This is a genomic window from Novosphingobium album (ex Liu et al. 2023) (genome assembly GCF_029076845.1).
Lineage (GTDB): Bacteria > Pseudomonadota > Alphaproteobacteria > Sphingomonadales > Sphingomonadaceae > Novosphingobium.
The window spans coordinates 1-55025 of sequence record NZ_JARESE010000085.1 but is presented as its reverse complement, the minus strand read 5'-3'; the positions used below and the strand labels follow the sequence as shown (position 1 = coordinate 55025).

The window sequence follows — 55025 nt, the reverse complement described above, 5'->3', positions numbered from 1 at the left end:
CTGGTGATGGAGCTTTCGCGCAACACCTATTTCAACGGACAGTGCATCCGTCTCGACGGCGCGATCCGTATGCCGCCCAAGTAAGCCGGGGCGGAATATCCGATCGCGATGGGGCCGCGCCGCAAGGCACGGCCCCCTTTTTTTGGCGATTGGGGAGAATGCTGGCGGGAAGTAAGGCGTGGCGGACCGCGATCCTCCCCTTTTGAGAGGAGGTGGCAGCGCGCAACGGTGGCCCCCCTCCCCCTCCCGGGGGAGGATTTGCCAGCCCGCATGGTCGGGTGGGCGAGCGATATGATCGGCTCTTTTCCCTGACCGGCCGGGGCCTGCGAAGGCGCTTGCGCGGGTTCAGTAGCCCATCAGGCTGAGCACTTCCTTGCGGCTGCGGTCATCTTCCAGGAAGGTGCCCATCATCCGGCTGGTGATCATGCCCACGCCCGGCGTGCGCACGCCACGCGCGGTCATGCAGGCGTGGCTCGCCTCGATCACCACGGCGACACCGTGGGGGTTGAGGTTGTCCCAGATGCATTGCGCCACTTCGGCGGTCAGGCGTTCCTGGATCTGCAGCCGGCGGGCGAAGCCATGCAGCACGCGCGCCAGCTTGGAAATGCCCACGACATGGTTGCGCGGCAGATAGGCGATCGCCGCCTTGCCGATGATCGGCGCCATGTGGTGCTCGCAGTGCGACTGGAAGGGGATGTCCTTGAGCAGCACGACCTCGTCGTACCCGCCCACTTCCTCGAAGATGCGCGAAAGGTGGATCGCGGGATCCTCGGTATAGCCGACGCAATATTCCTTCCACGCGCGCGCCACGCGCTTGGGCGTGTCGAGCAGTCCCTCGCGCTCCGGGTTGTCGCCCGCCCAGCGGATCAACGTGCGGATCGCGTCCTGCACGTCTTCGGGCACGGGGGGCTTGCCCAGGGGATTGTCTTCGTCCGGCCCGTCCAGGCTGCTCATTCCGTCCATCTCCTCAATCGCGATTTGTTGTTCTGCCAGATGCGACGTAGGTGCCCCGGACGCCGGAACAACCCGCGCTTGTTGATCGGTTCGAACATTTCCTCCGGTCGCTCGGGATCGAGCACTTCGCCATTGGCAAGCGCTCTTTCAGCATCGGACAGCACTTGCAAGCGCAAGGGCTCAAGATGCTTGCCGGTTTTGGGCAATGCATCAATCATCGCCGCCATGGTGCCGTGCCGCTCCAGCCCGGCCGCCACGTCCTCGATCGGGATGCCGCAATGCTCGGCCAGCAGCGAATGGCGCATCCGGGTGATGGTGGGGCCGACGGCGGCATTGGCCGGGCGGGCGGTGTCGATGAACACGTCGCATTCGCTGTCCAGCCCCATCGACCGGTTGTTCATGTTGGCCGAGCCGACGCGCACGATCTCGTCATCGAAGATCGTGATCTTGGCATGGACATAAATCGGCGTTCCCCCGCTGGTGTACGGCACATAGATGCGCAAACGCCCGGCGTGATCGACTTGCCGCACGGCGTTGACCAGTTGCACCCGCGCCGAATCCATCGCCACCTGGCTCAGCCAGCCATCGGCGGTGAAGGCGTTGATCAGCAGGAACTCGGGCGGGTCGGGCTCGACCAGCCGTTCACAGATCGCCTCGGCGATCCGGCGCGAGGCGAAATACTGCGTCTCGGCATAGACGAACTTGCGCGCGCGGGCGATCTGTTCGACGAACAGCGCCTCCACTTCGCAGATCTGGTCATAGTCGCCGTATTTCGCCCGGGTGCGGGCAATGCCGATCTCGACATTGTGGAATTCGGCCTCGAGCCGCGCGGGCCAGGGGCTTTCCGCCTGCGGCCGGCACGGCGGAACATCGCGCCCGCCCGCCGCTTGCCAGCGCTCGCGCCCCAGTTCGGCCAGCGCCTGCGCCACATCGCCTTCCATCAGCATCGTCGCGTCATGCCACGGGTCATAGCGCGATCCCGTCGGCCGCTTGCGGCGGGGGTCGTGGTGGATGTGCTCGCGCGTGTCCCAGCGGTCGGACGTCATGTCGATGCCGCCGCAGGCCGCCAGCTTGTCGTCGATCACCACGATCTTCTGATGATGGCTGCAGCCCAGCGGATGGGCCGCGTCGAACTTGAAACGGATCGCCGGGTGGGCCAGCCAGCGCAGCAGATCGATGATCATCGTGCCCCGGAACAGCGACTTGAACAGCGAGAAGTTCCACTTGAGGATCAGGATCTCCAGCCCCGGCGTGTGCCGCGCCAGCCAGATCACGAACGAGCCCAGCCGCGCGGGAAACCGCCCCTTGCGCGGCAAGTGCCACCAGCGCCGCCCGGCCGAGAGCAGAATGCGCGTATCGAAATCCCAGCCGATCACGAAGATGCGCTGGCGCGCGCTGCACATCGCATCGCGGATCACGTCGAAGTAGTCAGCCGCGTCGATCACCAGATGCGCACGCGTGGCCATGGCATAGCGCCAGACCGAGGGCTGGGCCCCCGCATCGCTATCGGCTTCACCCGTCATCGTCCATCCCGCCGCCAAATCCTGTCCCGCGCACCAACAAGCGCCCAGCCATGCCGAAGTTCCATCGCCTGCACCAGTGCGCGCAGCCGCTTGCCCGTCGCTGATCCGGCCGGCGCCGACCATTGCCTTTGTCCGCCCCCGCGGCAATCCTGCCGGCAGACCACGGACAGGCAGGGGAATGCCGCGCATGACGACGCCGGTGAGCACAATCGTCCGGCAACTGGCCGATCGTGAGGCGATCCGCGAGTGCCTCTATCGCTATGCGCGCGGGGTGGACCGGCTCGATGCCGGGATGGTGCGCAGCGCCTATTGGCCCGATTGCGTGGACAACCACACCGGCTTTACCGGCAATGCCGAGGAATTCATCGCCTGGGCCTTCCCGATCATGGGCACGATGGACCAGACCATGCACCTGATCGCCAATGTGCTGATGACGATCCGGGGCGAGAGCGCCGATGTCGAATCCTATTTCTATGGCATCCACCGCATCACCCTGCCCGATGGCGGCAAGTCCGACGTGATCGGCGCGGGTCGCTATATCGACGGTTTCGAGAAGCGGGGCGAGGAATGGCGCATTGCCCGGCGCCATGTGATCACCGACTGGTTCCGGCAATATCCCGATTCGGCAGACTGGTCGCGCGGGATGCTGGGCATCATGATCGCGCCCGGCGGCCGCTTCCCCGATGACGAAAGCTATACCCGCGCGCGCATCGAATAGCCGGTCCGCCTGAAAAACCGCTCGCTTCACTGGCTATGCTGTTGCCAGCCTGCCGATAGCCTTCATAAAAACAGGCTGTCCGGCATGGTTTCGCGCCGCCGGGCACGCGCGGGCCAGGGCCCTGTCCGGCCCCCGTGCCGTCATCGCCGCCAGTGCTTCGCGCCTGGCATTCGCGACGATGGCGAATTCGCCCGCATGTTGCCGCGCCGGAACAGCCGGGGCGGTCCTGCGTTGGGAAGGAGAGGCTTTTCGTGGTTGTAAAGGAGTAAGCAATGAAGAAAACGCTCATCGCCGCCATATTGGCCGGGGCCAGCCTGTCGCCCGTGGCAGCCCTGGCGCAAGGCGCCCCCGCCGCGGCCGCGCCGACGCCCGCGGTCGGCGCCAAGGTGTTCGGACCCGATGGCGCGGAAGCCGGCACGATCGAGAAGATCGAGGGCGGCAATATCGTGGTCAACACCGGCACCCACCGCGCGACGCTGCCCGCCGCCGCTTTCGGCAATAACGAGACCGGCCTGCTCATCAGCATGACCAAGGCCCAGCTCGACGCGGCGGTTTCCGCCGCCGAGGCGCAGGCTTCGGCCAGCATGGATTCGGCGCTGGTCGCCGATGCGCCGATCAAGAGCAGCGACGGCGTGCTGGTCGGCTCGATCCAGAAGGTGGAGGGTGACAATGTCACGGTCAACCTGGCCGAAGGCAATGCCATCACGCTCAAGAAGGAATTCCTGATGGCCGATGCCAGCGGGCTGAAGCTGAAGATGAGTGATGCGGACTTCAAGTCGGCCGTGGCCGCCGCCACGGGCAGCGCCAGCGCGCAGGCCGATGCCAATGCCAAGGGCGGCAGCGGCGAGGAAGCCGCCGCGACCGAGCCGCCGGGCAACTGATCAACCGATAGCCGCGCATCGCGCGCAGGATCGGGGCCGGGGCGGATCGCCGCGCCGGCCCCTTTTCATGCGATGCGCGCCGCGCCCTTCGGAGCGCGAAGGGGCTCAATCGCCCCTGCGATGGCGGTGCAGCGAGGCGAGCACGACCGCGCGGTTCGAACGGTCCGCCTCGAACCGGGCCAGCGCCACGTCCCCGTCCAGAATGGCGCGGACGATGCGCTTGCGGCCCGCCAGCCACTGGCCGGGCGCGACCAGCCCCTTGCCCATCGCATCCGGCGCGCCGGATGCCGAAAAGTGCAGCGTCACCCGCGTCAGCAGCTCGAACAGCGGCCGGTTGACCATGGTGAAAAGCAGGTTCTGGAATTCCTCTTCGAGATCGAACACCTCGCGTTCGGGATCGCAGCCTTCCAGCCGCGCCGCGAAATCGCGCAGGCCCGATCGCGCCTCGGTGCTTTCCTCCTGCGCGGCGGCGGCGCAAAGCTCGTTGAACAGCAGCGAGGTGATATCCAGCGCTTCTTCCCATGAGGCCGGGCGCGCGCGCATATAGGCGGCGAGCGCGCGCTCCAGCGTCACCACGTCCGGCCGGCGTCCGTAATAGCCACCGCCCGGTCCGCGCCGCACTTCCAGCAGCCCTTCGTGCTCCAGGATGCGCGCGGCCTGCTGCACGGTGACGATGCCCACGCCCAGGTCGCGCGCCAGTTCCGACAGCGATCCGATCTGGCTGCCCGCCTCCTGCGCGAAGATCCGTTCCCGCAAGGCTTCGGCCGTGGCCTGCACAAGGTGCCGCCGGCCTGTCGCCGGGTATCCGATCGCTGCTGCGGCGCTGCTGTCCATGGCCAAACAATATGCCTAGTTTTGGCGAAATCCAAGAGCACGGCGATTCAATCACCGCTTGCAAGCCGATTAATAGGCACATTAAATAAGCACTGACGACTCGCCGGGCAGGCGGCCAGATGGCCCGCCTGCCCGTCGACGAAGAAAAACGGCAAGCAGAAAGCGGGATGATCCTCCCGCCTGAGGAGAGCGTGCGATGGCCTTCCGAAATCCGGCGGCGGATACCCTGCCGCGATATCCCCTGATCATCGGCGAAAGCCGCGCCGAAAAGGGCAGCGGCACCGTGATGCCGCATGTCTATCCGGGCACCGGCACGGTCACGCGCGAGATCGCGATGGCCAATGCCGACGATGTCGATCGCGCCGTCGCGGCGGCGCGCGCGGCCTTTCCCGCCTGGCGCGCCCTGCCCGGCGACAAGCGGCGCGACCTGTTCTTCCGTCTTGCCGCGCTGCTTGAGGCGAAGTCCGGCGAATTCGCGCCCAGCCTGATCGCGGAGAACGGCTCGATCGCGATGACCGCGTCCTACATGGGCTATGACGCGGCGCAGAAGTTCCGCTATTTCGGCGGCTGGGCCGACAAGATCCACGGCCGCACCGTGCCGATGTGGGGCGCCCCCGCGCACGACTATGTCTCTTACGAGCCTTATGGCGTGGTCGGCGTGATCGTGCCGTGGAACGGCCCGCTCTTCGCCGCGACCATGGTGATGGCGCCCGCGTTGGCGGCGGGGAACTGCGTGGTGCTCAAATCGCCCGATCTTGCCCCCTACAGCGCGATGAAGCTGGTCGAACTGATCCAGGAAGCGGGCTTTCCGGCCGGCGTGGTCAACCTCGTGACCGGCGCGGCGGACGTGGGCGAGGCCATGGTCGCGCACCCCGGCATCGACAAGATCGAGTTCATCGGCTCGGGCGCCACCGCGCGCAAGGTGCTGGCCAATGCGGCGCAATCGCTCAAGCCCGTGGGGCTGGAACTGGGCGGCAAGTCGGCCGTCATCGTGTTCGACGATGCCGATCTGCGCAACGCGGCCAGGCGCGGGTTGGCCGGCGCGGTCTCCGCCAATGGCCAGGGCTGCGTCAACGGCACGCGCCTGCTCGTCCAGCGCGGGGTGTACGAGCCTTACCTCCAGATGCTCACCGCCATGGCCAGCCATGTCGTGCCGGGCGATCCTTACGATCCGGCGACCACGCTGGGCCCGGTGATCTCGCAAGGCGCGCTCGATCGCATTCTCGGCATGGTGGGGCGCGGCGTGGCCGATGGCGGAAGGATCGTCGCGGGCGGGGAGCGGATGGGCGGCGATCATGCCGCCGGCTATTTCCTGCCGATCACGGTGCTGGCCGACGTGGCCAACGATTGCGAGATCGCGCAGAACGAAGTCTTCGGCCCGGTGCTGGTGGTCACGCCGTTCGAGACCGAGGAAGAGGCGATCGCGCTGGCCAATGGCACCGAATATGGCCTGGGCGCCTATGTCCACACCCAGAACCTGCGCCGCGCGCACCATGTCACCGCGCAGCTTCAGGCGGGCATGATCCACGTCAACGGATCGGGCGAGGCGATGCAGCCCAATTGCCCGTTCGGCGGCTTCAAGAAGAGCGGCCACGGCCGGCTTGGCGGCATGGAAGGCCTGCACGAGTTCCTCCAGCCCAAGAACATCTGGATGAGCCTTGCGGAATCGGAGGGTTGACGATGACCATGCTTGATCCCGGCGAACGCGCGGCGCGCGGCCTTGCCACCCAGGCCGAAGTCACCGGCCTGCCCGCCACCGCGCCAGCCACGCTGATCGAGGAATCCTGGCGCGACTTCATCTATGCCGAAGTCTGGACCCGGCCCGGCCTGCCGCGCCGCCCACGCTTCCTGGTCGCGATGGCGACGGCGGCGACGTGCGGGCTGGAAGAGGCCCGGCTCGATGGCTATGTGCGCGGCGCGCTGAAGGGCGGGCACCTGACGCTGGCCGAACTGCGCGAGGCGGCGCTGCACCTGGGCGTCTATTCGGGCTGGGGCAATGGCGGCAAGCTGGACCGCGCGGTGAGCCGCGTGGCCGAAGAGCTGGGCCTGCCGCCCGCCGAAGTCCCGCCGATCTGCCCTGAACCGTGGCATCCGCAAGCGCGCAACGATCGCGGCCATGCCGAATTCGACAAGGTCATGACCTTTCCGCCGGGCCCGCCGGCCACGCCGTTCCTGGAAGGGATCAACAACTTCGTCTTTGGCGAGATGTGGTGCCGCCGGGGGCTGGACGAACCCTCGCGCCGCTGGATCACGCTGGTCGGGGTGTGCGAATCCGGCGCCGAGATCCCGATCCGCAGCCACATCCACGCCGCCATGGCGAGCGGCAATTGCGCGGGCGGGGAAATGCTGGAGTTCGTCCTGCAATACGGCACCCATGCCGGCTGGCCCAAGGCATCGCGCATCCAGGCGGTGGTGCTGGAGATGATCGACAAGGTGGCCAAGGGCCTGCCCTGGCACGGATGAGCGAAAGGAAGCGGAAATGGCCATCATCACGGATATGACAGGCAAGGTCGCGCTGGTGACGGGGGCGGCCTCCGGGCTGGGCCGGGCGACCGCGCTCAAGCTGGCGCGGGCGGGCGCGGATGTGTGCCTGGTTGACGTCAATCGCGCCGGGCTGGAAGAGACCGAAGCGCTGATCGGGCGGGACGGGCCGCAAACCATGGTCCACACCGCCAATCTCGCCGACCCGGATGCCTGCACCGCCACGGTGGTGGACGCGGTCGCGCGCTTCGGCCGGCTCGATGCCTTGTGCAACATCGCCGGCGTGATCCGCATGGTGCACAGCCACACGATGACCCGCGCGGATTTCGAGATGACGATGGCGATCAATCTCGCCGCGCCCTGGCACCTTTCGCAAGCGGCGATCCCGCACTTGCTCGAAAGCGAAGGCGCGATCGTCAATTGCGCGTCCTCGGCGGCGTTCATCGGCGAGGCCTATGCGGCGGCCTATTGCGCCAGCAAGGCGGGCCTGGTGCAGATGACCAAGGCCATGGCGATGGAATACGTGCGCCGGCCGATCCGCATCAACGCGGTGGCGCCCGGCGGGATGCGGACCAATATCGGCCTGGGCATGACCATGCCCGAGGATGCCGAGATCGACCTGATCAAGCGCTATTCGGGCCTGCGCGGGCTGGTGGAAGTGGACGACGTGGCCGATCTGATCACGCTGCTCGCCTCGCCCGAGGGGCGCGGCTATCACGGCGCCTGCCTGTCGATCGACGCCGGCATCACGGCGGGGTGAGCGCGATGCAACGGATCGGCTTCATCGGCATCGGCAGCCAGGGCGGACCGATGGCCATGCGCATCGTCGATGCGGGAATGCCGCTGGTGGTCTGGGCGCGCCGGCCCGAAGCGCTCGAACCCTATCTCGCCAAAGGCGCCAGCGCCGCCGCGAGCGTGGCCGATCTCGGTGCGCGATGCGATCACGTGGGCGTCTGCGTGGTCGACGACGCGGGCGTCTTAGCGATCTGCGACGAGCTGATCCCGGCGATGCGGCCCGGCGCCTGCCTGGCCCTGCATTCGACCGTGCTGCCCGCGACCGTCGAGGAGCTGGAACGCCGCTGCACGGCGCGCGGCATCGCTTTCGTCGATGCCCCGGTCAGCGGCGGCGCGCCGGGGGCGGAGGCCGGCACGCTCACCGTGATGTGCGGCGGCACGCAAGCCGCGTTCGACAGTGCGCACGAGGTGTTCGAGACTTTCGGCAAGCTTATCGTCCTGCTCGGCCCGGCCGGGGCGGGGCAGCGCGCCAAGATCGTCAACAACGCCCTGCTCGCCGCCAACATGGGCCTCGCGCAAGCGGCGCTACAAGCGGGCGAGACGCTGGGCGTCGATCGCGCCGCGCTGGCCGCGCTGGTCAAGGAGAGCAGCGGCCGCAGCTTCGGCTTCGAGGTTTTCGCCCGCCTGCCCTCGCCCGCCGCCTTCGCCATCGGCGCGCCGCTGCTGGTCAAGGACGTGGGCCTGCTGGGCGCGATCCTGCCAGGCCATGACGGCGCCGACCTGCTGGCCCACGCGGCCCACCCTTTCCTCACCGCCGCGACCGGCGGCTGATCCTCACGGAGTACGCTTAATGGCCTTCACTCTCGACCAGTACCGCCTCGACGGCAAGGTCGCCATCGTCACCGGCGCGGGCGGACGCGGCAATTCGATCGGCCGCGCCTATGCGCTGGGCCTTGCCAACGCGGGTGCTGCGGTGGTCGTCGCCGATCTCAACGCGGATGGCGCCGGGGCCGTCGCCGAAGAGATCGTCGCGGCGGGCGGCAAGGCGGTTGGCGTGCAGGTCGACGTGGCCGACGAAGCCTCGACCCTCGCCATGGGCCAGGCCGCGATCGCGGCATTCGGCGGCGTGGACATCCTGGTCAACAACGCCGCGCTGATGGTCGATATCAGCTACGACAATTGGGAGACGATCAGCCTGGAAAACTGGAACAGGGCTTTCGCGGTCAATCTCAACGGCGCGCTGCTTTGCACCCGCGCGGTCGTCGGCTCGATGCGCGAGCGGGGCGGCGGGCGGATCGTCAACCAGACCAGCGGCGGCGCGTTCCCCGCGACCGGTCTTTACGGCATCAGCAAGCTGGCGCTGGTGGGCCTGACCACCACGCTGGCCAAGCAGTTCGGCAAGGACGCCATCACTTGCAACGCGATCGCGCCGGGCAATGTCAAATCGGACGCGGGCAAGCTGCTGGTGCCCGACGATTCCCCGTTCATCCAGTTCCTGCAAGCGACCTGCGCCACCCGCCCGCGCGGCGAGCCCGACGAACTGGTGGGCGCGCTGCTGCTGCTCTGCTCCGAGGCCGGCGCATGGATCACCGGGCAGACCATCCACATCGACGGCGGCTGGGTAATGCGCCCCTAGCTGGGACTGCGCAAAAACGCGGAAATGCGCTGCGGCGGGGCACCCGATCAGGCGGGTTGCCCGTGCGCCTCGATCAGCAGGGCGCGCAGTGCCTCGACGCATTTGCCCAGCCTCTCGCGCGGGCCCATGCCGGCCAGCCCTTCGCTGCGCAGCGGCACTTCCAGCGAGAAGACGCGATCGGCGGGCAGCGCCGCGAGCACCGCGGACAGGCCCAGTTCGCCTTCGCCGGGCACCATGCGTTCGAACATGCTTTCCTCGAAATAGCTTTCGAAGCGCGGCACGCGCGGCGCGTCGCAAACTTGCACATAGTCGATCAGCTCGGGATCGAGCGCAGCGATATCCTCCGGCCCGCCGCCCGAGCGCACCAGATGCATGGTATCGATCAGCAGGCGGAAATCGGGCCGGCCGATCGCGCGCAGCACCGACAGCGCGGTGGGCAAGTCGGCGATCGTCAAGGACGGCGCGAATTCGGTGGTGATGCGCAGGCCCCGCTCCGTCGCCAGTTCCGCCAGCCGGGCGAACTGCGCGCAGGTGCGGCCCAGATCGGGGTCCATGCTGACGGTGTTGATCCGCTGCGCGCCCAGTTCGGCGAAGACATCCAGATCGCGTGCATAGTCATCGGCCACCGCACCGTCGCGAATGGTGCAGCCCTCGCCCAGCGAGATCGAGACGCCGCGATCGGCCATCGCCGCGATCATCTCGCGCCGCAGCACGGCGTCGTCGCGCAGCGAAAAAGCCGGATAATCGTGCACTCCGAAGGGAAAGCTGCTCAGCCCGGTCGAGATATGCTGGCAGCCAAGGTCCGCCGCGAGATCGACGAAGGCGACGGGCGGCAAGCCGAAGACGCTGATATTCTCGATACCCAGCTTCACGAATCGCTCTCCCCCTTCGTTATCCGAGACGTTTAGCCCTGGTCCCGTGCCATGGCGAAGCTCTTCGTCATATGCTCACCGAAACCGCCTGCCACCGGGTGGAACGTCCACAAGCGGCTCTGGTCGCGGATCGCGTCGATGGCGCCGGCGACATCGTCGATCGTCCATTCGGGCCGGAACACGCCTTCGGTCTCGGCGATGAAGGCGCGCGCGACGCGGCCCGCCATCGAGACATACATCTCGCCCGAGACCGAGCAGCTCTCATGCGCCAGCCAGCCGACCACCGGCGCGACCAGATCGGGGCCCATCGGCGGATATTGCGAGATGTCGAGCCCTTCGGCCATGCGCGTCACCGCGCCGGGCAGGATGATGTTCGATTTGACGCCGCGCTCCGCGCCTTCGATCGCGACGATGTTGTTCAGCCCGATCATGCCCGATTTGGCGACCGCGTAGTTGACCACGCTGGCCATCGAATAGAGCCCGCCGATCGATCCGGTGAGCACGACCCGGCCATAGCCGTCGCGCGTCATCCGTTCGAACGCCGGGCGCACGACGTGGAAGGCGCCGAGCAGGTGCACGTCGAGCACTGCGCGGAAATCCTCGTAGCTGATCGCGTCGAGCATGGCATAGCGGTTGTTGCCGGCATTGTGGATCAGCACGTCGATCCGCCCGAAATGATCGAGCGCGGCCTCGATGATCGCCTTGCCGCCTTCGGGCGTGGCGACGCTGTCGGTGCTGGCCACCGCCTCCCCGCCCAGATCGCGGATCGCCCGGGCGGATTCCTCGGCCGGGCCGGCATCGCTGCCGCTGCCGGTCACGGCGCTGCCGTTGTCGTTGATCACCAGCCGGGCGCCCTTGCCGGCCAGCAGTTCGGCATAAGCGCGGCCCAGCCCACGCGCGCCGCCCGTGATCACCACCACGCGCCCGTCGAAGCGGCGTTCGGTCATGACGCGTTCCAGGTGGTCGCACCCGGCGCCCAGAGCGGGGCGCCGCGCGTTTCGCGCAGGCTTGGGATCACGCGCCCGTCGATATCGGTCAGGCCATATTCGGCGGCAAGCTCGGCATTGATGAACGTGCCGCCGGACTTGGCGGCAAGGTTGGCGTCGCAGGCCAGCGCGGCGATCACCCGGCCGGGGAATTCGGGTGAGGAGCCCACCGCACTGTTGAGCTGGCTGGCCATGCCGGGCACGGTCTTGAGGTTTTCCATCGCCCTCTCGGTATAAGTGAAGCCCTGCCAGAGCGAGAGCGCGGTGACGCCGGTGCCGTTCAGCTCCACCGCCATGTCGCGCATCATCCGGTCCGTCGCGGTCTTGGTCGTGCCGAACACGACATCGTAGGTATAGGTCACGCCGACATAGCCCGAAAGCGCGGCGATCAGGCCGGAGCCTTGCGGCACCATGATCCGCGCCGCGTGCCAGGCGGCGATGAACGCGGCGCGCACGCCGGTATCGAAGATCTCCCACTCGGACAGCGGCTTTTCCCAGAAGCCCACGCGCTGCGTCATCGCGTCGGGGATCGCCATGGCATTGTTCACCAGGATATCGAGCTGGCCCTCATCGCCGCGAATGCGATCGAACACGGCGGCGATCTGCTCGTCCTCGGCCAGGTCCATCGGCACCGCCACGCCCCGGCCGCCGCGCGCGTTCACCGCGGCGACGGTTTCGGCCAGCGTGCCGGGCAGCGGATGCTCGCCGGGCGAGACGGTGCGGCCGGTGACGTAGACCGTGGCCCCCTGATCGGCGAGCGCGCAGGCAATGCCCTTGCCGATCCCCCGGCTCGCCCCGGTGACGAGCGCGACCTTTTCCGACAGCGCGCCCATCTAGCCGGCCGCCGGGTTGGCGGGCGCGCGCCGGTTGACCAGCGGCCGCTGGTAGGAGGGATCGTCCTGCGAACGCGCGGACACGCCGTTCAGCGCGATATCGGGCACGTCGGCGAAAGGGATCGGCATCGGCGGCGGCAGGCAGCCCCATTCGATCACATTGGTGCGCAGCGCGATCTTCCATGCGCCCGCGCGCCGTTCCAGCCGGTCGATATAGCGCCCGCCGGCGATCCACAGCGTCTCGTCACGGTTGCGGCCGACGAACTGGTAGTAAGTCTCGGCATGGGCAGTATCACCATCGAGGTCGATCGTGGTCTGCAGCAGCGCATGGTGCGTCAGGATCTGCCCGGCTTCGTGCATCGGCACGGCCCAGTCCCAGCAATCGGCCGCGCTGCCGACGAAAGGCCCGGCCGCCATCTCGGCATCGTCGTGGAAAGCCGAAAGGTAGGTTTCGCGATCGAACCGATCCATCCCGCGCGAAAAGCGCGCGAGGCATTCCAGGATGTCCTGCTTGTCGAGCAGCGCGTCCAGCCGCTGTTCACGATCACTTGCCACGATAGTCCACCTCCGCGATCGGCTTCCAGATCGGCGAGCCCCGCGTCGCCCGCGCCGAGGCGATGACCGCGCCATCGACATCGGTGATGCCGTATTCCTGCGCCAGTTCGGCCGTGACGAATTCGCCGCCGGATCGCCGCATGATCGCCGGATCGGCCGCCAGCGCCGCGACGACGCGGCCCGGATGCTCGACGCTGCTGCCCTGCATACTGGTGATCGAGGCGGTCATCTTGTCGCCCATCTTCGCCAGGTTGTCCCTGGCCTTCTCGGTCAGCGTCAGCCCTTGCCACAGGACCAGCGAGGCGACATTGTGCGGCTCCAGTTCGATCGCCATGTCGCGCGCCATGCGGTCCACTGCCGATTTCGACGTGCCGAAGACCACGCCATAAGTATACGTCACCGCCGCGAAGCCGGAGATCGCGACGATCAGGCCGGACTTGCGCGGCACCATGATCCGCGCCGCGTGCCACGCCGCGACGTAGTTGGACTTCACGCCCACATCCCACATCTCAAGGTTGGAAAGCGGCTTTTCCCAGAACCCCTTGGGTTCGAGCAGATCGTCCGAGAGCGTGAAGGCATTGTTCACCAGGATATCGAGCTGGCCCTGCTCCGCCTCGATCCGCGCGAACAGCGCCGCCACCGCCGCGTCATCGCCATGGTCGCAGGCAACGGCGATGCCGCTGCCGCCGCATTCCTTACCGCGCGCGATGCATTCGGCGGCCGTCTCGCCCACCGTGCCGGGCAGGTAATAATCGCCCGGATGGACGCTGCGGCCGGTGACGTAGACGGTCGCGCCCTGCTCGGCGAGCACCAGCGCGATGCCCTTGCCGATGCCCCGGCTCGCCCCGGTGACGAGCGCGACCTTGCCGGCAAGCGGCGCGATCACTGGCCGGCCGCGAAGAAGGTCGCGCTGAAATCGCCGCGCGCGCGGCCGGGGAAATGCCCGGCGGTGAAAGGATAGCCCATCACGCCTTCGGCCCAGTCGATCGCCGCACCCCAGTCCTGATACCAGTCATAGAGCATGACGCGATCGGCAATGCGCCATTCGCCGTCGCGCCGGGCCATCGTGTCCAGATAGCGCCCGCCGATGCAGGTATCGCGATCGCCCGCGCCCATATCGACGCGGTGATAGGAAATGACGTGGGTTTCCGCCTTCGCGCTGTCGCCGGCCAGCTCGATATAGCTCTGCCCCAGCACGTGCTGCGTATTGCTGATGGCCTCCGCGCCGGGCACGACCCAGTCCAGATAGGCTGCGAAATCGCCGCTGTAGACGCCGTAGTCGAACGTTGCGTCCGGCCACCATGCGGCGCGGATCAGCCCGGCATCGCGCCGATCCTCACCGCGCGCCAACCGCGCCAGGCAATGCCTGATCGCCTCACGGTCAACGAAATCCGCCATCGCGCCATCCATGGCCATTCTCTCCGCCTTGTTCTCCAGCCCTGTTGGGCCACGTGGGCACTATAGCCAGGAAACGGCGCGAAGTGCTTGACCAATTCGGACACCCCGGTTCGGATAGGGAGCGCGCGCGGCAAAGCCCGATCAGGCGCGCGGGGCCTGGGCGTTGCCGGCGAAGGACGGATCGTAGCGTTCGCCCGCCGCCGCGCCGATGGCGAAAGCGGCGGCCAGTTCAGCCTCGTCCTCCGCGCTCAGCGTCACGGCGGCGGCGCCGACATTGTCTTCCAGATAGGCGATCCGCTTGGTGCCGGGAATCGGCACGACATCGCGCGCCAGCAGCCAGGCCAGCGCGACTTGCCCGGTCGAGCAGCCGCGTCGCCCGGCCACCGCGCTGACCACTTCGACCAGCCGGCGGTTGCGCGCGACATTTTCGCCACGGAAGCGCGGCGATGCCTGGCGGATGTCGTTGTGCGCGCCGACCTCGACTTTGGCATCGGTCAGGAAGCCGCGCCCGAGCGGCGAATAGGCGACAAAGCCGATGCCCAGTTCGCGGCAGGTCGGCAGCACTTCCAGTTCGGGCTCGCGCGTCCACAGCGAATATTCGGACTGGAGCGCGGCGATCGGATGCACCTTCTGCGCGCGGCGCAGCGTTTCGGGCCAGACTTCGGACAGGCCGATCGCGCGGATCTTGCCCTCCTCGACCAGCCGCGACAGCGCGCCCACCGTATCCTCGATCGGCACCGTGGGATCGGCGCGGTGGACGTAATAGAGATCGACACGATCGGTGCCGAGCCGGACCAGCGATTCCTCCAGGCACTGGCGCATATAGGCCGGGCTGTTGTCCACCGCCCGGTCATAGGTGCTGCCTTCGGGCCCATCGGGATCGCGCACGATGCCGAACTTGGTCGCCAGCACAACGCGATCGCGCCGCCCCTTCAGGAAGCGCCCGACCAGTTCCTCGTTATGGCCGCGGCCATAGGCGTTCGAAGTGTCATACAGCGTCACGCCCAGTTCCAGCGCCCGGTCCAGCGTGCGCAGCGACTGCGCGTCATCGCGCTCGCCATAGAATTCCGACATGCCCATGCAGCCAAGGCCGATGGCGGAACAGCGAATGCCGCTCTTGCCGAGATTGACGCTGTGCATTGATCCTCTCCGTTTTTTCGCCTGCTTTGGGCGACACGTTACCGCCGGCCGTGCGTGACGGCAAATTCATTCTTCATATCGAATTGAATTCTTCATGAGAAATGTTTAAAAGGCCCGCGACCGGGAAAGGAAGCCGCCATGACGCAAGCTGAGGCGATACTGTGGACCACGCATGTCGATTGCGCGGACATCCCCTGGATCACGGTCGCGCCGGGGTTGGAGCAGCGGGTGCTGCAGGCGCGCCCGGACGAGAACCTGATCGTCACCCAATCGCGCTATCAGCCGCACTTCACGCATGGCCTGCACCGGCACCTCGGCCCGATCCACGGCTATACGATCGCGGGCGCCTGGGGGCATGAGGATGGCCGCTATCCCTACCGCCCCGGCGTCTACCTTTACGAGCCGGCAGGCGTGGTCCACCGCTTCTTCAACGGGCCGGCGGTATCGCAGGCGATGTTCGTCACGTTCGGCGATATCGAGCTGCTCGATCCCGCGACGCGCGCGGTGATCCGGCGCGACGATGCGGCCGGCCAGGCGCGGCGCTATCTCGAAGGCTGCGAGGCCGCGGGGGTCGCCCGGCCGCCGATCCTGGGGTAGTCAGCCGGCCACCTCCACCGCCCGGATCGCGGCGGCCGCGCGGATATAGACGCGTCGCCCACCCAGCGCGAGCAGCAGCCCGGCCAGCGCCATGGCGATCAGCGTGGTCATCAGCGCCCGGCCCAGGCCATCGGCCCCGGTGAACACGTGATCGGACAAGGCGCCGACGATCACCGGGCCGATGCCGATCGAAACGCTGGTGTAAGTCGCGACGAACAGCGCCATCGCCACGCCGCGATTTTCCGGCGGGGTGATCTGCTGCACGCCCACCCAGCCCGGCGCGCTGCCGACCACCAGCATGAGCTGCAGCCCGGCATAGCCGGCGGCGGCGAGCGCAAGGCTGCCGGCCGCGCAGAACATCACCGTGGGCACCACCGCGATCGCCGAGGCGAGGCCGACCAGCACGATCGCCGCCCCTTCGACCCGGCGCGCTTCCAGCCAATCGAGCAGGCCGCCGCCAGTCAGAATGCCGATCGGCCCGACGACAAGGCTCAGCGTGCCCATCAGCCCGCCGGCCTGCGCGGCGTTGAGCCCATGTTCGCGCACGAACAGCGTCAGCGCCCAGGCCGAAAGCGCCCAGACCATCGTCGCCATCGCGGTGAACGCGCCATAGAGGTGCACATAGGCGCGCAAGCGCGGCTTCATGCTCACCAGTACCGAGCGGATCGACGGCCGCGCGGCCACGACCGCGCGCGTGGGCTCGCGAATGGTGAGCAGCAGCGGCACCAGCAGCAGGCCGGGCAGGCTGGCGATCAGGAACACCCCGCGCCAGGCCGACCAGTGATGGCCCATGAACGTCAGCCCGCCGGCGACCGTCAGCACGGTCAGCAGCGGCCCGCCCACCAGCAGCGCCACGGTCTTGCCCTGGTTGCCGCCCGCCGCGAACAGCGCGGTGGCGCGCGCCAGCATCGTCCGGGGCGCAAGCGTCGTGACCAGCGACATGCCCGCCGGCACCAGGCTCGCCTCGCCGATGCCGACCAGCATCCGCATCAGGAAAAAGCTCCAGAACCCCGTGACGAACGCGGTGGCGATCGTCGCCAGGGTCCAGAGCGCCAGCCCGGCGGCGATCAGCCGCTTGCGGCAGACACGATCGGCCAGCTGGCCGATCGGCAGGCCGACCACGCTGTAAAGCAGCGCGAACCCGGTGCCATAGATCAGCCCGAGCTGCGTATCGGTCAGCCGCAGCTCGCGCTCCACATCGTTCAGCACCACGCCCAGCAGATGCCGGTCGACCAGCGAGACCAGATGGGTCAGCGACAGGATCGCGGTGACATACCAGACATAGGCCAGGCGAGGCCGATGGCCCGCCAATGCCCCGTTCGCGTCCACCATGATCGCCTAGGCCCGGGCGGCGGCGATGGCGAACGCGTCCATCACCTCGCGGTGGCGCTCCCCCACCACGTCGCGGAATTCGGGATGGGTCAGCACGAACAGCCGGTCGGCCATCACCGCATCGCGGACCATGCGGCCCACGCCCAGCGCATCGATCGCGGTCGGCGCGCCGGCCAGCACTTCGGCCACCGGGCGCGGCGCCGAACCCTCGACCGCGGCGCGCAGCCGGCGCGAGGTTTCGGGCAGCGGGGTGGGCACATGGCCGGGGCACAGCACCGAAACGCCGATGCCGTGCGGTGCCAGTTCCAGCCGCAGCGTCTCGCTGAGCCCGACGACGCCGTGCTTGGCCGCGACATAGACGGCATGGCCGGCGCGGGCGCGCAGGCCCGAGATCGAGGCGGTGTTGACGATGTGGCCGCCTTCGCCCTGCGCCTTCATCACCGGCAGCACCGCACGCGCGCCATTGAACGTCGCGGTCAGGTTGGTGGCGATCACCAGATCCCACAAGTCCGGCGCGATCTGGTCCACTTCCCAGCCCACGGCGGTGATCCCGGCATTGTTGCACAGGACATGCACCGCGCCGAAGCGGTCCACCGCCCGGCCCACGGCATCGTCCCACGCCGCGCGGTCGGTGATGTCGAACGCGATGCCCAGCGCCGCCACGCCGCGCGTGGCAAGGTTCGCGACGGCGCGTTCCAGCCGTTCGCCGTCGATATCGCTGATGACGATGCGCATCCCGGCCTCGGCAAAGGCTTCCGCCATGCCGAAGCCAAGCCCCCCGGCGCCGCCGGTGATGAATGCGACCTTGCCGGCCAGATCCTGCATACCCTTCTCCTCTTGCCTGTTATGGGCGGCCGCGACGCCGCGCTTTTTCGCTGCCTCGGATGGTGACCGCGCGCCTCAGCCCGCCGGCCAGCGCGAGACCACGTCGGCCAGTTCCGGGCGCGGCCGCTCTTCCAGATCCTTCGACGGCGAGCCGACGAAGAGGAATCCGGCGATCTCCTCGCCCTCGGTGCCGCCCAGCGCTTCGAGCACAAGCGGGGAATAGGCCGCCCAGCCGGTGAGCCAGCCCGCGACATAGCCCAGCGCGATGGCCGCCAGCTCCAGGTTGAAGATCGCCGCGCCGATCGACAGCCGCTGTTCGCGCAGCGGAATCCGGCTTTCGGCCACAGGGCGTGAGATCGCGACGATCAGCAGCGGCGCCTGGCGGGCGAACTCGTCGTTGGCCTTGATTTCCAGCTTGCCCGCGTCGGGCCGCTCGGCCGCATAGGCGCGCGCGAGCAGATCGGCGAAGGCATCGCGATCCTCGATGATGACGAAGCGCCACGGGGCCAGCTTGCCGTGATCGGGCACGCGCGTGGCGATCCGCAGCATCCGCTCGGTCTCCTCGGCTGACGGGCCCGGCGCCACCATGTCGCGGGGCTTGCCGGACCGGCGCGTCTCAAGCAGCGTGAGCGGGGACGAAAGATCGTTGAGCATGGACTGTTTCCTTCAGGTCAGAACTTCGAGATCGGCGGGCACCAGCCCGCGTATGGCATCTTGCCGGCCGGCCGCCACCTTGTTGGCCCATTCGGCGTCGGCCAGCAGCGCCCGGCCCAGCGCGACAAGCGCGATCCGCTGATCGGCGACGATCTCCAGCAGGCGGTCGATCCCGGCGGTGGCGACAGTGGTGTTCTCGGCATTGCGCAAGGCCCGCGTCTCATGGATGCGATCGAGCCCGACGCTGCCGACCAGGATCGCCGGCTTGCCGGTGAGCCGCTGCGCCCAGGCGGCCAGCGTCAGGCCGGAGCCGGCAAAGGCGGGCTCCCAGAAACGTCGCGTGCTGGCGTGGAAGATATCGACGCCGGCCTGCGCCAGCGGGCGCAGGATCGCGCCCAGTTCCTCGGGCGTATCGGCGATCCGCGCGTCATAGGCGCCCGACTTCCATTGCGAGAAGCGGAAGACGATGGGAAAGTCCGGGCCGACCGCGCGGCGGATCGCGGCCACCGTCTCGACCGCGAAGCGCACCCGGTTCTCCACCGGGCCGCCATAGCGATCGGCGCGGGTATTGGTCTTGGTCCAGATGAAGCTGTCGAGCAGGTAGCCATGGGCGCCATGGATCTCGATTCCGTCGAAGCCCACGCTCCAGGCGTCGAGCGCGGCGCGGGCATAGGCATCGACCACGGCGGCGATATCGTCCTCGGTCATGCCCCTGACCACCGTTTCGCCCTGCTCGACGATGTCGACCGGGCCCATGCCGGGCACCGCGGGATCGGGCTCGATCCCGCACCGGCGCACATTGCCGACATGCCAGAGCTGGGGAATGATCGCCGCGCCTTCGGCATGGACCGCCTCGACCACGCGCGCCCAGCCGGCCAGCGCATCGGCACCGTAAAGGCGCGGCACGTCGGGATAGCCATTGGCGGCGGGGTGGTCGATCGTCGTGCCTTCGGTGACGATCAGGCCGATGCCGCCGCGCGCGCGCCGCGCGTAATAGGCGGCGACATCGGCGCCGGGCACGCCGCCGGGCGAATGGCGCCGCGTCATCGGCGCCATCACCAGCCGGTTGCGCAACTGCGTCCGGCCGAAGGGAAAGGCGGCGAAGAGCAGCGCCTGATTCGGCTCTGGCGGTGCACTGGCGGCTCCCATCGATCGGTTCTCCTTTCGTCGTTCATCCTCGACTCACGGGTTATCGCGAGTGACCGGATCAGGCAACTTCATTCCATGTCAGGAATTGACTTCTGTATAAAGAATTGTGAAACAGCATCAGGCGGAGCGCGAAACGGGCCCGTCATGACGCAAGGCGAGAGGAACCATGATCACTTACCCGGACTATCAGACGCGCTTCCCGCCAGAGCAATGGGCCCTGCCCACCGTGCTGGAGCACCAGGCGCGCACGATCCCGGACCACCCCTTCCTCTCGTGGACCGACGCGGGCACGCCGCGCAGCTTTGCCGAGACCAACCGCGAAGTGAACCGCATCGCGCATGGCCTGGCGGCATTGGGCATCGGCAAGGGCGATCTGGTCGGCCTGTTCCTGCCCAATTGCGTCGAATACGTGCTCGCCTGGTTCGCGCTGGCCAAGCTCGGCGCGGTCGAGGTGGCGATCTGCGACATGTACAAGGGCGCGTTCCTGGAACATCCGATCAACCTGGCCGGCGCGCGCATGGTGGTGACCACGCCCGAACTGCTGCCCCTGCTCGCCGAGATCGAGGCGGCCATCCCCACGGTGGAGCACATCATCGTCATTGCCGGCGCGGATCTGCCGGCGCCGAGCTTCGCGCGGATCACCACCAGCCGCTTCGCCGATCTTTACAGCGCGAACGACAGCAATCCCGGTATCGCCGTCAGCCCGCGCGATCTGGGCGCGGTGCTGCTCACCTCGGGCACGACGGGGCCCTCCAAGGGCGTGATGATGCCGCATTCGCAATTCTACTTCTTCGCCGAGGAGGACATCCAGATCCTGGGGCTGACCGGCGAGGATGTCTACATGACCGGCTTTCCGCTGTTTCATGGCAATGCCCAGTTCCTTACCGTCTATCCCTGCCTGATCGTCGGCGCGCATTGCGTGCTCTACCCCCGTTTCAGCGCCACCGACTTCATCGGCCGCGCCCGGCGATCGGGCGCGACCGTGACCAACCTGCTCGGCGCGACGATGGCCTTCATCCTTGCCCAGCCCGAAGCGGAAGGCGAGCGCGATCATCGCCTGCGCGCGATCTATGCCGCGCCGCTCTCGCCCGATCTGGGCGATCGCTTCGTCGCACGCTTCGGGCCGGTCGATTTCGTCGACGGCTTCGGCCAGACCGAGATCTCGATGCCGTTCATGACACCGCGCGGCGTGCCGCGCCCGGCCGGCGCCTCGGGCGTGCTCAATGCCCAGTGGTTCGACGTCCGCCTGATCGACCCGGATACCGGCCGCGATGTCGAACCGGGCAAGCCGGGCGAGCTGCTGGTGCGCAACAAGGCCGATGGCATCATGGCGATGGGCTATATCGGCATGGCCGAAAAGACGGTCGAGGCCTGGCGCGACTTGTGGTTCCACACCGGCGATTCGCTGAAGCGCGACGAGGACGGCTGGTACTATTTCGTCGGCCGGGTGAAGGACGCGCTGCGCCGGCGCGGCGAGAACATCTCGGCCTTCGAGGTCGAGGCGGTGGTGCGCGGCCATGCCGCGATCGCCGAATGCGCGGTGATCGGCGTGCGCGCCGACCAGGCGGCGGGCGAGGACGAAGTGAAGGCCTGCGTCGTCCTGGTCGAGGACGCCCAGCTCGATATCGAGGATCTGATCCGCTGGTGCGAAAAGCGGATGCCCGGCTTCATGGTGCCGCGCTATGTCGAGGTCTATGACCGGCTGCCGCAGACGCCGTCGGAAAAGGTCAAGAAGAACGAGTTGCGCGAAGCCGGGATCACGCCCGCCACCTGGGACCGCGTCGCCGCCGGGGTGATGCTGGCCGGGGAACGCAAGCCGCCCGTCACGGCCTGAACCGCACGATACCACAAGAGACCGATCGGGAGACGGAAACCTTGGGCTGGACACTATCGGACCTGCCGTTCTTCGACGCGCGTCACCGCGCGCTTGGCGAACGGCTGGCGGCCTTGCCGCCGCCCGCGCACCCCGAACCGCGGGGAGCCGAGGAGGTCGCGCGCCGCTCGCGCGAAAGCCTGCGCTGGATCGCCGGCAGCGGCCTGCTCGATATCGTCGTGCCCCGTGCCGATGCCTCGGGCGCGCGGCGGATCGACGTGCGGGCGCTGTGCCTGGTGCGCGAATTCTTCGGCTATCACGATCTGCTGGCCGATACGATGTTCACCATGCAGGGCATCGGCACCGCCGCGCTGTGGCTGGCGGGGACGGCGGCGCAGCAGCAGCGCTATCTCGATCGCTGCCGCGCGGGCGAAAGCATCGCCGCGCTGGCGCTGACCGAGCCGGAAGCGGGATCGGACGTCGCCGCCCTGGCCACCACCGCCCGCCGGGAAGGCGACCATTTCGTGATCGACGGGGCCAAGACGCTGATCACCAATGCGGGGATCGCCGATCACTACATCGTCATTGCCCGCACTGGCGAGGAACCGGGCGCGCGCGGCCTTTCCGCCTTCATGCTCGACGCCGGGACGCCGGGGCTCGAAGTCGGCGAGCCGATCGACCTGATCGCCCCCCATCCGCTGGGCAGCCTGCGGTTCGATGGCTGCCGGGTGCCGGCCGATGCCCTGATCGGCGCGCCGGGGCAAGGCTTCAAGGCGGCCATGGCGGTGTTCGACATCTTCCGCCCCTCGGTGGGCGCCGCCGGCGTCGGCGTCGCGCGCCGCGCGCTCGACGAAGCGCTGGGCCATGTGCGCCAGCGCGTGCTGTTCGGCAAGCCGATGGCGCGGCTCGAAGGCGTGCAGGCGCGCATCGCCGACATGGCGACCGATACCGAGACCGCCGCGCTGGCCGTCTACCGCGCCGCCTGGGCCAAGGACGTGACCGGCGGGCGCTGCTCGCGCGAAGCCTCGATGGCCAAGCTGGTCGGCAGCGAGGCGGCCCAGCGCGTGGTCGATGCGGCCGTGCAGCTGTTCGGCGGGCGCGGCATCACCAAGGGCTACATGGTCGAGCAACTCTACCGCGAGGTCCGGGGGATGCGCATCTACGAAGGCGCGTCCGAAGTGCAGCGCATGATCATCGCGCGCGATCTGCTGGCATGAGCGGCTTCCACCCGCTGCGCGACCGGACCGCGATCGTCGGCATCGGGGCGACGCCCTATTATCGCCGGGGCCAGTCCGCGCCGCGCACGATGATCGAGCTGGTCGGCGCCGCGATCATCGCCGCGATCGACGATGCGGGCCTGCGCATCGCGGATATCGATGGTTTCGCCTTCTATTCGGGCGGTTTCGACACCGGCCTGCTGATGGAGACGCTGGGCATCCCGGAAGTGACCTTCACCGCCTCGATCACCGGCGCGGGCGGCGGATCGGCCGGCGCGGTGGGGCTGGCAGCCTCGGCCATCGTCAGCGGCGCGGCGCGGACGGTGATCTGCGTCGGCGGGCTGCAGCAGATCGGCCAGCGCTTCGGTGCGATCACCGCCTCCTATGCCGCGACGCCGGAGACCGCGTTCTTCGCCTCGGCCGGGCTGATCGGGCCGGGGCACCTGTTCGCGCTGCTCGCCAGCCGGCACATGCACCTCTACGGCACCACGCGCGAGCACCTGGCCGCCGTCGCGCTCAACGCGCGCGCCAACGCCCTCGCCACGCCGCACGCGACGATGCACAGGCCGCTGACGCGCGAGGACTATTTCGCCGCGCCGATGATCGCCGAGCCGCATTGCCTGTTCGATTTCTGCCTGGAGAACGATGGCGCCATCGCCGCCGTCGTCACCAGTGCGGAGCGCGCGCGCGATCTGCGCCACCGGCCGATCCACGTCATGGCCGGAACCCACGGCGGCGCGCGCGAATGGGGCCGCTCGCTCTACTGGATGAACATGCCGGACGAGACCTTCGCCTCATCAGGCAATGCCGCGATCGCGCGCCGGCTCTATGCCATGGCGGGCATCGGCCCGGAGGACATCGACATCGCCCAGTTCTACGATCACTTCACCTCGCAAGTGATCATGCAGATCGAGGACTATGGCTTTTGCGCCAAAGGCGAAGGCGGGCCCTTCGCGGCCAGCGGCGCGATCGCGGTGGATGGCACGCTGCCGATCAACACCGACGGCGGCCAGCTTTCCGGCGGCTATATCTGGGGCATGACCCATATCCGCGAGGCGGTGGAGCAATTGCGCGGCACCGCCGCGAACCAGGTGGCCGGCGCCGAAGTGGCGCTGGTCACGGGCGGCCCTTCCACCCTGCCGGTCAGCGGCCTGATCCTGAGGAGATGACCGTGCCCGAGATCGCGCTCGCCCCGCCGACCGACCTGTTCCGGCTGGAGACCGACCGCTGGACCGCGCCGTTCTGGGAAGCGGCGGCGCAAGGCCGGCTGGCGGTGCCGCGCTGCGGCGCCTGCGGCACGTTTCGCCTGCCGCCCACGCCGTTCTGCCCGGCCTGCCGTTCGCAGGCGCTCGACTGGGTCACGCTGTCGGGGCGCGGCACGCTTTACGCCTTCACCGTGGTGCGCCGCGCCGGCCTGCCGGGGATGGAGGGGCATATCCCCTTCGTGCCCGCCGTGGTCGAACTGCCCGACGCGGACGGCGCGCGGCTGGTGACGAACATCGTCGATACCCCGATCGCCGAAATCCGTATCGGCATGTCGCTGGCGCTGGTCTGGCGCCGCACGGCCGACGGCACACAGGTTCCGCGCTTTTGCGCGGCGGACACCCATCATCTGACGGAGAGAGAGCCATGAACAGCAGCGAACAGATCCTGGTCGAAAAGAAAGACCACATCGCCTGGATCACCTTCAACCGCGAGGACCGCTTCAACGCCTTCGATTACGAGACGTTCGGCGCGCTACGCGATGCGGTGGAAGAGATCGGCTATGACCCGACGATCGGCGTGATCGTGCTGACCGGGGCCGGCGACAAGTCGTTCTGCGCGGGCGGCTATCTGGCCGATCTGCAGGATTTCGACATCGGCCAGGCGCGCAAGCTCTACAACATCTCGCAGGAGCTGTTCCAGACGATGCGCAAGGTGCCGCAGCCGATCATCGCGGCGGTGAACGGCTATGCGATCGGCGGCGGCAACGAGATCGTCATCTGTTCGGACCTTGCCATCGCGTCCGAGCACGCCAAGTTCGGGCAGACCGGCCCCAAGATCGGCTCATCGCCGATCTTCGGCGGCAACAACCTGCTGGCGATGTCGATCGGCGAGAAGCGCGCGCGCGAGGTCTGCATGTTGTGCCGCCAGTATACCGCGCAGCAAGCCTACGATCTGGGCTGGATCAACAAGGTGGTGCCGCACAGCGAGCTGAAGGCCGAAGTGCAGCGCTGGGCCGAGGAGATCCTGGCCAAGTCGCCCTCCTATATCGAGATCACCAAGATCTGCTCGAACGTCTGGTGGGACTCGCTCACGCCGACGATGGAACATGCCAAGCAGGGCATGTTGCGCCTCGCCGGCGGCCCGGAAATGACCGAGGGCGCCACCGCTTTCATGGAAAAGCGCGCGCCGGACTTCAACCAGTTCCGCAAATAGGCCGCGGCGGATGGGTTTCGCGCCCGATCGGGTGCGCGCCGCGCGGATCGAGACGCGCCAGGCTTACGACTGGCGCGACACGATCCTCTATGCGCTGGGCGTCGGCGTCGGGATGGGCGAAAGCGCGACCGACCCCGAGGCCCTGCGCCATGTCTACGAGGAGCGGCTCGAGGCCCTGCCGGCAATGGCGACGACGCTGGCCTATCCTTCACTGTGGCTGGCCGATCCGGTCTACGGGCTCGACTGGCGGCGGATCGTCAACGGCGCGCAGGCGCTGGCGGTCCACCGTCCACTGCCGGTCGCGGCGACGATCGCCAGCGTGCTGACGGTCGAGGGGATCGTGGACAAGGGGCTGGACGACAGCGGCGCCGGGCGCGGCGCGCTGGTCCATGCGGTGCGCCACTTGCATGATGCGGCAAGCGGCGATCATCTGGCCACCGTGCGGCAAGTGTTCTTCTGCCGGGGCGAAGGCGGCTTCGGTGGCGACGACCTGGCGCCGATCGCCGCGCGGCCCGTGCCCGGCCGTGCGCCCGACCGCCTCGTCACGATCCCGACGCGGCGCGAGGCCGCGCTGATCTTCCGCCTGTCGGGCGATCTCAATCCCCTGCACATCGACCCGCAAGTGGCCGCCGCCGCCGGTTTCCGCCGGCCGGTGCTGCACGGCCTCGCCACGTTCGGCCGGGCCGCCTATGCCGTCGGCGGCGGCGCGCTGACGCGGCTCGAAGCGCGCTATTCGGCGCCGGTGCTGCCGGGCGAGACGCTGCGCTGCGCGATCTGGGACCAGGGCGACGAGCGCGCCTTCCAGGTCATCAATCTCGACAGCGGCCGGATCGCACTGGATAACGGCTGGGCGGCCTGGCGGGAGCGTCTGGAAACGCGCGGATAGGCGCATTTCGTTGCGACACCAGCCCCGCTCTCCATGCGGCCGATAGGCGGATCAGGGAACCTGCCGGTCAGACGCTCCAGCCGCCGCAGACGAAAAGCGTCTGCCCCGTGGTGTACCCCGCATCGGGCGAGAGGAAATAGGCGACCGCCGCCGCGACCTCGGCCGGCTGGCCGGTGCGGTGCAGCGGTATGCGGTCCAGCAGCTTTGCCGTCTCGGGCGAATCGGCCGGGTTGTTCTGGCGGAACATCGCCGAATCGATCACGCCGGGCGCCACGGCGTTGACCGTGATGCCATGACCGCCCAGTTCCAGCGCCCATGACCGGGTGAGCGCTTCGACCGCCGCCTTGCTCGCCGCGTAGACCGCCGTGCGCTCGCGCCCCAGCAGGGCCCGGCTCGCCATGTTGACGATGCGCCCGGCGCCGCGCCGCTTCATTCCCGCGACCACGGCCTGCGTGCACTGGATCGTCGCCATGACGTTGAGTTCCATCATGTCGCGCGCGCCGGCCAGCGAGATATCCTCGATCGCCTTGCGATCGGCCTTGCCGGCATTGTTGACGAGGTTGTCGACCTCGTGCTCGGCCAGGATGCGGGCCAGGGTATCGGCGGTTTCCGCCTCGTCGGTCAGGTCGGCGGCATAGAAGCTGCCGGCGAAGCCCTCAGGCCGGCCGCGCGCCAGCCCGATCACATGGTGGCCGCGCCGGGCCAGATAATCGCAGATCACCGTGCCGATCCCGCGGCTTGCTCCGGTGACGATGGTTGTCGGCATGATCCCCTCGCTGTGCTCGCTGCCTCTTCAGGGCAGGCGACCAGCCTAGCGCGGCCCGATCGCCAACACCAGCGTTGTTCTTTATGGAGAACAAAATTTTATATCAGAAACCTTATCTCAGTAGATGGTCCGCGACAGCTCGCGTCCCAGCGCGGTCAGGCTCTCACCCATGCGCACGATCTTGTCGTCGCCGTACTGGCCCAGGAACATGAAGGCGACGGCGGTGAAGGCGATCCGGCCGCCCGGCTCATAGACCGGGGCGGCAACGGTCTGGATGCCGGCGGCGAAATTGCCCCGGTCTGTCGCCCAGCCCACTTCGGTCGCGCGCTCGGCCTCTTCCCAGAAGGTCTCGAAGCTCAGCGGGCTGGCCCAGCGCAGCGACTTGAACTCTTTCTGCACTTGCCGCTTGGTCAGGCCAAGGTGCGTCGCCACCACCCGGCCGCTCGATCCCAGCAGCACGGGCAGGCGCTGCCCCTCGCGCATCACGATGCTGAGCGCGCTGGAACTGTGCTCGACGATGGTCAGCACCATGCGGTCGCTGCCCACGCGCCGCCACAGCGCCATCGTCACGCCGAATTCCTCCGCGAAATCGTGCAGCAAGGGCCGCGCCGCGCTCAGCCGCTCGCCCTGCTGCAGCGCGGTGCCGGCCAGCTTGCCCAGTTCCAGCCCGATGCCATAAGTCTTGGCGACATTGTCGAAGCTCACCATCCCTTCATGCGCCAGCGTGCGCAGGATGTTGAAGCAGGTGCTGGCATTGATCCCCAGGTGACGGGCGATCTGCGTGCTCGTCGCCGGCCGGCCCTCGGCGGCGAGGAAGCGCAGGATATTGATCGCGTTGCTCACCGGCTTGACCAGCGTCTTGACCTCGACTCGCCGAGCATCCGCCACTGTCGCGGCCCTGGCCTTGCGCGGTTCCCGCGCGGCGTTGCGCGTCACGCCTTTCGTCTCTCCGGCCGTGCTCATTCGACGAATCTCCGATCGCTGCCACGCCCCGCGCGGCCCGTGCGACGCGCCATTATTCCGAATGCCATTCCAATATCAATCACGCCGCGCGCCCGCGCGGGCAAAATTCCTTATTGACAACCTACTCATTTATTGTTGAGTATGCACTCAACAATAGAATGACGTTCGGGAGAGAGAACCAGGACGCGCCATGGCGCGCCCCTCCGCCCGCAACGCCGGGATGCGCAACAACGCGAGGTGGAGATGACTTTCGATACGATCCTGAGCAGGGGCACGCTCGTCGACGGGACCGGGACGCCCGGCCGTACCGAGGATATCGGCATCCAGAACGACCAGATCACCGCCATCGGCGACCTGTCCGGCGCCAGCGCCGCCGAAGTGGTCGATTGCACCGGCCGGATCGTCTCGCCCGGCTTCATCGACATCCACACGCATTACGATCCGCAGATCCTGTGGGACCCGGAACTGACGCCTTCGAGCTGGTTCGGCGTGACCACGGCGATCGTGGGCAATTGCGGCTTCACCATCGCGCCGATGCGCCCTTCGCGGCGCGAAACCTGCATCGAGATCCTCGGCAATGTCGAGGCGATGTCGGTCGACGCGCTGCATGAGGGGATTTCGTGGGAGTTCGAAAGCTTCGGCGAATATCTCGGCGCCATCGAAAAGCGCGGCCCGGCGCTGAACATCGGCGCCTTCGTGGGCCACACCGCGTTGCGCCTCTATGGGATGGACGACCCCCAGCGCGAGGCGAGCGATGACGAGGTGCGCGCGATGCGCGCCCAACTCGATGCGGCGATGGCCGATGGCGCCTGGGGCTTTTCCACCTCGAAGTCGCCCGCGCATGTCGGATCGAGCGGCCAGCCGGTGCCGAGCCGGATGGCCACCACCGACGAGATCCTCAAGCTGGGCGACGTGCTCGGCAGCGCGCGCGCGGGCGTGATCCAGGGGGTCTCGGGCCCCGGCCTCTCGATCGAGGATCTGGGCAAGCTGGCGCGCGACACCGGCCGCCCGGTGACATGGTGCTCGCTCCACCAGGGCGTCGATGGCGGCAAGCACTGGGAATATTCCGAAAGGACCGACCGGCAGCGGGCCGAGGGCGCGGACTTGTGGGCGCAGATGGGCTGCCTGCCGATCGTCAGCCAGTTCACGCTCGACTATCCCTATGTGCTGAACTCGGTCCCCGCGTTCGGCGCGATCTCCGGGCTGCCGCGCGCCGAGCGCATCGCCAGGCTGGGCGACCCCGCCTGGCAGCACGAGGCGCGCCGGCAAGTCGAGGAGAACATCGCCGGCCTGACCTACCAGATCCGCTGGGACCGCATGAGCGTGGCCGAAAGCACCGCGCATCCGGAGCTGCAAGGCATGACGATCGCCGAGATCGCGGGAGCGGGATCGCCGCTGCAGGCCATGTTCGAGATCGCCCGTGACGATGATTTCGCCACGCGCTTCAAGCTGATCATGTTCAACTACGATCAGGACGAGGTCGCCCGCCTGCTCGATCGCGATTCGACGATCCTGGGGCTGGGCGATGGCGGTGCCCATGCCAACCAGCTTTGCGACAGCTCCTTCCCGCTCCACCTGCTGGGCAGCTTCGTGCGCGAACGGGGCGATTTCCCGATCGAGAAAGCGGTCTGGCGGCTGACCGGCCATCCCGCCAAGGTCTTCGGCATCGCCCGGCGCGGCACGATCAAGCCCGGCCATTTCGCCGACATCTGCGTGTTCGATGCCGCCACCGTCGGCGAGACGCCCAGCACCCGCGTGTTCGATTTCCCGGCCGGCGCCGATCGCCTGATCAAGCGGCCCAGGGGGATCGACCACGTGATGGTGAACGGCGCCTTCATCCGCCGCGACGGCCAGAACATCGAAGGCACTCGCGCGGGCCGCCTGCTGCGCCCCTGACCCCCGTTTTTGCACAAGAGAACATACGTCCAAGGAGAAGACCCATGACCACCGGCTACATTGATTTCGACACCCACCTCTACGAACCGATCTCGGTCTGGAAGGACTATATCGACCCCAAGTTCCGCGACCGCGCGCCCGAATGGATCGAAAAGGACGGCAAGCTGATGCTGAACCTTGACGAGAAGCTGTTCCCCACCGCGCCCGGCCACGGCGGCTATGCCAAGATCTATGCCGAGGACGCGAAAGTCGATCGCAGCGGCAACGATCCGGTCAGCCGGCTCGGCTACATGGACGGCAAGGGCGGTGCCGACGTGCAAGTGATCTATCCCACGCTCGGCCTTGCCGGTTTTCCCAACTCGGTGCGCGATGCCGATCTCGCCGCCGCCTTCGCCCGCGCCTACAACCGCTATATCAGCGAATTCACCGCGACCGACCGCCGCCGCCTGAAGGGCACGATGCTGCTGCCCGCCAACCACCCCGAAGCGGCGGCCGAGGAAATGCGCTGGGCGCACAAGCACGCGGGGCTGAACCTGGCGGTGCTGACCCCCACCCCGCCCAACGACGTGCCGTGGAGCGCGCTGGAATACGATCCCATGTGGCAGGCCGCCGACGAACTGGGCATCACCGTGCTGTTCCACGAGACGACCGCCGGCTGCCCGTCCAACGCGATCGGCATCCATCGCTATCGCGCGAACTGGCCGATGCTCTATCTGTGCACCCACGTGCTCGAGGCGCAGCTCGCCTTCGCCGACATGATCCTGGGCGGCACGCTGGCCAAGTATCCAAACCTGCGCGTGGGCGCGGCCGAGGCGCATGTCCACTGGCTGCCCGGCTGGCTCGCGCTGATGGACCAGAACTTCGGCATGGGCACCAATATCTACAAGGACCAGTCCCTGTCCGAGCGCGAGCTGAAGATGAAGCCCAGCGAATACTTCCGCCGCCAGTGCGTGCTGGCCGCCTTTCCCGAAGACACGATGATCGCCGAAGCCATGGCCGCCGCGCCGGAATCGATCGTGATCTGTTCCGACTGGCCGCACCCGATCGCCGAGGAAGCCGCCGCCAACGGCATCCAGGCGATCGAGACGCGCGACGAGCTGACCGCCGCGCAGAAGCAGGCGCTGCTGGTCGGTAACGCGCAGCGTTTCCTCTAGGGACCATCAGGGCGCGGGCGCATCGCCGCCCGCGCCCGCCTTTTTCCCATGATCGACGAGGCTGCCCCCATCGCGGCGAGCGGCGGTCCCGCGCCGCTGCTCGCGCCGCTGCGCAACCGCCTGTTCGGCGCGCTGCTGGCCGCCAACCTGATCGCCAGCCTGGGCGCGGTGATCCAGTCGGTAAGCGCGTCCTGGCTGATGACCTCGCTCACCCATGCGCCGGGCATGATCGCGCTGGTGCAGACCGCCACGCTCCTGCCGCTGATGCTGTTCTCGCTGGCGACCGGCGCGGCGGCCGACGTGTTCGACGCGCGGCGGGTGATGCTTTGCGCGCAGCTCTTCATGGCGGCCGTCTCGGCGGCGCTGGTCGTGCTGCACGGGCAAGGCTGGGTCACGCCCTGGCTGCTGCTGGGCGCGACTTTCCTGCTCGGCATCGGCACCGCGCTGCACCAGCCCGCCTGGCAAGCCTCGATCGGCAAGCATGTGCCGCCGGCCGACCGCGCGGCGGCAGTCACCCTGTCCACCATCAGCTCGCAAGTCGCCCGCAGCGCCGGGCCGGCGCTGGGCGGCGTCGTGGTTTCGCTCGGCGGCCCGGCTCTCGGCTTTCTCGTCAATGCCGCGTCTTACCTGGGGCTTGTCGCGCTGCTGCTGCGCCAGCGCCCGCGCAGCGAGGCGGGCGTTCATCGCCAGCATTTCGCCACCGCCATCCGCTCCGGCGTGCAATATGCCGCCGCATCGCCGTCGCTGCGCGCCGTCCTGCCGCGCGCCGCCGCCTTCGGGCTTTGCGCGGGCGCGGTCTGGGGCCTGATGCCGCTGATCGCGCGCGATCTGATCGGCGGCGGCCCGGTGGTCTATGGCCTGCTGCTCGGCGCCTTCGGCCTCGGCTCGGTGACGAGCGGCGCTTTCGCCCCGCGCATCCGCCACCGCCTCACCGTCGAGGCGATCGTCCGCCTGGGCACCCTGGGGTTCGGCGCGGCATCGCTGCTGGCCGCGGGCATCGCCGCGCTCCTGCCCGCGCTGGCGCTGATGCTGGTCGCGGGCGCGGCCTGGGTGACGGCGCTGGCGACGATGAACGTCGCCGTGCACGCCGCGACGCCGCGCTGGGTCATGGGCCGGGCATTCGCTGCCTACCAGATGGCGCTGTTCGGCGGGCTGGCGACGGGCGCCTGGTTCTGGGGCGCGGTGGCCGACGCGGCCGGGCTGCGCTGGGCGCTGGCGGCGGCGGGCGCGGCCATGCTGGCAACGCTGCTGCTCGGCCTGCGATGGCCGATCACGGTCGCGGTCGATGCCGAGACGCACAGCGCCGGCGCGTCGGCCGATCCGCCGGTGCGCGTGTCGATCGCGCCGGACAGCGGCCCGGTGACGGTGATGATCGACTACGAGATCCCGCCCGAACGGGTCGACGCCTTTCTCGAAGCCATGGCCGAGCGCGAGCATATCCGCCGCCGCGACGGCGCGCGGCGCTGGGCGCTCCAGCAGGATCTGGCCGATCCCCGCCGCTGGGTGGAGCGGTTCGACAGCCCTCGCTGGAGCGAATACCTGCACTATCGCGGCCGCGCGACCACGGCCGACCAGCAGGCCGAAGCGCGCGTGCGGGCCCTGCACGCGGGCGACGAGCCGCCGCGCGTGCGCCGCTTCGTCCGCCGCCAGCCATCAGCACCGCGCCACGCCACGACGAGTGCTGACGCGCTCGGTTCCCACCCATCCTCGCGCGACGAAACCGCCGCCAGGGGCTGAAGCCGCGCTCTTCCCATCTCCCTTCATCCAGGCCATTTTCGATGCAGACCGCCCCGCCCCTTCCCCATTTCGATGAGCAGGCCCTGCGCGCCGACGTGCGCCAGTTCCTCGCCGATGAACGCGCGCGCGGCACCCTGCCGCGCTATGGCCATGCCTGGACGCATCACGACCGCGCCTTCTCCCGGCGCTGCGCGACGCACGGCTATGTGGCGATGACCTGGCCGCGCGCGCATGGCGGCTATGCCCGTTCCGCCGCCGAACGCTTCGTGGTCTGCGAGGAACTGCTCGCGGCCGGCGCGCCGCTTGGCGCGCACTGGATCGCCGACCGCCAGACCGGCCCGCAGATCCTGCGCCACGGCCGCGAGGCGGTGCAACGCGCGGTGCTGCCCGGCATCGCCGCCGGCGAGATCACGTGCGCGATCGGCATGAGCGAGCCCGACGCCGGCTCCGACCTTGCCGCCGTGCGCACGCGGGCGGAAAAGGTCGCGGGCGGCTGGCGGCTCGACGGGCGCAAGATCTGGACGACCAACGCACAGAACGCCGACTATATCGTCGTGCTGTGCCGCACCGATCCGCCCGAGGGCAAGGCGCGGCAAGCGGGCCTCTCGCAGCTGGTGGTTGACATGCGCGCCGCCGGGGTCAGCGTGCGGCCGCTCATGACGCTGCCGGGCACGCGCGAATTCAACGAAGTGCTGTTCGATGCGGTGTTCGTGCCGGACGACTGGCTGCTGGGCGAACGCGGCGCGGGCTGGCGGCTCGTGACGGAGGAACTGGCCTTCGAACGCAGCGGGCCGGACCGCTACCTCAGCAGCTTCGGCGTGCTGCGCGCGGCGCTCGATGCCCTGGGCCCCGCGCCCGACCGGGGCATGGCCCGGGCGATCGGCCGGATCGTCGCGCGCCTCGCGGCCGTGCGCGCCTTGTCGGTGGAAATTGCCGGGCTGCTCGATGCCGGCGCCTCGCCGCGCACCGAAGCCTCGATGATGAAGGAGCTGGGCACCACGCTGGAACAGGACATCGTCGAGCTGGCGCGCGAAGCCATCGCGCTGCGCCCCGGCCGGGGCACGGGCGCGATCGGCGAGGCGCTGGCCACGGCGATCCTTTCGGCTCCCTCGTTCAGCCTGCGCGGCGGCACGCGCGAGATCCTGCAAGGCATCGTCGCCCGGGAGCTGCTGCGATGAACGGCGATATCGCGCGATTGCTGCACGACAGCGCCGAACGCCTCGTCTCGCGCCTCGCGCCGGTGCCCGCGACCGACGCGGCCTGGGCCGAACGCTTGCCCGAACTCGACGCGGCGATCGCGGAAGCCGGGCTGCCGCTCGCGCTGGTGCCCGAGGCGCAGGGCGGGCTGGGGCTGGGCTGGGCCGAAGTCGCCGTATTGCCCCGACTCTGGGGCCGGCGCGCGGTGCCCCGGCCGATCATCGAGCCGCTGCTGGCCGCGCGGATCGTCCACGCCTGCGGGCTCGATCCGCAATGGCTGGGCGCGAGCGTCGCGGCTGAAGCCGATGGCCGGATCGACGCCGCCTGGTGGCCGGGCACTACCGGCCTGCTGGTGGTGGATCAGGCCGGGGTGCGCGGCTTTTCCGCCGTCGTGCCCAATGGCGCGGACCTGACCGGCCAGCCCCGCGCCTGCCCCGCCGGCACCGCGCCGGCCGTCGCCGCCGGGATGGCCGGCACCGCCGAACTGCTGGCCGGCGCACGGCTGCTGACGGTCGCGGCCATGCTCGGCGCGATGGAACAGGCGCGTGATCTCGCGCTCGATTATGCTCGCGTGCGCACCCAGTTCGGCAAACCGCTCGGCCAGTTCCAGGCGGTCCAACGCCTACTCACGCAAGCCGCATCCGAAGTGGAAGCCGTGCGCGCCATGCTCGCCGCCGCGCTCGACGCGCTGGACGCGAGCGATTGCCCGGAGTGGCTGGCGGCCGGCACCAAGGCCCGCGCCGGACAGGCGGCGACGGTGGTGGCCACGCACGCGCATCAGGTGCTGGGCGCGATCGGCTTTACCGAAGAGCACGAACTCCACCGCTCCACCCGGCGCCTGTGGTGCTGGCGCGACGATTGGGGGCGCGAGGCGGCCTGTGCCGAAGCGGTGGGTATCGCCGTGGCCCAGGCCGGCGGCGACGGGCTCTGGCCGCTGCTGACTGATCGACACCGCGAACGAAAGGACATCGCATGACCACCCCCCTGCTGACCGAACGCCATGGCCCGGTGACGCTGCTCACGCTGAGCGCGCCCATGCTGCGCAACGCGCTGTCGGACGCGATGATGCTGGCGCTGGCCGATGCGCTGCGCGAGGCCGACGCCGATCCAGCGGTCTGCTGCGTGGTGCTGACCGGCGATCCGGCGGGCAAGGCATTCAGCTCGGGCGGAAACCTGCGCGAGATGACCGAAGGCGCCAGCCGCATGTTCGATCCGGCGCCGGTGGTGGCGCAGGAAGGCTATCGCAGCCTCGTCCAGCAGATTCCACTGGCCTTCGAGGCGATCGACGTGCCGGTGATCGCGGCAGTGAACGGGCCGGCGATCGGCGCGGGGCTGGACATCACGACGATGTGCGACATCCGCCTCGCCTCTCCCGCCGCGCGTTTCGCCGAAAGCTTCGTCAAGGTCGGGCTGGTCTCGGGAGACGGCGGCGCCTGGTTCCTCCAGCGCGCGATCGGCTATGGCCGGGCGATCGAGCTGGCGCTCACTGCCGAGATGTTCGATGCCGATCAGGCACAGGCGATCGGACTGGTCTCACGCGTGGTGCCGGCCGAGGAACTCGTGCCCGAAGCGCTGGCGCTGGGCGCGCGCATCGCCGCCAACCCGCGCGAGGCGGTGCGGCTGACCAAGCGCCTGTTCCGCCACGGACGATCGGCGACGCTGCAGCAAAGCCTCGATCACGGCGCGGCCCTGCAGGCGATCGCCCAGACCACCGCCGACCATCGCGAGGCGGTGGCCGCGATGCTGGAAAAGCGCCCGCCGCGCCTGACCGGGCGCTGAGGCGGCGCCCGGCCCGGACGCCTTACAGCGTCCGGGCGATGATCTCGCGCATGATCTCCGAGCTGCCCGCATAGATGCGCATGACCCGCGCATCCACCCAGGCGCGGCCGACGACATATTCGCTCATGTAGCCATAGCCGCCATGGAGCTGGAGGAACTCGTCGATCAGCCGTCCTTGCATCTCGGCGCCCATCAGCTTGACCATGGCCGCCAGTTCCGGTGTCAGCTCGCCGCGCAAGTGCCGGGCCAGGCAATCGTCGACGAAGACGCGCAGCATCGTGCCTTGCGCCTTGGCGTCGGCCAGCTTGAAGCGCGTGTTCTGGAAATCGAACACACTCTGGCCGAACGCCTTGCGCTCCCGCGTGTAGGCGATCGTGCGTTCGAGCATCGCCTCGATCGAGGCGGCGGCGCGGATGCCGACGACGAGCCGCTCCTGCGCCAGCTCGCTCATCAGATAGGTGTAGCCCTTGTTCTCCTCGCCCAGCAGATGGCTGGCGGGCACGCGCACGTCGTCGAAGAACAGCTCGGCGGTATCCTGCGCATGGAGGCCGATCTTGTCGAGGTTGCGCCCCTTGGTGAAGCCGGGCGTGCCTTCTTCCACCAGGATCAGCGAGACGCCCTTGCGCCCGGCATCGGGATCGGTCTTGACCGCCACCACCACCAGGCCGCTGTTCTGGCCATTGGTGATGAAGGTCTTGCTGCCGTTGATCACATAGCCATCGCCGTCGCGCCGCGCGGTGGCGCGCAGGGCCTTGAGGTCGCTGCCGATGCCCGGCTCGGTCAGCGCCAGCGCGCCGATCCGCTCGCCGGCGGCGAGCAGCGGCAGCCAGTGGCGCTTCGCCTCCTCGCTGCCATAGCGCAGGACATAGGGTGCCATGATGTCGGAGTGCAGCGTGAAGCCCACGCCGGTGGCGTTCACCCGCGCCAGTTCCTCGATGATCACGGCGGAGAAGCCGAAATCGCCGCCGCCGCCGCCGTATTCCTCGGGGATCAGCGGGCAGAGCAGGCCCAGCGCGCCCGCCTTGCGCCACAACTCGCGCGGGACGATGCCGTCCTTTTCCCACTGGTCGTGATGGGGGACGATCTCGGCCTCGACGAAGCGGCGGACCTGATCGCGGAACAGCTCGTGCTCCTCGGAAAGAACCGTGCGCGCCATCGCCGTCAGCCGATCCGTTCGATCACGGTGGCCGTGCCCAGCCCGCCCGCGCAGCAGATCGACTGCAGGCCGAAGCGCGCGTCGCGCCGCTCCAACTCGTGCAGCAGCGTCGTCATGATCCGCGCGCCGGTTGCGCCGAGCGGATGGCCCAGCGCGATCGCCCCGCCATTGACGTTGAGCTTGGCATGATCGACCCCGATCTCCCGCATCCAGACGAGCGGCACCGAGGCGAACGCCTCGTTGACCTCGAACAGGTCGATATCGTCGCGCTCCAGCCCGGCCTTGGCAAGCACGCGGCGCGTCGCCTCGATCGGGCCCAGCAGCATCAGCGTCGGGTCCGCGCCCACCGTCGTCACCGCGCGGATGCGGGCGCGGGGCCTGAGGCCGCGCGCCAGCGCATCCTGCTCGCGCATCAGCAGCAGCGCCGCCGCGCCATCGCAGATCTGCGAGCTGTTGCCGGCGGTGACGCGGCCCTGCTCGCGAAAGCTGGGCTTGAGCGTGGCCAGCTTCTCGCGGCTGGTGTCGCGGCGAATGGTCTCGTCGGCGTCCAGCACGCCGTCCGCGCCATGCGCGTCGTGCTGGCGCCAGGCGGCGATGTCCACCGGCACGATCTCGCGCTCGAACCAGCCCGCGTCGGCCGCCACGGCGGCGCGGCGGTGGCTCTCGATCGCGTAGTCGTCGAAATCGTCGCGCGTGAGGCCCCACTTGTCGGCGATCAGTTCGGCCGCCTCGCCTTGCGAGACTTGCGGAAAGCGATCGAGCAGCGCCCAGCCAAAGGCCTCGCCATAGATCTCGCGGTTGCCGCCCATGCGCACGCGCGACATGTTCTCGGCACCGCCCACCGCGACGACATCGAACGCGCCGGCCGCCACTTCGCCAACGCCGGTGTGCAGCGCCGCCTCGGACGAGCCGCACTTGCGGTCCACCGTCATCCCCGGAATGCTCTCGGGCCAGCCGGCCGAGAGCAGCGCGGTGCGCGCGACATTGGCGCATTGCTCACCCACCTGGGTGACGCAGCCGAACACGACGTCCTCCACTTGCGCGGGATCGATCCCCGCGCGCTCGACCACGGCGTTGAGCACGATCGCGCCAAGGTGGTCGGCGCGCACGTCGGCCAGGCTGCCGCGCACGCGGCCGATCGGCGTGCGCGCGGCTTCAACGATGACAATGTCGGTCACAGATAGCTTCCCTTCAGCCCGGAGCCGGCGATCTTGCGCCCCTCCTCGTCATAGCGATAGACGCCCGCGCCGGCCTTGCGCCCGATGCGGCCGGCCTTGACCATCTTGAGGATCAGCGGACAGGGCCGGAACTTGTCACCCAGCACGCCGTGCAGGTATTGCAGCACTTTCAGGCGGGTATCCCAGCCGGTCAGGTCGCCCAGCTCCAGCGGGCCCATCGGGTGGTTGAAGCCCAGCCGCAGCGCGGTGTCGATATCCTCGGCGCTGGCCACGCCTTCGGACAGCATCCACATGGCCTCGTTGCCGAGCATCGCCGACATGCGGCTGGTGGTGAGGCCGGGCGAATCGTTGACCGCGATCACCGCCTTGCCCACCGCCTCGCCATAGGCGCGCGCGCGGGCCAGCGTCTCGGGCGAGGTGGCCAGGCCGACGACCAGTTCCAGCAGCTTCATCTTGTGGACCGGATTGAAGAAATGCATCCCCACCACGCGCGCGGGATCGGCGCAGGCGCCCGCGATCTCGGTGACGCTGAGCGCCGAGGTGTTCGTGCCGATGATCGCATGGGCCGGCAGCGCCGGATCGACCTCGCGCAGGATGTCGAGCTTGACCGGCAGCAGCTCGGTCGCCGTCTCGATCAGCAGGTCGGCGCCTTCGGCCGAGGCGGCCAGCGCGGTGGAGGTGGAAAGCGCTGCGCGCGTCGCCTCGCCGGCTTCCAGCGTCACCTTGCCCAGCTTGATGCCGCCGGCGATGATCTCGTCGATCTTGCCCTTCGCCTTCTCGAGCGCGGCGGCATCGATATCCACCAGCGTCACGCGATGACCGGCCGAGGCGAAGGCATGGGCAATGCCATGCCCCATCAGCCCCGCGCCGACCACAACCACCTTGTTGCCCACTTCCGTCATTCCTTCGATCCTGTCAGGTAAGAGCGCCGATCAGCGCCCGGTGAAACTCGCCGCGCGCTTCTCGCGGAAGGCGGCGGCCGCCTCGACGCGGTCCTCGCCGGTCAGCAACAGCCCGAACAGCGCGCGTTCGAGCCGATAGCCCGCAGCGCCCGTGCCCGAGGCGAGCGCCGCTTCCTTGACGAAGGCGAGCGCGTTGGGCGATCCGGCGGCCAGCGCCTGGCACAGCCGCATCGCCTCGTCGAACAGGCTGGCCCCATCGGGCGCGAGCCGCGTCACCAGGCCGATGCGCAGCGCTTCGGCCGCGTCGATCCGGTCGCCGGTCAGCAGCAGGTCGAGCGCGCGGCCCAGCCCCAGAACCTGCACCAGCCGCTGCGTGCCGCCGCCGCCGGGGATCAGCCCCAGCCGGACCTCGGGCAAGGCGAAGCGCGCATCGGGCGCGGCCACGCGGATATCGCAGGCCAGCGCCAGTTCCAGCCCGCCGCCCATGCAGGCGCCGTGCAGCGCCGCGATCACCGGCTTGCGCACGGCCGCCACCGCCTCGATCCACGGCCCCAGGCTGAGCCGGCGGTGCGCCTCCAGCGCGGTTTCGCCGCCCCGCTCCTCCTTGACGTCGGCCCCGGCGCAGAAACCGCGCGCGCCTTCGCCGCGCAGCAGGATCACGCGCGTCTCAGGATCGCGGTCCTGCTCGGCCAGGATCGCCGGAAGGCCATGGCGGATGGCATCGTTGACCGCGTTGATCTGGTCCGGGCGATCGAGCGTGACGCAGCAGACGGCACCGATCTTCTCGCAGCGGACAGCAGCCTCGCCCGTGCTCATTTTATTCTCCTGTCAGAAAGATATACTGCCACTAGATCACGGAGCCGCCGGGATGCAATACGATTCTGAATATCGTATGATATTCCGATTATCGAATGGATGGCGCTCACCCCGGTCATGCCGCGTCTCCGCGGTCTGGCGCTCCGACGATGGCGATGAAGGTGCGGCGGCCGACCAGCGCCAGCGTGCCGCCCAGCACCGCCACGAAGATCAGCGTGGTCAGCAGTCCGCCGCCCAGGCTGTCCTGCCCGGTGAACACATGATCGGACAGCAGGCCGACGATCACCGGGCCGATGCCGATCGAGATGCTGGTGTAGCAAGCCACGAACAGCGCCATGACGATGCCGCGATTCTCGGGCGGAGACAGCAATTGCGTGCCCATCCAGCCCGGCGCGTTGGCGAAGGCCATGACGAATTGCAGCGTGGCATAGCCGGCGATGGCCAGGCGCACGTCGCCGGCCAGGCAGAACAGCAGCGCCGGCGGAATGCCCAGCCACAGCACCGCCCCCACCAGCAGCGGCGGCCCGCCGCGCACGCCCATCAGCGTCAGCCGGTCGAGCAGCCAGCCGCCCAGCAGGTTGCCGGTGGGGCCCGTCACCACCGCCACGGTGCCCAGCACCAGCCCGGCCTGCGCGGCGCTCAAGCCGTGCTCGCGCACGAACAGGCTCAGCGCCCAGGCCGAAAGCGCCCAGATCACCGTCGCGACCATGGTGAACGAGGAAAAGTGGAAGAAATAGGCCCGCGCGCGGGGCTTCATCGCCCGCAGCGTATCGATGATCCGCAACTGCGGCGCCTGATCGCCGCGCCGGGGCTCCTTGAGCAGAAGCAGCAGCACCACCAGCGGCAGCCCCGGCAGCCCCGCCAGCAGGAACACGCCGCGCCAGGGCGAAAGGTGCTCGCCCAGCAGGGTGATCCCGCCCATGGCCGCGAAAGCGGTCAGCAGCGGGCCGCCGATCAGCAGCGCCGCCGCCCGCCCCTGCCCGCCGCCGGTCGCGAAGATCGCGGTCGCGCGCGCGATCAGGTGGCCCGGCATGATCGCCATCAGCAGCGACATGCCCGCCGGCACCAGGCAGGCCTCGCCAATGCCCACCAGCATCCGCAGCAGGAAGAAGCTTTCGAACGAGGTCGAAAAAGCGGTGACGACCGTGGCGAAAGTCCACAGCGAAAGGCCGGCCGCGATCAGGTTCTTGCGGTTCACCCGATCGGCAAGCTGGCCCAGCGGCAGGCTGATCACGCTGTAGAGCAGGGCAAAGCCGCTGCCGTAAAGCAGCCCGAGCTGGGTGTCGCTCAATTGCAGCTCGGCCTTCACGTCCACCAGCACCACACCCAGCAGATGGCGATCGACCAGCGACATCAGGTGCGTGAACGACAGCAGCAGCGTGACATACCAGGGATAGAGCCCGGCCCAGGACCAGCCTTGGCGCCGGCCGCCCGCCGCATGGGGCACGGGGCTATGAATCACGGTCATCTCTCCTCAAGGCCTTTCGTTTTTCGCCATTCTCGAAGCGGCGGCTCCACAGCACCTGGACTGGATCATTTCATTCTATTGACAGAACGTCAATCTGTAATACGAATGATTTCGCAAGCCGGCACATTCGCCCGGCACCCCGCGAAGAGGACGAAAATGGCCAGGATCACTTACATCGAATTCAACGGCACCGCGCACCAGGTGGAGGTCGAGCCGGGCACCTCGGTGATGCGCGGCGCGGTCGACAACGGCATTCCGGGGATCGACGGCGATTGCGGCGGCGGCTGCGCCTGCGCGACGTGCCACGTCTATGTCGATGCAGGCTGGATGCAATTGCTTGGCCAGCGCGCCGAGATCGAGGAAGACCTGCTGGGCTTCGCGCAGGACGTGCGGCCCCAATCGCGGCTTTCCTGCCAGATCGAGGTGACGCCCGAGCTTGACGGCCTGGTCGTGACCATGCCCGAAACGCAGTCCTAGCCGCCGCATGGGCCGGGCCTCAATTCGCGTTGAAGCCCGGCGCCTTGTCGAAGATGATCAGGATCCTGGCATCCTCCAGCACTTCGTAGCCATAGAGCACGCCGGCCTCGACATAGCTGAGCGTGCCCGCGCCATAGACGCTGGGCTGCTTGCCCTTCTCGCGCCATTCGATCGTGCCTTCGATGACGAATTCGGTGCGATTGGCCGAATGGCGATGGAAGGGCACGACATCGCCCTTCTTCTGCACCTTGTAGAACACCCAGGGCCCCTCGCCCTCGCCGTCGAGCCGGCCGAGGAACTTGGTGATCGTGTTGGGCTGGCTCAGCACGCGCGGCGCATTGGCGACGCCGGGTATGTGCCGCTTTCCGTCAGGCCCATCCTGGTTGAGATTGGGCCGGTCCTGTTCGTTGACCAGAAATGTTTCGGACATCTCGCTCTCCTTGCTGCAAATCGCCCCGGTCAGGGACCGGCCACGTCGAGGTAATGGGCGCCGCCATCGCCGGCCCGTTCTTGCGCGGTGGGCGCGCGCAGGGCGGCCCATCCTCCGGGTGGAGCGGGCGGCAGCGAGCGCAGGAAATCGGCTTCCTCCATCGGCGGCGTGCGGCCCTGGCGCGTCACGCCGATGCGTTCGCTGTGCTCGGCGCGGAAATTGACGAAGGCCAGCGAGGGCGAGCCCGCCGCGAAGGAATAGACGGTGTTCGCATCGATCGCGAGCGCCGTGCCGGCCGGATGGCTGCGCGTGCCCACGCGCATCTCGCCATCCAGCACCAGGATGATCTCGTCCGTGGTGTGCAAGTGCGGCACGCCCTTGTGCCCTTCGGGAAAATCGGTGCGGTGGAACCACGCGTCGGACGCCGGATCGCGGGAATCGTGGAAGATGCGGTAAAGCATCCCCGTGCGCTGGTCCCAGCCCTGGGGCGAACCGTCGGGTACGAAGCCGGCCGTGCCGCCCGGCCCGGCGGGGCGGACCGGATGATCCTGGCGCCGGTGGAAATGGGCAATCGTCGCGCCGCCCACCGCGCGCAGCAGCGCCTTGGCCCCATGCGCGACCAGCGCGCTGCCGCCCCGCGCGATCCAGGCGGCGTCGTTTTGCGCGGCACTGTCGAGCGCGCCGTCCAGCACGAAGAACAGGTGATCCACCGGCGCATCGGCCAGCGCGATCGAGGCCCCATCGGGCATACGATGCACCCACAGGGCCAAGGGGCGGTCCGGCCCGCCGATCACCGCTTCGCTGCGCAGCGCGCCTTGCGCGCGGATGCCGGCCAGGGCCGGGAATTCCCCCGGCGGGGTCGCGCCGATCCGCGCCGTCACAACCTTGCCCATCTTCAGCCTCGCCGGGTCCGGCCGGCAGGCACCCGCGCCCGCCGGCCGTGCCATCAGAAGTTGACGTCCACGATCACGCCATAGGTGCGCGGCGGCGCCAGCAGCGTCACGTCACCGCTCAACCCGGCGTCACGCAGCACCAGCGCGTATTTCTGATCGCCGATGTTCTTGGCGAAAGCGCTGATCTTGAAGCTCTCGCTGGAAGGCCCGAAGCCGATCTGGGCGTTGAACACCTGATAGGACGGCTGCTTCAGCCGGTTGCCGAAATCGCCATAGAAGCCCGACGAGAAGAAGGCGTTGCCCGAAAGGTAGATCTTTCCCGGCCCGATATCGCGCTCATACTGCGCGGCGATGCTGGCGGTGAAATCGGGGATGCGGATCAGGCGGTTGCCGCTCGCGTCCCCCGGCGCCTGGGTATTGCCGTTGCCAGCGGGCTTGGGCGCGGTGATCAGCGCGTTGGGGAAATCGGTGTAGCGATCGTGCGTATAGGCCATGCCGATCTGCGCGGTCAGGCCGGGCGCCGGCCGCAGGCGCAATTCGCCCTCGACACCATAGATGCGCGCCGATGCGGCGTTCAGCACTTGCGTCGCGCTGATCCCGGCGGTGGTGATCGACGCGGCGACCTGGCTGTCCTTGTAATTGCTGTAATAGGCCGAAAGGTCGAGCGAGGCGAAGGACGAGAGCCGCAGCTTCGTGCCCACTTCATAGGAATCGATCTTTTCCTGATCGAACGGCACCACTTCGCCCAGGCTGTTGGTCGAATTGGAATTGTTGGTGTTGTAACCGCCCGACTTGAAGCCCTTGTTGTAGGACGCATAGATGTTCACGTCCGGGTTGGGGCTGTAGCGCAGCGCGATGCGCGGCGTCAGCGCCTGCCACTTCTTGCGGCCGGCGACCGGCGCCTTGTTCGGCGCGCCGAAGGTGCCGCGAAGCTGCTTGCGTTCATAGCTGTAACGCGCGCCGACCACGCCTTCGAGCTGCGGCGTTATCGCATAAGTCAGCTCGCCGAACGCGGAATAGGCCGTGCTCTTGACCTTGTTGCGCACATTGACCGAGCCATTGGCGATCACCGGATTGTTGCGCGAATCCTCGGACGCGGCCATCGCGCCGACGATCCACGACAGCGGCCCGTCCGATTGGGAGGACAGGTTGAATTCCTGGCTCATCGATTCTTCGGAAGCATAGCGGATGTTGCGATTGGTCGGCAGCGGGCTGTAGTCGGTGTCCGAATCCGCGACCGAGGTGATCTTGCGATAGCTGCTGAGGCTGACCAGATCGACGCCGCCCAGATCGAAATCGCCCCGGATGAAAGCGCCGCCCTGCTTGTTGTGATACGTCGGGTCGAACGTCAGCGAGGTTTCGTAAGGCTTGGTCGCGATCGTATAGCCGGGCACGCCCACGGCCACGCTGTTGCCCTTGTAGGGCTGCGGCAGCCAGCCGATCGGATTGTTGAAATAGCTGTAGTCGGCGCCGATCTGGATCTCGGCATTGTCGCCGGGCTTGATCAGCACTTTGCCGCGCACCGCGAAAGTGCGGTTCTTGCCGGCCTTGTCGTTGCCGGTGGTGATGTTGGTGTAGTAACCGTCATCGGCCTTGTACATCGCCGAGACGTTGAAGGCGATGTCATCGGTGATCGGCCCGGTGAGATAGCCCTTGGCCAGCCGGGTATCGAGATTGCCATAGCTGACGGTGGCATTGCCGCCCCAGTCGAACGAGGGCTTCTTGGTCGTCACCAGGATCGCGCCACCCGTGGCGTTGCGCCCATAGAGCGTGCCTTGCGGCCCCTTCAGCGTCTCGATCCGTTCTATCCCGAGAAAGTCGAAGTTATAGGCGTCCTGCGCGGTGATGTAGATGCCATCGATATAGAGCGCGACGTTGGCGGGATTGCCCACGCCCACCACTTGCGTGGTCACGCCGCGGATCGCCGGCTGCGAATAGCTGCCCAGCGAGACCACCTGCACCGCCGGCACGAGCTGGCCGAATTCGAGCGAGTTGGTGATATTGGCCGATGCCAGCGAATCCGCCGAGGTGACGTTGATCGTCGCGGGCACGTCGCCCAGCTGCTCGGACCGGCGCTGCGCGGTGACGACGATGTCGCCCCCTCCGCCGGCCGCCGGGGCATCGGCGGAAACCGCCTGCGGCGCCGCTGCCGGCTGATCGGCGGCCGCGTCGTTCGTCTCGGCGCGTGCCTGCGCGGCCAGCGTCGCCACGGCGATCGCCATCATGGACGCAAGCCCGGTTCTCATCTTCATCACAGTCCTCTCCCCTTTTATCGTTCTAAGGACAGCCGCGACCCGAATGCGGCCACTTCATGGTACCTGCCCTTTGATCCCAAACTTCCAGATATCTTATTGGCGGTTTCGCGGTTGGACCGGGCGCTCGACCAGCCGTTGAAATTGATGAGCACCCATTCAACAGTGCCGGCGTAGCATGACGAATCTATTCCGTATAGAGTTTTCTGTTCCTAAATCAGAATTTCCTGAGCGGGTGGACGAACCGCCGATTTGCGCTGCCCGCGCAAACTGGTCTAGGCTGGCGAAGTGAACGCATCCGATGGCCACACCCCCGCTAATGCCGCAACCGCCAGTGTCACCGCCGGCCGGCGGCGGCTTTCGCCCGAGCAGCGGCGGCACCTGATCCTGGAAGCGGCGGCGGACTTCTTCGCCGAATTCGGCTTCGACGCGCAGATGACCGACCTGGCGCAGCGCATCGGCATCTCGCACAGCCTGATCTTCCGCTATTTCCCCACCAAGCTGACACTGATCGAGGCGGTCTACGATCATGTGCACTTGCAGCTATGGGCGCGCGTCTGGGGGGATTCGCTGGAGGATCGCGGGCGCCCGCTGGCCCGGCGGATCGAGGATTTCCTGCTTGCCTATCTGGAAGCGGTGGACAATCCGCGCTGGGTGCGCATCGGCCTCTACGCGGGCCTGGGCCACATTACTATCGAGAACAAGCGCCTGCTCACCGGCCACGTCGCCGCCGCCATGGACCGCATCATCGGCGCGGTGGAAGAAGAATACGGCCACTCCATCGCCACCACGCCCTCGCTCCGGCAGGAACTGGGCTGGCACCTCTATTCGTCACTGATCTTCTGGCTGATGCGCAAATACGTGCTCGACCGGCCGCACGAGGAAGACAAGCAGGCCTTCGTCGCGCTGATCGTGCGCAACTTCCTGAACGGGCTGCAACCGGGCGAAACCCCGGACCCTACGTCCTGACAGCATAGCGGCGGTGACGCAGGCGCCATCACGGCCCTGCAGCCCGCCGGCATAGGCGGGCTCTCTTCCTGTCCCGCAGACACCCGCGCCGCCGCCTCCCCAATGGAGGCGGCGGCGCCTGGTATTCGCGATCTGGAATGAATGGCGCGCCCGGAACGATTCGAACGTCCGACCCTCAGATTCGTAGTCCATTATCCTATATTCCGCATTTTTCCATAAATATCTATTTTTCAATGATTTGCAGCGTTCGACGGTCCGCATTGTTCCCTATTCGTTCGATAGTATTTGCCTCCATTTGTTACCTAAGGTAACAGATGGCATACGCTCCGAGCGAGGAATCTACAGATGGCAGGCAAACTGACCGATGCGAAACTTCAGGCGCTGAAAGCCCCTGAAAAAGGGCAGGTCGAACACAGCGATAGCGACGTTCCTGGCCTCCGCGTGCGAGTAGGCGCGTCCGGCGCTAAAACCTTCATCCTCCGCAAGCGTGTGGGGGAGAAGATCCACAACATCACCGTGGGTCGCTACGGCCCCCGGTTTGGACTGGCGGATGCTCGGAAAAAGGCACGGTCGATTATCAGTGACCTGGAGGCAGGAAAGGCAGCGCCAGCTCCGGCGCGCGTCTCGAGCGCGAAGACGGGCACAATTCGCTCGATGATGCCCGCTTATCTGCGCAGCAAAGAGAAGCTACGGTCTGCGCACGATCTCAAAAGCGTCGTCAATAAGTACATATTGCCGGGCCTAGGCGATCGCTTCGCTGATAGCGTCACCCGAGGTGAGATCAGCAAGTTCATCGCTGAGATTGCCGAAACTCGTCCGACACGCGCGCGAAACGTCCTTGCTCAATTGTCGGCTTTCTACAGCTGGGCCCTGCCGCAACTCGACAACCTCCCCTCCAACCCGTGCCGCGACGCAGGCCGTCCTCCGAAACCCGCTGCCCGCGATCGGGTGCTGACTGATCCCGAACTGGCGGGCCTGTGGCGGGTTGCTGAGGGGGAGGCATTGCCCTGGGGCCCGGCACTGAAACTCTTGATGCTGACCGGCACGCGGCGAAGCGAAGTTTTCGAAGCCGATTGGTCCGAATTCGACCTCAAGGCCAAGGAGTGGACGATACCGGCCGAGAGGGCAAAGAATGGGCTTCCACACATCGTGCCCCTGTCTGCGGACGCCATTTCCTTGCTCAAGACCATCCCTGCAAGCGACGACAGTCCGAAACTGTTTCCCGCCATGGGAAATCCGGAGAATGGCGCAAGCGGACACAGCCGCGCCCTGAAGAGATTTCGGAAGTCGCTCAACGAGGGCTTGCGGCGTGAACTCGCCGAGCGATGGACCCTTCACGATATTCGCCGCACCGTGGCGACCGGGCTGCAGCGCTTGGGCGTGCGATTCGAAGTGACCGAGGCCGTTCTCAATCACATCAGCGGCGCCAAGGGCGGGATCGCTGGCGTATATCAGCGACACGATTGGAAAGCCGAAAAGCGCAGTGCGCTGGACGCCTGGGCGAAGCACCTCGCCGGCCTCGTCCGCAAGAATGATAACGGTTCAGCGAAGAAAGCCAAAGCTTCGCAGGCAAAGGTCCGATCGCGGACGACGTCAAAGCGTCTCGACCGCCAGGATGCGCTTCAAGGCGCCTGAACGACCTCGTCGATCCAGGCGTCGATTTCGGCTTCGACCCAGACCGCGCATTTAGGCCCGAGCGACCGCGAGCGCGGAAAGGTGCCATCGCTCATGCGCTGATAGATCGCCGATCGCTTGAGGCCGACCCGTGCCATGACCTCCGGAAGACGCAACAATCGGGCGGGAGAAGACGATGGTCGCGACGAGCTGATGTCATTCAAATTGAGCGTCGGCACGGATGATTCCTTTTGCAGAGACTTGGTCCCCTCCAAGTTTTGCTGCGATTATCGGCCGAGTGTCGCGGCGAAGTCGCGATCGGTGAACTCATCGATGTGCTTGGACAGCATGCGAGCTACGAGTTGAGACGTGCCGTTTGCCCAACGCGGGCGCAAATCGGCAACGCGGCGCCCCAGCGTCCGGTCGAGGTGCATCGGGAGTACGGCGAGGAACTCCTCGAGAAACTGCCCCATTTCGTTGCGCATCCACTGGCAAGCGAGGTCTTCCTGACCCGCCATTGTGAGAAGCAGCGTCGCTTTGGGATAGGCCCCGCATGTCGTAAGAATCTGCGTAGCCTCGTCGACTGCTATCGGCCTTTCACCGCGCATCACCCGTTGCAGCGTCTCGCGGTGCATGCCTGCCTCGCGCGCCACTTGATGGCGAGGCTTACCCGAACCCTCGACGGCAAAGGTAAGTGCCCGAGCAACGCCCGGATTGGTGCATTCAACATCGCGCACAAGCGCCTCCTGTCTGATCAACTTGGTTGAGTCGCAGAGATATGCGTGAGGAACGCCTGTAGGAAAGCGAAAAGAACATTAGCGGAACATCTCGTTTGTGAGTGGCCCTAAACGAGACGAACGAAAGACGGAGATCTCCGACTGATTCGCCTGATTCTCGCGACGGTTGTGCCGCTCTAACCCGCACTAATCCGCGATATTTTCCGACCGCGAATAGTTAGTTCCGTCCGTAAGCGTCCTTCTTTTCACCTGCCGCCGGTTCCTCATTTCCTACGACCATTTCCTAGACGCATTGAGATCGGGCAGCGGCGAAACGGCGCTGCGATCCTCAGACTCGGAGCCTCTCAATGCAGTCCCTTCTCCTCCCCCGCCGTTCCCGCGCCGATCGCCTCGCCAAGGCCGCTGGCATCGCCATCCCCGTCGCTGTCGCCGCGCTCATGGCGAGCGCCGCCTACGCCGGCGCCGATGCGACCTTCACCCCGGCCCTCACGAAGTTCACCGACTTCTTGGAAGGCTCGGGCGGCAAGATCATCACCGTCCTCAGCCTCGCCGGCGGCCTCATCGGTCTCGCGTCGGGCCGCTTCTCGCTCGGCCAGGTAGCCGTTCCGGTCGGCGTCGGCATCGGTGTCGGTACGGGTGTCCCGATCGTCACCTCGGTCGTGACAGCGATCATCTGACGAACGGGCACGGGAAGGCGCGTCGCCATGACGGACCCTTACATCATCCCTCGCCGGCTCGACGATCCGGAGTTGATCGGCTTCTGGACCATCGACGAGTTCGCCGGGATGATCGTCCCCTTCGCTTGGGGAATTCTCAGCCAGCATATCCTTATCGGCATTGCGTTGTCATTTGGCGCCTGGTTCGCGCTGCGAAAGGCAAAAGCAGGGCGCGCCAGCTCTTGGGTCGCTCACGCCGCATACTGGTATCTGCCGGCCGGGTTTCTGGGTCTCAAGGCGACGCCGCCTTCCCATTGCCGACTTTTGGCCGGTTGAGGGGAGCCTCCCATGTTTTCCGACATATCTCACGCCCGGCAGCAATCACTGCTGCGCCAGCGCAACGCCTTTGCGATCACGAGCGCGTGCCTTGGCGTCGCCCTGGTCGTCGCCACGACGCTGGCCGCCACGCGCGACAGCGAGGTCGTGCTGCTGCCGACGCTCACGAAGCGCATGACGGTCAGCACAGCCGGCATCCAGGCGGACTACCTCGAGCTCGTCACCCGCGACACCGCGCTCATGCTGCTTAACCGCAGTCCCGAGGCGCTCGACTACTGGATGGAGGAAGTTCTCCGTCTCGCCGACCCCGCCCACTTCGGCCAGCTCAAGGCCGAGCTCGTGCGGATCGTGGAGGAGCAGCGCGGCTCCGACGTGACCCAGGCCTTCGTGATCAAGTCGATGACGGTCGATCCCAAGGCGCTGACGTCCGAAGTATCGGGAACGCTCAAGACGTTCGTCGGCGCGCAAGTGATCGCCAGCGACGAGCGCCGGTTCCGCTTCTCCTGGACCTATCGCGGCCTGCGGCTCGCTCTGTCGGGCTTCGCGCAGCTGCCGCCCGCAGACAAGAACAAGGAGGCCAAGTGATGGCTGATCAAATGAACCTGCGATGGCGCGCGGCGATGTTGCTGAGCGTCTCGATGCTCGCCAGCGTCGCGACGCCGGCGCTCGCCGACCAGTTCAAGCAGGCCGCGGACGGATCGGCGATCGAGTGCGATGTCTCGTCGCGCGAACTGACGCGCTTCGCCCTCGTGAACGACCAGTTCGCGAGCGTCTCGAAGATTTCGAGCGGCACGCCGTACAACGACTTCGCGGTAACCAATGAGCCGCTGCGCGGAGATATCTACGTCTCGGTCCCGGAGACCTTCGCCGCCCGGTCGATCAGCTTCTTCGCGACCACCAAGAAGGGCTACGTCTACAAGGTCGGCTGCCGGATCGAGAACATCCCGGCCGCGCAGATCTTCATCACCAATCCCGCCATTGCCCATAATGACGCGGCTGCCTGGGAAAGCGAGACGCCGCTCTCGACCACCGCGGTGCGTCTCATCCAGGCGATGGCGAACGACGGCACCGTGGAAGGCTTCGAGGTTCGGCAATCGTCCGCCGTGCCGACGCGCGTCGGCGATCTCGAAGTCCAGCTCATCGCCGAGTATCGCGGCGCAAGCCTCGAAGGGAAGGTCATCCGCGTCGGCAATCGCGGCTCGAAGCGGCGCACCGTCGCGGAGAGCGAGCTTTCGCCCAAGAATGCCTTGGCCGTGGCAATCGCCAATCCCGTTCTCGAGCCCGGCGCCAGCACGACCGTCTTCGTGGTCGGCGCCAATGGGGAGAATCCCAATGACTGAGCAAACCCGCAGCCAAGCCCCGTTGCAGGCGGAACCAGCTGCTGCGTCCGAACTGACCGCGCTCAACTTGCGGACGGCGAGGCGTCAGAAGCTGCTGATGGGAACGGTGGGTGCCGTCCTCTTGTGCGGCGGCGCCTGGTTCATCCTCGGCGGGGATGACAAGCCCAACTCCGGCGATCCGGACGCGGCGCAAACGATCGACACCGCGGGGCTGGTCAACCGAGACCTGTCGCAACGCGAGTTCGTCGCGACCTATGGCAACCGGCTCGACGCGGTCACCCGAGAACAGAAGGCGCTGAAGGACGCCCAGCTTCCCCGATCAGAGGTCGAGGCGCAGCTCGCTGCCCTGAAGACCGAGAACCAGGCGATGCGGGTGGACGGCCAAGCCGCGATCGACGCGATCTCGGCGGAGAACGCGGAGTTGAAGACACGGCTCGCGGCGCAGCCGACGGCCGCGGCTGCCACACCGGCGGCGCCGGCTTACGGTCCGCAGGCTGGCGGCTACGATGCCCGCGGTCGTCTCGGCTCAACCCCGCCACCGCCCGGAGGGACGCCGGCCACTCCTGACGCAATGGCGCCGGGCGAGGTGAAGCTGATGAACTTTGCCGCGGACAAGGCGGCAGCGAACGGTCTGCGATCGGCACGTCCGGAAGCGCCGCCGGTGGTGGTCGAGGATTCGCCCGACTACCTGCCACCGAATTCCTACGCCACGGCGCGCGTCATCGTCGGCGTCGATGCCTCCGCCGGCGTCGCGAGCCAGACCGATCCCCTGCCCGTAGTCCTCCGGATCACCGGTCCCGCGCGGTCGGTTCTGCAGAACGGCAAGGTCCTCACCACCCGGCTTCAGGGATGCGTCGTGAACGGTGCGGCACGCGGCGATCTCTCGTCGGAGAAGGTCTACGTGAAGCTTGCCCGGATGACCTGCGACCAGCCCGGTGGGCGGGTGGCGGTGAGCGAGGTCAAGGGCTTCATCAGCTTTGCCGGCAAGTCCGGGGTGCGGGGCCGCGTCGTCAGCCGTGAAGGCAGCCTGGTCAGCCAGGCCCTGCTCGCCGGCATCGTCGGCGGCTTCGGCCGGGGCTTCTCGGCCAATGCCAACAGCGTCTTCACCGGCGTCACCACAGGCGCTGACGGCAAGCGATCGAAGCTTTCGACCGGCGATATCCTCGGCGGCGGCCTCGGATCGGGCGCCGCCGATGCCGCCGATACGGTCAGCAAGTACCTGATCGAGCGCGCCGAACAATATCAACCTGTCGTCGAGATGCCCACGGGGATCGATGTCGAAATCGTCTTTCTCGACGGCGTCTATGTGAGGAATTCCCGATGATCGAGCCCATGTATCCCCGGCCGCGCCGCTGGCTGCGCCTCGGCGCCGGCATCGCCGCCATCGTCACCGTTTCGGCGGCTACCGGCTGGGCGGTTGCCAGTCTCGCCGCGACCTCGGTCGGCCAGCCCGACGTCGCCAAGGTTCGCGCCGCGCTCAAGCTCCGGCTTCCCAAGACGCCGATCGACGCGATCGACTGCAAGGGCCTGGGCGGCCTGTGCGAAGTCGTGTCGAAAGCGAACCTGTTTTACGTCGACCGCGGCGCCAAGTACCTGGTCATCGGCCGCGTCTACGACATGGAGGCACGACAGGACCTGACGGCGGCTCGGCTGCTCGCGTTGAATCCCGACCTCCTCGCCGCCGGGTCGGCGCGCCGCCAAGGCGACGAAGAAGGCACCCAGCCCCAGCGGAAGGCGCCCGCAGCCAAAGTCTCGCTCGCCGGGCTTCCCGCGAAGGGCGCGGTGACCTGGGGGCCGGTCGATGGCCCCAAGGCGGTTGTCTTCTCCGATTTCAACTGCGGCTACTGCAAGAAGCTCGAAGCCGAACTGAAAGCGATCGGCGCCCGCGTCGAGGAACGCCCGATCTCGATCTTCGGCGCCGATAGTCGGCGGATCGCCGAGCAGGTGATCTGCGCGCCGCACCCCGATGTTGCGCTGCATGCCGCCTACTCGAAGCTCGCTCTCGCCAATCCCAAGCCCTGCGATGTGACCGGCCTCGATGCCAATGAGGCCTTCGCCAAGGCTCACGGCTTTGGCGGCACACCCGTCGTCGTCCGACCCTCGGACGGCGCTGTGCTCGAAGGCTTCCGTCCCGCCGCCACCTTGCGCGAATTCCTCACTGCGCCAGCTGAGCCACAGAACAAAAGGTGAATATCATGCGCACTCCCAAGATGATCCTCGCCTGTTCCGCGCTCGCCGCGATGCTCGGCTGTTGATTGCCACTGAGAAGTGACCCGGGAGAGGCCGTAATTTCCACTGAGAATTGACCCATGTTCTGATCGTTCCCCTGGCTGGCAGTCGGGGGATCATGGAGTGATCGACATGGCGTTATTGAGTGTGATCCGCCGCTGGCATTTCCGGGAAGGCATGCCGATCCGGGAGATCGAACGGCGCACCGGCTTGTCCCGCAACACGATCCGCAAGTACCTGCGCGCCGGCACGGTTGAACCCCGGTTCAAGGTGCCCGAGCGGCCGAGCAAGCTCGACCCGTTTGCCGAGAAGCTGTCCGGATGGCTGCGGGTCGAGGCTGGCCGGTCGCGCAAGCAGCGCCGCACGGTCAAGCAGATGCACGCCGATCTGGTGACGCTCGGCTATGACGGTTCGTACAACCGCGTCGCGGCCTTTGCCCGGGAGTGGAAGGCCGACCGCCAGCGCGATGCCCAGACCAGTGGCCGGGGCACCTTCGTGCCGCTCGTGTTCATGCCGGGCGAGGCCTTCCAGTTCGACTGGAGCGAGGACTGGGCGATCATCGCCGGGGAGAGGACCAAGCTGCAGGTCGCGCACAGCAAGCTGTCGCACAGCCGCGCGTTCATCGTCAGGGCCTACCTGCTCCAGACCCACGAGATGCTGTTCGATGCGCTGACCCAGGCGTTCCGGGTGCTGGGCGGGGTCCCGCGCCGGGGAATCTTCGACAATATGAAGACCGCGGTCGATCGGATCGGCGCGGGCAAGGTGCGCCAGGTCAATGCCCGGTTCTCAGCGCTGGCCAGCCATTACCTGTTCGAGCCGGAGTTCTGTAATCCCGCCGCCGGATGGGAGAAGGGTCAGGTCGAGAAGAACGTCCAGGATGCCCGGCGCCGGCTGTGGCAGCCATTGCCGTGCTTCCCCGATCTGCCGGCGCTCAATGCCTGGCTCGAGCAGCGCTGCATCGAGCAGTGGCACGAGATCCAGCATGGCGTCATGCCCGGCACGATCGCCGATGCCTGGGCGGACGAGGTCGCCAGCCTGATGCCGCTGGGACGCACCTTCGACGGCTTCGTCGAGCATGCCAAGCGGGTCTCGCCGACCTGCCTCGTGCACTTCGAGCGCAATCGGTACAGCGTGCCGGCCTCCTTCGCCAATCGCCCGGTCAGCCTGCGCGTCTATCCGGACCGGATCGTCGTGGCGGCCGAGGGCCGGATCCTGTGCGAGCATGAACGGATCATCGAGCGGTCCCATCATCTGCCCGGACGTACGGTCTATGACTGGCGCCACTACCTGGCGGTGATCCAGCGCAAGCCGGGAGCCCTGCGTAACGGCGCACCCTTCATGGAGATGCCCGATGCCTTCCGGCAGTTGCAGGCGTCTCTGCTCAAGCGGCCCGGGGGCGACCGGGAGATGGTCGAGATCCTCGCCCTGGTCCTCCAGCACGACGAACAGGCTGTCCTCTGCGCCGTCGAGCTTGCGCTTGAAGCCGGCGTGCCGACCAAGACCCACGTGCTCAACATCCTCCACCGGCTGACCGACGGCAAGGCCGGCACGCCACCGAAGATCGATGCTCCCCAGGCCCTGTCAACGGGCACCGAAGCTTCCCCAGATGTGGGCGCTTAAAATTCCCTATGTCGTTGGGGTTG

General features: G+C 67.7%; 57 protein-coding genes (1 of these 57 running past the window's edge). 31 read left to right on the top strand and 26 right to left on the bottom strand.

Annotation, left to right across the window (positions count from 1 at the left end):
• Positions 1-84, top strand: the final stretch of a protein-coding gene (locus tag PYV00_RS22950) for an SDR family NAD(P)-dependent oxidoreductase (protein ID WP_275230660.1). It extends 711 nt beyond the left edge of the window; only the last 84 of its 795 coding nucleotides appear in the window; its start codon lies off the left edge, out of view; it ends in the stop codon at positions 82-84.
• 261 nt (positions 85-345) lie between these two features.
• Here PYV00_RS22950 and folE read toward each other — a convergent pair whose 3' ends face one another.
• Together folE and PYV00_RS22940 are read right to left on the bottom strand one after the other, a co-directional pair.
• The gene (gene folE, locus PYV00_RS22945; RefSeq protein ID WP_275230659.1) at positions 346-954 is read right to left on the bottom strand and encodes a GTP cyclohydrolase I FolE; all 609 of its coding nucleotides are present in this window, start codon (positions 952-954) and stop codon (positions 346-348) included.
• Positions 951-2477 carry a phospholipase D-like domain-containing protein gene (locus PYV00_RS22940; protein WP_275230658.1) on the bottom strand — a complete coding sequence of 509 codons (1527 nt, stop codon included), beginning with the start codon at positions 2475-2477 and terminating at the stop codon, positions 951-953. Before PYV00_RS22940 ends, folE begins: the two co-directional genes overlap by 4 nt.
• A 187-nt stretch (positions 2478-2664) precedes the next feature.
• On the opposite strand from PYV00_RS22940, the gene PYV00_RS22935 reads away from it, so the two are divergent.
• Positions 2665-3195 (top strand): nuclear transport factor 2 family protein, encoded by a 531-nt coding sequence (locus tag PYV00_RS22935; protein WP_275230657.1) that lies wholly within the window; start codon positions 2665-2667, stop codon positions 3193-3195.
• 272 nt (positions 3196-3467) lie between these two features.
• A complete protein-coding gene (locus tag PYV00_RS22930; protein ID WP_275230656.1) occupies positions 3468-4076 on the top strand; it encodes a hypothetical protein in 609 nt (202 codons plus the stop codon).
• Between the two features lie 105 nt (positions 4077-4181).
• Here the strand turns inward: PYV00_RS22930 and PYV00_RS22925 are convergent, their stop codons facing one another.
• Positions 4182-4910 carry a GntR family transcriptional regulator gene (locus tag PYV00_RS22925; protein ID WP_275230655.1) on the bottom strand — a complete coding sequence of 243 codons (729 nt, stop codon included), beginning with the start codon at positions 4908-4910 and terminating at the stop codon, positions 4182-4184.
• Positions 4911-5106: 196 nt separating this feature from the next.
• Here PYV00_RS22925 and PYV00_RS22920 point away from each other — a divergent pair, with 196 nt between their 5' ends.
• Genes PYV00_RS22920 through PYV00_RS22900 form a run of 5 tightly spaced genes read left to right on the top strand, consistent with a single transcriptional unit; the run spans position 5107 to position 9762 of the window.
• Positions 5107-6588: an aldehyde dehydrogenase family protein gene (locus PYV00_RS22920; protein WP_275230654.1), complete on the top strand. Its 1482-nt coding sequence runs from the start codon at positions 5107-5109 to the stop codon at positions 6586-6588.
• A 2-nt stretch (positions 6589-6590) separates the two neighbouring features.
• Complete coding sequence (locus PYV00_RS22915) at positions 6591-7373, top strand: carboxymuconolactone decarboxylase family protein (RefSeq protein WP_275230653.1); 783 nt, start codon at positions 6591-6593, stop codon at positions 7371-7373.
• A gap of 16 nt (positions 7374-7389) precedes the next feature.
• Positions 7390-8151 carry an SDR family NAD(P)-dependent oxidoreductase gene (locus PYV00_RS22910; RefSeq protein WP_275230652.1) on the top strand — a complete coding sequence of 254 codons (762 nt, stop codon included), beginning with the start codon at positions 7390-7392 and terminating at the stop codon, positions 8149-8151.
• A 5-nt stretch (positions 8152-8156) separates the two neighbouring features.
• Entirely contained in the window at positions 8157-8957 is an 801-nt protein-coding gene (locus PYV00_RS22905) for an NAD(P)-dependent oxidoreductase (RefSeq protein ID WP_275230651.1), read from the top strand.
• Between the two features lie 19 nt (positions 8958-8976).
• Entirely contained in the window at positions 8977-9762 is a 786-nt protein-coding gene (locus tag PYV00_RS22900) for an SDR family oxidoreductase (RefSeq protein ID WP_275230650.1), read from the top strand.
• A 47-nt stretch (positions 9763-9809) separates the two neighbouring features.
• Here the strand turns inward: PYV00_RS22900 and PYV00_RS22895 are convergent, their stop codons facing one another.
• The 7 genes from PYV00_RS22895 to PYV00_RS22865 all read right to left on the bottom strand — a co-directional run bounded on the left by PYV00_RS22895 (position 9810) and on the right by PYV00_RS22865 (position 15546).
• On the bottom strand, positions 9810-10634 hold the full coding sequence (locus PYV00_RS22895; protein ID WP_275230649.1) for a sugar phosphate isomerase/epimerase family protein: 825 nt from the start codon (positions 10632-10634) through the stop codon (positions 9810-9812).
• 32 nt (positions 10635-10666) lie between these two features.
• Positions 10667-11581, bottom strand: a complete 915-nt coding sequence (locus PYV00_RS22890; RefSeq protein ID WP_275230648.1) for an SDR family NAD(P)-dependent oxidoreductase — start codon at positions 11579-11581, stop codon at positions 10667-10669.
• Entirely contained in the window at positions 11578-12453 is an 876-nt protein-coding gene (locus PYV00_RS22885; protein WP_275230647.1) for an SDR family NAD(P)-dependent oxidoreductase, read from the bottom strand. Before PYV00_RS22885 ends, PYV00_RS22890 begins: the two co-directional genes overlap by 4 nt.
• Complete coding sequence (locus tag PYV00_RS22880) at positions 12454-13008, bottom strand: nuclear transport factor 2 family protein (protein ID WP_275230646.1); 555 nt, start codon at positions 13006-13008, stop codon at positions 12454-12456. It abuts the gene before it with no gap.
• A complete protein-coding gene (locus PYV00_RS22875; RefSeq protein ID WP_428981678.1) occupies positions 12998-13894 on the bottom strand; it encodes an SDR family NAD(P)-dependent oxidoreductase in 897 nt (298 codons plus the stop codon). The genes PYV00_RS22880 and PYV00_RS22875 overlap by 11 nt, the downstream gene beginning before the upstream one ends.
• Positions 13891-14424 (bottom strand): nuclear transport factor 2 family protein, encoded by a 534-nt coding sequence (locus tag PYV00_RS22870; RefSeq protein ID WP_275230645.1) that lies wholly within the window; start codon positions 14422-14424, stop codon positions 13891-13893. Before PYV00_RS22870 ends, PYV00_RS22875 begins: the two co-directional genes overlap by 4 nt.
• Before the next feature lie 123 nt (positions 14425-14547).
• A complete protein-coding gene (locus PYV00_RS22865; protein WP_275230644.1) occupies positions 14548-15546 on the bottom strand; it encodes an aldo/keto reductase in 999 nt (332 codons plus the stop codon).
• Positions 15547-15684: 138 nt separating this feature from the next.
• Here PYV00_RS22865 and PYV00_RS22860 point away from each other — a divergent pair, with 138 nt between their 5' ends.
• Positions 15685-16143, top strand: a complete 459-nt coding sequence (locus PYV00_RS22860; RefSeq protein WP_275230643.1) for a cupin domain-containing protein — start codon at positions 15685-15687, stop codon at positions 16141-16143.
• Here PYV00_RS22860 and PYV00_RS22855 read toward each other — a convergent pair whose 3' ends face one another.
• The 4 genes from PYV00_RS22855 to PYV00_RS22840 form a co-directional block, all read right to left on the bottom strand.
• Positions 16144-17475, bottom strand: a complete 1332-nt coding sequence (locus tag PYV00_RS22855; RefSeq protein ID WP_275230642.1) for an MFS transporter — start codon at positions 17473-17475, stop codon at positions 16144-16146.
• Positions 17476-17481: 6 nt separating this feature from the next.
• Positions 17482-18300, bottom strand: coding sequence for an SDR family oxidoreductase (locus tag PYV00_RS22850; protein WP_275230641.1), 819 nt, complete (start codon positions 18298-18300; stop codon positions 17482-17484).
• Between the two features lie 75 nt (positions 18301-18375).
• Positions 18376-18954 carry a nitroreductase family protein gene (locus PYV00_RS22845; RefSeq protein ID WP_275230640.1) on the bottom strand — a complete coding sequence of 193 codons (579 nt, stop codon included), beginning with the start codon at positions 18952-18954 and terminating at the stop codon, positions 18376-18378.
• A 12-nt stretch (positions 18955-18966) separates the two neighbouring features.
• The gene (locus PYV00_RS22840) at positions 18967-20103 is read right to left on the bottom strand and encodes an NADH:flavin oxidoreductase (RefSeq protein ID WP_275230638.1); all 1137 of its coding nucleotides are present in this window, start codon (positions 20101-20103) and stop codon (positions 18967-18969) included.
• Between the two features lie 166 nt (positions 20104-20269).
• Between PYV00_RS22840 and PYV00_RS22835 the strand changes: the two genes are divergently transcribed.
• From PYV00_RS22835 to PYV00_RS22810, 6 genes are read left to right on the top strand one after another with little or no spacing between them, the layout of a single operon-like run.
• Positions 20270-21937, top strand: coding sequence for an AMP-binding protein (locus PYV00_RS22835; RefSeq protein ID WP_275230637.1), 1668 nt, complete (start codon positions 20270-20272; stop codon positions 21935-21937).
• 41 nt (positions 21938-21978) lie between these two features.
• A complete protein-coding gene (locus PYV00_RS22830) occupies positions 21979-23133 on the top strand; it encodes an acyl-CoA dehydrogenase family protein (RefSeq protein ID WP_275230636.1) in 1155 nt (384 codons plus the stop codon).
• A complete protein-coding gene (locus tag PYV00_RS22825) occupies positions 23130-24302 on the top strand; it encodes a thiolase C-terminal domain-containing protein (RefSeq protein WP_275230635.1) in 1173 nt (390 codons plus the stop codon). The genes PYV00_RS22830 and PYV00_RS22825 overlap by 4 nt, the downstream gene beginning before the upstream one ends.
• Before the next feature lie 2 nt (positions 24303-24304).
• A complete protein-coding gene (locus PYV00_RS22820) occupies positions 24305-24766 on the top strand; it encodes a Zn-ribbon domain-containing OB-fold protein (protein ID WP_275230634.1) in 462 nt (153 codons plus the stop codon).
• Complete coding sequence (locus PYV00_RS22815) at positions 24763-25551, top strand: enoyl-CoA hydratase-related protein (protein ID WP_275230633.1); 789 nt, start codon at positions 24763-24765, stop codon at positions 25549-25551. Before PYV00_RS22820 ends, PYV00_RS22815 begins: the two co-directional genes overlap by 4 nt.
• 10 nt (positions 25552-25561) lie before the next feature.
• Complete coding sequence (locus PYV00_RS22810; protein WP_275230632.1) at positions 25562-26437, top strand: MaoC/PaaZ C-terminal domain-containing protein; 876 nt, start codon at positions 25562-25564, stop codon at positions 26435-26437.
• 67 nt (positions 26438-26504) lie between these two features.
• Here the strand turns inward: PYV00_RS22810 and PYV00_RS22805 are convergent, their stop codons facing one another.
• Positions 26505-27203: an SDR family oxidoreductase gene (locus PYV00_RS22805; protein ID WP_275230631.1), complete on the bottom strand. Its 699-nt coding sequence runs from the start codon at positions 27201-27203 to the stop codon at positions 26505-26507.
• 117 nt (positions 27204-27320) lie between these two features.
• Positions 27321-28166 carry an IclR family transcriptional regulator gene (locus PYV00_RS22800; protein ID WP_275230630.1) on the bottom strand — a complete coding sequence of 282 codons (846 nt, stop codon included), beginning with the start codon at positions 28164-28166 and terminating at the stop codon, positions 27321-27323.
• 243 nt (positions 28167-28409) lie between these two features.
• Between PYV00_RS22800 and PYV00_RS22795 the strand changes: the two genes are divergently transcribed.
• Genes PYV00_RS22795 through PYV00_RS22770 form a run of 6 tightly spaced genes read left to right on the top strand, consistent with a single transcriptional unit; the run spans position 28410 to position 35929 of the window.
• A complete protein-coding gene (locus tag PYV00_RS22795) occupies positions 28410-30062 on the top strand; it encodes an N-acyl-D-amino-acid deacylase family protein (RefSeq protein ID WP_275230629.1) in 1653 nt (550 codons plus the stop codon).
• A gap of 44 nt (positions 30063-30106) precedes the next feature.
• The gene (locus PYV00_RS22790; protein WP_275230628.1) at positions 30107-31216 is read left to right on the top strand and encodes an amidohydrolase family protein; all 1110 of its coding nucleotides are present in this window, start codon (positions 30107-30109) and stop codon (positions 31214-31216) included.
• Between the two features lie 48 nt (positions 31217-31264).
• Positions 31265-32953: an MFS transporter gene (locus tag PYV00_RS22785; protein ID WP_275230627.1), complete on the top strand. Its 1689-nt coding sequence runs from the start codon at positions 31265-31267 to the stop codon at positions 32951-32953.
• A 41-nt stretch (positions 32954-32994) separates the two neighbouring features.
• The gene (locus PYV00_RS22780; RefSeq protein WP_275230626.1) at positions 32995-34131 is read left to right on the top strand and encodes an acyl-CoA dehydrogenase family protein; all 1137 of its coding nucleotides are present in this window, start codon (positions 32995-32997) and stop codon (positions 34129-34131) included.
• Positions 34128-35126 (top strand): acyl-CoA dehydrogenase family protein, encoded by a 999-nt coding sequence (locus tag PYV00_RS22775; RefSeq protein WP_275230625.1) that lies wholly within the window; start codon positions 34128-34130, stop codon positions 35124-35126. Before PYV00_RS22780 ends, PYV00_RS22775 begins: the two co-directional genes overlap by 4 nt.
• Positions 35123-35929: an enoyl-CoA hydratase-related protein gene (locus PYV00_RS22770; protein ID WP_275230624.1), complete on the top strand. Its 807-nt coding sequence runs from the start codon at positions 35123-35125 to the stop codon at positions 35927-35929. Before PYV00_RS22775 ends, PYV00_RS22770 begins: the two co-directional genes overlap by 4 nt.
• A 22-nt stretch (positions 35930-35951) precedes the next feature.
• Here the strand turns inward: PYV00_RS22770 and PYV00_RS22765 are convergent, their stop codons facing one another.
• The 5 genes from PYV00_RS22765 to PYV00_RS22745 all read right to left on the bottom strand — a co-directional run bounded on the left by PYV00_RS22765 (position 35952) and on the right by PYV00_RS22745 (position 41449).
• Positions 35952-37085 carry an acyl-CoA dehydrogenase family protein gene (locus PYV00_RS22765; protein ID WP_275230623.1) on the bottom strand — a complete coding sequence of 378 codons (1134 nt, stop codon included), beginning with the start codon at positions 37083-37085 and terminating at the stop codon, positions 35952-35954.
• A 5-nt stretch (positions 37086-37090) separates the two neighbouring features.
• Positions 37091-38263 carry a thiolase family protein gene (locus PYV00_RS22760; protein WP_275230622.1) on the bottom strand — a complete coding sequence of 391 codons (1173 nt, stop codon included), beginning with the start codon at positions 38261-38263 and terminating at the stop codon, positions 37091-37093.
• Entirely contained in the window at positions 38260-39165 is a 906-nt protein-coding gene (locus PYV00_RS22755; protein WP_275230621.1) for a 3-hydroxyacyl-CoA dehydrogenase, read from the bottom strand. The genes PYV00_RS22760 and PYV00_RS22755 overlap by 4 nt, the downstream gene beginning before the upstream one ends.
• A gap of 30 nt (positions 39166-39195) precedes the next feature.
• Positions 39196-39981 carry an enoyl-CoA hydratase/isomerase family protein gene (locus PYV00_RS22750; protein ID WP_275230620.1) on the bottom strand — a complete coding sequence of 262 codons (786 nt, stop codon included), beginning with the start codon at positions 39979-39981 and terminating at the stop codon, positions 39196-39198.
• 115 nt (positions 39982-40096) lie between these two features.
• On the bottom strand, positions 40097-41449 hold the full coding sequence (locus PYV00_RS22745; RefSeq protein WP_275230619.1) for an MFS transporter: 1353 nt from the start codon (positions 41447-41449) through the stop codon (positions 40097-40099).
• A gap of 156 nt (positions 41450-41605) precedes the next feature.
• On the opposite strand from PYV00_RS22745, the gene PYV00_RS22740 reads away from it, so the two are divergent.
• Positions 41606-41926: a 2Fe-2S iron-sulfur cluster-binding protein gene (locus PYV00_RS22740; RefSeq protein ID WP_275230618.1), complete on the top strand. Its 321-nt coding sequence runs from the start codon at positions 41606-41608 to the stop codon at positions 41924-41926.
• Between the two features lie 19 nt (positions 41927-41945).
• Here the strand turns inward: PYV00_RS22740 and PYV00_RS22735 are convergent, their stop codons facing one another.
• Genes PYV00_RS22735 through PYV00_RS22725 form a run of 3 tightly spaced genes read right to left on the bottom strand, consistent with a single transcriptional unit; the run spans position 41946 to position 45501 of the window.
• Positions 41946-42356, bottom strand: coding sequence for a cupin domain-containing protein (locus tag PYV00_RS22735; protein ID WP_275230617.1), 411 nt, complete (start codon positions 42354-42356; stop codon positions 41946-41948).
• 29 nt (positions 42357-42385) lie between these two features.
• A complete protein-coding gene (locus tag PYV00_RS22730) occupies positions 42386-43303 on the bottom strand; it encodes a cupin domain-containing protein (protein ID WP_275230616.1) in 918 nt (305 codons plus the stop codon).
• The gene (locus PYV00_RS22725) at positions 43303-45501 is read right to left on the bottom strand and encodes a TonB-dependent receptor (RefSeq protein ID WP_275230615.1); all 2199 of its coding nucleotides are present in this window, start codon (positions 45499-45501) and stop codon (positions 43303-43305) included. The genes PYV00_RS22730 and PYV00_RS22725 overlap by 1 nt, the downstream gene beginning before the upstream one ends.
• A 288-nt stretch (positions 45502-45789) precedes the next feature.
• Here PYV00_RS22725 and PYV00_RS22720 point away from each other — a divergent pair, with 288 nt between their 5' ends.
• Both PYV00_RS22720 and PYV00_RS22715 read left to right on the top strand, forming a co-directional pair.
• A complete protein-coding gene (locus PYV00_RS22720) occupies positions 45790-46470 on the top strand; it encodes a TetR/AcrR family transcriptional regulator (protein ID WP_275230614.1) in 681 nt (226 codons plus the stop codon).
• 345 nt (positions 46471-46815) lie between these two features.
• Entirely contained in the window at positions 46816-48105 is a 1290-nt protein-coding gene (locus PYV00_RS22715; protein WP_275230613.1) for a tyrosine-type recombinase/integrase, read from the top strand.
• Here the strand turns inward: PYV00_RS22715 and PYV00_RS22710 are convergent.
• Both PYV00_RS22710 and PYV00_RS22705 read right to left on the bottom strand, forming a co-directional pair.
• The gene (locus tag PYV00_RS22710) at positions 48093-48323 is read right to left on the bottom strand and encodes an AlpA family transcriptional regulator (protein WP_275230612.1); all 231 of its coding nucleotides are present in this window, start codon (positions 48321-48323) and stop codon (positions 48093-48095) included. The two genes, PYV00_RS22715 and PYV00_RS22710, sit on opposite strands and share 13 nt — an antisense overlap.
• A 48-nt stretch (positions 48324-48371) precedes the next feature.
• Positions 48372-48821 carry a transcriptional regulator gene (locus PYV00_RS22705; protein WP_275230611.1) on the bottom strand — a complete coding sequence of 150 codons (450 nt, stop codon included), beginning with the start codon at positions 48819-48821 and terminating at the stop codon, positions 48372-48374.
• 347 nt (positions 48822-49168) lie between these two features.
• On the opposite strand from PYV00_RS22705, the gene PYV00_RS22700 reads away from it, so the two are divergent.
• From PYV00_RS22700 to istA, 7 genes are all read left to right on the top strand, one after another.
• On the top strand, positions 49169-49498 hold the full coding sequence (locus PYV00_RS22700; RefSeq protein ID WP_275230610.1) for a TrbC/VirB2 family protein: 330 nt from the start codon (positions 49169-49171) through the stop codon (positions 49496-49498).
• Between the two features lie 27 nt (positions 49499-49525).
• Positions 49526-49813: a type IV conjugative transfer system protein TraL gene (traL, locus tag PYV00_RS22695; RefSeq protein WP_275230609.1), complete on the top strand. Its 288-nt coding sequence runs from the start codon at positions 49526-49528 to the stop codon at positions 49811-49813.
• Positions 49814-49825: 12 nt separating this feature from the next.
• The gene (locus tag PYV00_RS22690; protein WP_275230608.1) at positions 49826-50398 is read left to right on the top strand and encodes a type IV conjugative transfer system protein TraE; all 573 of its coding nucleotides are present in this window, start codon (positions 49826-49828) and stop codon (positions 50396-50398) included.
• Positions 50399-50433: 35 nt separating this feature from the next.
• A complete protein-coding gene (locus tag PYV00_RS22685) occupies positions 50434-51153 on the top strand; it encodes a type-F conjugative transfer system secretin TraK (RefSeq protein ID WP_428981679.1) in 720 nt (239 codons plus the stop codon).
• Positions 51146-52477 (top strand): TrbI/VirB10 family protein, encoded by a 1332-nt coding sequence (locus PYV00_RS22680; protein WP_275230607.1) that lies wholly within the window; start codon positions 51146-51148, stop codon positions 52475-52477. Before PYV00_RS22685 ends, PYV00_RS22680 begins: the two co-directional genes overlap by 8 nt.
• On the top strand, positions 52474-53343 hold the full coding sequence (locus PYV00_RS22675; RefSeq protein WP_275230606.1) for a DsbC family protein: 870 nt from the start codon (positions 52474-52476) through the stop codon (positions 53341-53343). Before PYV00_RS22680 ends, PYV00_RS22675 begins: the two co-directional genes overlap by 4 nt.
• A 171-nt stretch (positions 53344-53514) precedes the next feature.
• Positions 53515-55002, top strand: coding sequence for an IS21 family transposase (gene istA / locus PYV00_RS22670; protein ID WP_275230668.1), 1488 nt, complete (start codon positions 53515-53517; stop codon positions 55000-55002).
• Positions 55003-55025: the final 23 nt, after the last annotated feature.

What these genes read in the sequence shown, in the direction of transcription:
- PYV00_RS22750 (WP_275230620.1), bottom strand. Translation starts at nt 39,981, where the DNA reads ATGAGCACGGGCGAGGCTGCTGTCCGCTGCGAGAAGATCGGTGCCGTC.
- PYV00_RS22815 (WP_275230633.1), top strand. Translation starts at nt 24,763, where the DNA reads ATGAACAGCAGCGAACAGATCCTGGTCGAAAAGAAAGACCACATCGCC.
- PYV00_RS22745 (WP_275230619.1), bottom strand. Translation starts at nt 41,449, where the DNA reads ATGACCGTGATTCATAGCCCCGTGCCCCATGCGGCGGGCGGCCGGCGC.
- PYV00_RS22690 (WP_275230608.1), top strand. Translation starts at nt 49,826, where the DNA reads ATGTTTTCCGACATATCTCACGCCCGGCAGCAATCACTGCTGCGCCAG.
- PYV00_RS22940 (WP_275230658.1), bottom strand. Translation starts at nt 2,477, where the DNA reads ATGACGGGTGAAGCCGATAGCGATGCGGGGGCCCAGCCCTCGGTCTGG.
- PYV00_RS22775 (WP_275230625.1), top strand. Translation starts at nt 34,128, where the DNA reads ATGAACGGCGATATCGCGCGATTGCTGCACGACAGCGCCGAACGCCTC.
- PYV00_RS22790 (WP_275230628.1), top strand. Translation starts at nt 30,107, where the DNA reads ATGACCACCGGCTACATTGATTTCGACACCCACCTCTACGAACCGATC.
- PYV00_RS22910 (WP_275230652.1), top strand. Translation starts at nt 7,390, where the DNA reads ATGGCCATCATCACGGATATGACAGGCAAGGTCGCGCTGGTGACGGGG.
- PYV00_RS22860 (WP_275230643.1), top strand. Translation starts at nt 15,685, where the DNA reads ATGACGCAAGCTGAGGCGATACTGTGGACCACGCATGTCGATTGCGCG.
- PYV00_RS22810 (WP_275230632.1), top strand. Translation starts at nt 25,562, where the DNA reads ATGGGTTTCGCGCCCGATCGGGTGCGCGCCGCGCGGATCGAGACGCGC.
- folE (WP_275230659.1), bottom strand. Translation starts at nt 954, where the DNA reads ATGAGCAGCCTGGACGGGCCGGACGAAGACAATCCCCTGGGCAAGCCC.
- PYV00_RS22930 (WP_275230656.1), top strand. Translation starts at nt 3,468, where the DNA reads ATGAAGAAAACGCTCATCGCCGCCATATTGGCCGGGGCCAGCCTGTCG.
- PYV00_RS22870 (WP_275230645.1), bottom strand. Translation starts at nt 14,424, where the DNA reads ATGGCCATGGATGGCGCGATGGCGGATTTCGTTGACCGTGAGGCGATC.
- PYV00_RS22715 (WP_275230613.1), top strand. Translation starts at nt 46,816, where the DNA reads ATGGCAGGCAAACTGACCGATGCGAAACTTCAGGCGCTGAAAGCCCCT.
- PYV00_RS22915 (WP_275230653.1), top strand. Translation starts at nt 6,591, where the DNA reads ATGACCATGCTTGATCCCGGCGAACGCGCGGCGCGCGGCCTTGCCACC.
- PYV00_RS22845 (WP_275230640.1), bottom strand. Translation starts at nt 18,954, where the DNA reads ATGCTCAACGATCTTTCGTCCCCGCTCACGCTGCTTGAGACGCGCCGG.
- PYV00_RS22755 (WP_275230621.1), bottom strand. Translation starts at nt 39,165, where the DNA reads ATGACGGAAGTGGGCAACAAGGTGGTTGTGGTCGGCGCGGGGCTGATG.
- PYV00_RS22730 (WP_275230616.1), bottom strand. Translation starts at nt 43,303, where the DNA reads ATGGCACGGCCGGCGGGCGCGGGTGCCTGCCGGCCGGACCCGGCGAGG.
- PYV00_RS22805 (WP_275230631.1), bottom strand. Translation starts at nt 27,203, where the DNA reads ATGCCGACAACCATCGTCACCGGAGCAAGCCGCGGGATCGGCACGGTG.
- PYV00_RS22795 (WP_275230629.1), top strand. Translation starts at nt 28,410, where the DNA reads ATGACTTTCGATACGATCCTGAGCAGGGGCACGCTCGTCGACGGGACC.
- PYV00_RS22825 (WP_275230635.1), top strand. Translation starts at nt 23,130, where the DNA reads ATGAGCGGCTTCCACCCGCTGCGCGACCGGACCGCGATCGTCGGCATC.
- PYV00_RS22725 (WP_275230615.1), bottom strand. Translation starts at nt 45,501, where the DNA reads ATGAAGATGAGAACCGGGCTTGCGTCCATGATGGCGATCGCCGTGGCG.
- PYV00_RS22885 (WP_275230647.1), bottom strand. Translation starts at nt 12,453, where the DNA reads ATGGGCGCGCTGTCGGAAAAGGTCGCGCTCGTCACCGGGGCGAGCCGG.
- PYV00_RS22925 (WP_275230655.1), bottom strand. Translation starts at nt 4,910, where the DNA reads ATGGACAGCAGCGCCGCAGCAGCGATCGGATACCCGGCGACAGGCCGG.
- PYV00_RS22735 (WP_275230617.1), bottom strand. Translation starts at nt 42,356, where the DNA reads ATGTCCGAAACATTTCTGGTCAACGAACAGGACCGGCCCAATCTCAAC.
- PYV00_RS22835 (WP_275230637.1), top strand. Translation starts at nt 20,270, where the DNA reads ATGATCACTTACCCGGACTATCAGACGCGCTTCCCGCCAGAGCAATGG.
- PYV00_RS22740 (WP_275230618.1), top strand. Translation starts at nt 41,606, where the DNA reads ATGGCCAGGATCACTTACATCGAATTCAACGGCACCGCGCACCAGGTG.
- PYV00_RS22855 (WP_275230642.1), bottom strand. Translation starts at nt 17,475, where the DNA reads ATGGTGGACGCGAACGGGGCATTGGCGGGCCATCGGCCTCGCCTGGCC.
- PYV00_RS22685 (WP_428981679.1), top strand. Translation starts at nt 50,434, where the DNA reads ATGTTGCTGAGCGTCTCGATGCTCGCCAGCGTCGCGACGCCGGCGCTC.
- PYV00_RS22770 (WP_275230624.1), top strand. Translation starts at nt 35,123, where the DNA reads ATGACCACCCCCCTGCTGACCGAACGCCATGGCCCGGTGACGCTGCTC.
- PYV00_RS22785 (WP_275230627.1), top strand. Translation starts at nt 31,265, where the DNA reads ATGATCGACGAGGCTGCCCCCATCGCGGCGAGCGGCGGTCCCGCGCCG.
- PYV00_RS22850 (WP_275230641.1), bottom strand. Translation starts at nt 18,300, where the DNA reads ATGCAGGATCTGGCCGGCAAGGTCGCATTCATCACCGGCGGCGCCGGG.
- traL (WP_275230609.1), top strand. Translation starts at nt 49,526, where the DNA reads ATGACGGACCCTTACATCATCCCTCGCCGGCTCGACGATCCGGAGTTG.
- PYV00_RS22905 (WP_275230651.1), top strand. Translation starts at nt 8,157, where the DNA reads ATGCAACGGATCGGCTTCATCGGCATCGGCAGCCAGGGCGGACCGATG.
- PYV00_RS22765 (WP_275230623.1), bottom strand. Translation starts at nt 37,085, where the DNA reads ATGGCGCGCACGGTTCTTTCCGAGGAGCACGAGCTGTTCCGCGATCAG.
- PYV00_RS22935 (WP_275230657.1), top strand. Translation starts at nt 2,665, where the DNA reads ATGACGACGCCGGTGAGCACAATCGTCCGGCAACTGGCCGATCGTGAG.
- PYV00_RS22675 (WP_275230606.1), top strand. Translation starts at nt 52,474, where the DNA reads ATGATCGAGCCCATGTATCCCCGGCCGCGCCGCTGGCTGCGCCTCGGC.
- PYV00_RS22920 (WP_275230654.1), top strand. Translation starts at nt 5,107, where the DNA reads ATGGCCTTCCGAAATCCGGCGGCGGATACCCTGCCGCGATATCCCCTG.
- PYV00_RS22840 (WP_275230638.1), bottom strand. Translation starts at nt 20,103, where the DNA reads ATGGGAGCCGCCAGTGCACCGCCAGAGCCGAATCAGGCGCTGCTCTTC.
- PYV00_RS22865 (WP_275230644.1), bottom strand. Translation starts at nt 15,546, where the DNA reads ATGCACAGCGTCAATCTCGGCAAGAGCGGCATTCGCTGTTCCGCCATC.
- PYV00_RS22900 (WP_275230650.1), top strand. Translation starts at nt 8,977, where the DNA reads ATGGCCTTCACTCTCGACCAGTACCGCCTCGACGGCAAGGTCGCCATC.
- PYV00_RS22680 (WP_275230607.1), top strand. Translation starts at nt 51,146, where the DNA reads ATGACTGAGCAAACCCGCAGCCAAGCCCCGTTGCAGGCGGAACCAGCT.
- istA (WP_275230668.1), top strand. Translation starts at nt 53,515, where the DNA reads ATGGCGTTATTGAGTGTGATCCGCCGCTGGCATTTCCGGGAAGGCATG.
- PYV00_RS22800 (WP_275230630.1), bottom strand. Translation starts at nt 28,166, where the DNA reads ATGAGCACGGCCGGAGAGACGAAAGGCGTGACGCGCAACGCCGCGCGG.
- PYV00_RS22700 (WP_275230610.1), top strand. Translation starts at nt 49,169, where the DNA reads ATGCAGTCCCTTCTCCTCCCCCGCCGTTCCCGCGCCGATCGCCTCGCC.
- PYV00_RS22780 (WP_275230626.1), top strand. Translation starts at nt 32,995, where the DNA reads ATGCAGACCGCCCCGCCCCTTCCCCATTTCGATGAGCAGGCCCTGCGC.
- PYV00_RS22890 (WP_275230648.1), bottom strand. Translation starts at nt 11,581, where the DNA reads ATGACCGAACGCCGCTTCGACGGGCGCGTGGTGGTGATCACGGGCGGC.